46 protein-coding genes and 3 pseudogenes (1 of these 49 running past the window's edge) are annotated in these 57,315 nt (G+C 65.5%); 27 read left to right on the forward strand and 22 right to left on the reverse strand.

What is annotated here, in order from left to right; all coding sequences use genetic code 11:
• Positions 1-65: 65 nt before the first annotated feature.
• The 3 genes from rocF to ACVWZM_RS23825 form a co-directional block, all read right to left on the reverse strand.
• Entirely contained in the window at positions 66-1,043 is a 978-nt protein-coding gene (gene rocF / locus ACVWZM_RS23815; RefSeq protein ID WP_076831116.1) for an arginase, read from the reverse strand.
• A 102-nt stretch (positions 1,044-1,145) separates the two neighbouring features.
• On the reverse strand, positions 1,146-1,967 hold the full coding sequence (locus ACVWZM_RS23820; RefSeq protein ID WP_456855107.1) for an acyl-CoA thioesterase: 822 nt from the start codon (positions 1,965-1,967) through the stop codon (positions 1,146-1,148).
• Between the two features lie 134 nt (positions 1,968-2,101).
• Positions 2,102-4,621: a glycogen/starch/alpha-glucan phosphorylase gene (locus ACVWZM_RS23825; protein ID WP_456855109.1), complete on the reverse strand. Its 2,520-nt coding sequence runs from the start codon at positions 4,619-4,621 to the stop codon at positions 2,102-2,104.
• A 292-nt stretch (positions 4,622-4,913) separates the two neighbouring features.
• On the opposite strand from ACVWZM_RS23825, the gene ACVWZM_RS23830 reads away from it, so the two are divergent.
• On the forward strand, positions 4,914-5,147 hold the full coding sequence (locus ACVWZM_RS23830) for a hypothetical protein (protein WP_057019498.1): 234 nt from the start codon (positions 4,914-4,916) through the stop codon (positions 5,145-5,147).
• Positions 5,148-5,422: 275 nt separating this feature from the next.
• On the opposite strand, the gene ACVWZM_RS23835 is transcribed toward ACVWZM_RS23830, so the two are convergent.
• On the reverse strand, positions 5,423-5,713 hold the full coding sequence (locus ACVWZM_RS23835) for a GIY-YIG nuclease family protein (protein ID WP_456855111.1): 291 nt from the start codon (positions 5,711-5,713) through the stop codon (positions 5,423-5,425).
• A 186-nt stretch (positions 5,714-5,899) separates the two neighbouring features.
• Here ACVWZM_RS23835 and ACVWZM_RS23840 point away from each other — a divergent pair, with 186 nt between their 5' ends.
• The gene (locus ACVWZM_RS23840) at positions 5,900-6,331 is read left to right on the forward strand and encodes a hypothetical protein (protein WP_016843277.1); all 432 of its coding nucleotides are present in this window, start codon (positions 5,900-5,902) and stop codon (positions 6,329-6,331) included.
• 107 nt (positions 6,332-6,438) lie between these two features.
• Here the strand turns inward: ACVWZM_RS23840 and ACVWZM_RS23845 are convergent, their stop codons facing one another.
• The gene (locus ACVWZM_RS23845; RefSeq protein WP_456855113.1) at positions 6,439-7,236 is read right to left on the reverse strand and encodes a DUF2865 domain-containing protein; all 798 of its coding nucleotides are present in this window, start codon (positions 7,234-7,236) and stop codon (positions 6,439-6,441) included.
• Between the two features lie 389 nt (positions 7,237-7,625).
• The gene (gene pyrE / locus ACVWZM_RS23850) at positions 7,626-8,189 is read right to left on the reverse strand and encodes an orotate phosphoribosyltransferase (RefSeq protein ID WP_057019495.1); all 564 of its coding nucleotides are present in this window, start codon (positions 8,187-8,189) and stop codon (positions 7,626-7,628) included.
• Between the two features lie 214 nt (positions 8,190-8,403).
• Here pyrE and ACVWZM_RS23855 point away from each other — a divergent pair, with 214 nt between their 5' ends.
• On the forward strand, positions 8,404-9,030 hold the full coding sequence (locus ACVWZM_RS23855; protein ID WP_456855115.1) for a glutathione S-transferase family protein: 627 nt from the start codon (positions 8,404-8,406) through the stop codon (positions 9,028-9,030).
• 147 nt (positions 9,031-9,177) lie between these two features.
• Here the strand turns inward: ACVWZM_RS23855 and ACVWZM_RS23860 are convergent, their stop codons facing one another.
• Complete coding sequence (locus ACVWZM_RS23860) at positions 9,178-9,813, reverse strand: LysE family translocator (protein ID WP_092078615.1); 636 nt, start codon at positions 9,811-9,813, stop codon at positions 9,178-9,180.
• A gap of 385 nt (positions 9,814-10,198) precedes the next feature.
• Here ACVWZM_RS23860 and ACVWZM_RS23865 point away from each other — a divergent pair, with 385 nt between their 5' ends.
• On the forward strand, positions 10,199-11,362 hold the full coding sequence (locus tag ACVWZM_RS23865; protein ID WP_456853777.1) for an IS4 family transposase: 1,164 nt from the start codon (positions 10,199-10,201) through the stop codon (positions 11,360-11,362).
• Between the two features lie 42 nt (positions 11,363-11,404).
• On the opposite strand, the gene polA is transcribed toward ACVWZM_RS23865, so the two are convergent.
• The 5 genes and pseudogenes from polA to ACVWZM_RS23890 all read right to left on the reverse strand — a co-directional run bounded on the left by polA (position 11,405) and on the right by ACVWZM_RS23890 (position 20,210).
• Positions 11,405-14,443, reverse strand: coding sequence for a DNA polymerase I (gene polA / locus ACVWZM_RS23870; protein WP_456855117.1), 3,039 nt, complete (start codon positions 14,441-14,443; stop codon positions 11,405-11,407).
• A gap of 256 nt (positions 14,444-14,699) precedes the next feature.
• Positions 14,700-15,437, reverse strand: coding sequence for a response regulator (locus tag ACVWZM_RS23875; RefSeq protein WP_057019491.1), 738 nt, complete (start codon positions 15,435-15,437; stop codon positions 14,700-14,702).
• Positions 15,434-17,183 (reverse strand): annotated as a pseudogene (locus tag ACVWZM_RS23880) (ATP-binding response regulator). The gene ACVWZM_RS23875 and the pseudogene ACVWZM_RS23880 overlap by 4 nt, the downstream one beginning before the upstream one ends.
• Positions 17,153-19,150: a sensor histidine kinase gene (locus ACVWZM_RS23885; RefSeq protein WP_168859052.1), complete on the reverse strand. Its 1,998-nt coding sequence runs from the start codon at positions 19,148-19,150 to the stop codon at positions 17,153-17,155. Before ACVWZM_RS23885 ends, ACVWZM_RS23880 begins: the two are co-directional and overlap by 31 nt.
• Before the next feature lie 103 nt (positions 19,151-19,253).
• Positions 19,254-20,210: a TRAP transporter substrate-binding protein gene (locus tag ACVWZM_RS23890; RefSeq protein ID WP_076831094.1), complete on the reverse strand. Its 957-nt coding sequence runs from the start codon at positions 20,208-20,210 to the stop codon at positions 19,254-19,256.
• A 228-nt stretch (positions 20,211-20,438) separates the two neighbouring features.
• On the opposite strand from ACVWZM_RS23890, the gene ugpB reads away from it, so the two are divergent.
• From ugpB to ACVWZM_RS23940, 10 genes are all read left to right on the forward strand, one after another.
• Positions 20,439-21,758: a sn-glycerol-3-phosphate ABC transporter substrate-binding protein UgpB gene (ugpB, locus tag ACVWZM_RS23895; RefSeq protein ID WP_456856765.1), complete on the forward strand. Its 1,320-nt coding sequence runs from the start codon at positions 20,439-20,441 to the stop codon at positions 21,756-21,758.
• Between the two features lie 361 nt (positions 21,759-22,119).
• Positions 22,120-23,088, forward strand: a complete 969-nt coding sequence (locus ACVWZM_RS23900; RefSeq protein ID WP_253588689.1) for an aminoglycoside phosphotransferase family protein — start codon at positions 22,120-22,122, stop codon at positions 23,086-23,088.
• A 247-nt stretch (positions 23,089-23,335) separates the two neighbouring features.
• The gene (locus ACVWZM_RS23905) at positions 23,336-24,958 is read left to right on the forward strand and encodes an ABC transporter substrate-binding protein (protein WP_456855119.1); all 1,623 of its coding nucleotides are present in this window, start codon (positions 23,336-23,338) and stop codon (positions 24,956-24,958) included.
• A gap of 7 nt (positions 24,959-24,965) precedes the next feature.
• Complete coding sequence (locus ACVWZM_RS23910; RefSeq protein WP_253588691.1) at positions 24,966-25,979, forward strand: ABC transporter permease; 1,014 nt, start codon at positions 24,966-24,968, stop codon at positions 25,977-25,979.
• A gap of 3 nt (positions 25,980-25,982) precedes the next feature.
• Positions 25,983-26,882, forward strand: coding sequence for an ABC transporter permease (locus ACVWZM_RS23915; RefSeq protein WP_456855121.1), 900 nt, complete (start codon positions 25,983-25,985; stop codon positions 26,880-26,882).
• A gap of 300 nt (positions 26,883-27,182) precedes the next feature.
• Complete coding sequence (locus ACVWZM_RS23920; protein ID WP_456855123.1) at positions 27,183-29,009, forward strand: dipeptide ABC transporter ATP-binding protein; 1,827 nt, start codon at positions 27,183-27,185, stop codon at positions 29,007-29,009.
• 95 nt (positions 29,010-29,104) lie between these two features.
• A complete protein-coding gene (locus ACVWZM_RS23925) occupies positions 29,105-29,284 on the forward strand; it encodes a DUF4089 domain-containing protein (protein WP_018269566.1) in 180 nt (59 codons plus the stop codon).
• A 7-nt stretch (positions 29,285-29,291) separates the two neighbouring features.
• Positions 29,292-30,689, forward strand: a complete 1,398-nt coding sequence (locus ACVWZM_RS23930) for an AtzE family amidohydrolase (protein WP_456855125.1) — start codon at positions 29,292-29,294, stop codon at positions 30,687-30,689.
• A 1-nt stretch (position 30,690) separates the two neighbouring features.
• Complete coding sequence (gene hpxZ, locus ACVWZM_RS23935) at positions 30,691-31,083, forward strand: oxalurate catabolism protein HpxZ (RefSeq protein WP_168859043.1); 393 nt, start codon at positions 30,691-30,693, stop codon at positions 31,081-31,083.
• A gap of 13 nt (positions 31,084-31,096) precedes the next feature.
• On the forward strand, positions 31,097-31,816 hold the full coding sequence (locus ACVWZM_RS23940; protein WP_057019483.1) for a GntR family transcriptional regulator: 720 nt from the start codon (positions 31,097-31,099) through the stop codon (positions 31,814-31,816).
• 56 nt (positions 31,817-31,872) lie between these two features.
• Here the strand turns inward: ACVWZM_RS23940 and atzF are convergent, their stop codons facing one another.
• Both atzF and ACVWZM_RS23950 read right to left on the reverse strand, forming a co-directional pair.
• The gene (gene atzF, locus ACVWZM_RS23945) at positions 31,873-33,702 is read right to left on the reverse strand and encodes an allophanate hydrolase (protein ID WP_456855126.1); all 1,830 of its coding nucleotides are present in this window, start codon (positions 33,700-33,702) and stop codon (positions 31,873-31,875) included.
• Positions 33,703-33,896: 194 nt separating this feature from the next.
• A complete protein-coding gene (locus tag ACVWZM_RS23950) occupies positions 33,897-34,427 on the reverse strand; it encodes a MarR family winged helix-turn-helix transcriptional regulator (protein WP_456855127.1) in 531 nt (176 codons plus the stop codon).
• A gap of 155 nt (positions 34,428-34,582) precedes the next feature.
• Between ACVWZM_RS23950 and ACVWZM_RS23955 the strand changes: the two genes are divergently transcribed.
• Positions 34,583-36,448, forward strand: coding sequence for a feruloyl-CoA synthase (locus tag ACVWZM_RS23955; RefSeq protein ID WP_456855128.1), 1,866 nt, complete (start codon positions 34,583-34,585; stop codon positions 36,446-36,448).
• A gap of 437 nt (positions 36,449-36,885) precedes the next feature.
• Here the strand turns inward: ACVWZM_RS23955 and ACVWZM_RS23960 are convergent, their stop codons facing one another.
• The gene (locus tag ACVWZM_RS23960; protein ID WP_082653966.1) at positions 36,886-37,410 is read right to left on the reverse strand and encodes a MarR family winged helix-turn-helix transcriptional regulator; all 525 of its coding nucleotides are present in this window, start codon (positions 37,408-37,410) and stop codon (positions 36,886-36,888) included.
• An 82-nt stretch (positions 37,411-37,492) separates the two neighbouring features.
• Between ACVWZM_RS23960 and ACVWZM_RS23965 the strand changes: the two are divergent.
• Positions 37,493-38,697 (forward strand): annotated as a pseudogene (locus ACVWZM_RS23965) (cytochrome P450).
• Between the two features lie 53 nt (positions 38,698-38,750).
• Entirely contained in the window at positions 38,751-39,977 is a 1,227-nt protein-coding gene (locus ACVWZM_RS23970; RefSeq protein ID WP_456855129.1) for an ABC transporter substrate-binding protein, read from the forward strand.
• Positions 39,978-40,177: 200 nt separating this feature from the next.
• Here the strand turns inward: ACVWZM_RS23970 and ACVWZM_RS23975 are convergent, their stop codons facing one another.
• Positions 40,178-40,831, reverse strand: a complete 654-nt coding sequence (locus tag ACVWZM_RS23975) for an isochorismatase family protein (protein ID WP_076831037.1) — start codon at positions 40,829-40,831, stop codon at positions 40,178-40,180.
• Positions 40,832-40,981: 150 nt separating this feature from the next.
• On the opposite strand from ACVWZM_RS23975, the gene ACVWZM_RS23980 reads away from it, so the two are divergent.
• Positions 40,982-41,932, forward strand: a complete 951-nt coding sequence (locus ACVWZM_RS23980) for a helix-turn-helix domain-containing protein (RefSeq protein WP_456855130.1) — start codon at positions 40,982-40,984, stop codon at positions 41,930-41,932.
• A 223-nt stretch (positions 41,933-42,155) separates the two neighbouring features.
• On the opposite strand, the gene ACVWZM_RS23985 is transcribed toward ACVWZM_RS23980, so the two are convergent.
• Together ACVWZM_RS23985 and ACVWZM_RS23990 are read right to left on the reverse strand one after the other, a co-directional pair.
• Complete coding sequence (locus tag ACVWZM_RS23985; RefSeq protein ID WP_456855131.1) at positions 42,156-43,430, reverse strand: NAD(P)/FAD-dependent oxidoreductase; 1,275 nt, start codon at positions 43,428-43,430, stop codon at positions 42,156-42,158.
• A gap of 115 nt (positions 43,431-43,545) precedes the next feature.
• Positions 43,546-44,952: a DHA2 family efflux MFS transporter permease subunit gene (locus tag ACVWZM_RS23990; RefSeq protein ID WP_456855132.1), complete on the reverse strand. Its 1,407-nt coding sequence runs from the start codon at positions 44,950-44,952 to the stop codon at positions 43,546-43,548.
• A 193-nt stretch (positions 44,953-45,145) separates the two neighbouring features.
• Between ACVWZM_RS23990 and ACVWZM_RS23995 the strand changes: the two genes are divergently transcribed.
• Both ACVWZM_RS23995 and ACVWZM_RS24000 read left to right on the forward strand, forming a co-directional pair.
• Positions 45,146-45,454 carry a hypothetical protein gene (locus tag ACVWZM_RS23995; RefSeq protein ID WP_057019474.1) on the forward strand — a complete coding sequence of 103 codons (309 nt, stop codon included), beginning with the start codon at positions 45,146-45,148 and terminating at the stop codon, positions 45,452-45,454.
• 35 nt (positions 45,455-45,489) lie between these two features.
• Positions 45,490-46,386 (forward strand): sigma-70 family RNA polymerase sigma factor, encoded by an 897-nt coding sequence (locus tag ACVWZM_RS24000; protein ID WP_253638518.1) that lies wholly within the window; start codon positions 45,490-45,492, stop codon positions 46,384-46,386.
• 219 nt (positions 46,387-46,605) lie between these two features.
• On the opposite strand, the gene ACVWZM_RS24005 is transcribed toward ACVWZM_RS24000, so the two are convergent.
• Complete coding sequence (locus ACVWZM_RS24005) at positions 46,606-47,154, reverse strand: DUF805 domain-containing protein (RefSeq protein WP_456778677.1); 549 nt, start codon at positions 47,152-47,154, stop codon at positions 46,606-46,608.
• 394 nt (positions 47,155-47,548) lie between these two features.
• Here ACVWZM_RS24005 and ACVWZM_RS24010 point away from each other — a divergent pair, with 394 nt between their 5' ends.
• From ACVWZM_RS24010 to ACVWZM_RS24030, 5 genes are all read left to right on the forward strand, one after another.
• Entirely contained in the window at positions 47,549-48,721 is a 1,173-nt protein-coding gene (locus ACVWZM_RS24010; RefSeq protein WP_168859335.1) for an ABC transporter substrate-binding protein, read from the forward strand.
• Positions 48,722-48,960: 239 nt separating this feature from the next.
• Positions 48,961-49,878, forward strand: a complete 918-nt coding sequence (locus ACVWZM_RS24015) for a branched-chain amino acid ABC transporter permease (protein ID WP_018269575.1) — start codon at positions 48,961-48,963, stop codon at positions 49,876-49,878.
• The gene (locus tag ACVWZM_RS24020) at positions 49,875-50,822 is read left to right on the forward strand and encodes a branched-chain amino acid ABC transporter permease (RefSeq protein WP_375166544.1); all 948 of its coding nucleotides are present in this window, start codon (positions 49,875-49,877) and stop codon (positions 50,820-50,822) included. The genes ACVWZM_RS24015 and ACVWZM_RS24020 overlap by 4 nt, the downstream gene beginning before the upstream one ends.
• Before the next feature lie 4 nt (positions 50,823-50,826).
• The gene (locus tag ACVWZM_RS24025) at positions 50,827-51,594 is read left to right on the forward strand and encodes an ABC transporter ATP-binding protein (protein WP_168858701.1); all 768 of its coding nucleotides are present in this window, start codon (positions 50,827-50,829) and stop codon (positions 51,592-51,594) included.
• Positions 51,595-51,601: 7 nt separating this feature from the next.
• Entirely contained in the window at positions 51,602-52,315 is a 714-nt protein-coding gene (locus ACVWZM_RS24030) for an ABC transporter ATP-binding protein (protein ID WP_456785533.1), read from the forward strand.
• Positions 52,316-52,472: 157 nt separating this feature from the next.
• Here the strand turns inward: ACVWZM_RS24030 and ACVWZM_RS24035 are convergent, their stop codons facing one another.
• Positions 52,473-53,048, reverse strand: a complete 576-nt coding sequence (locus ACVWZM_RS24035) for a TetR/AcrR family transcriptional regulator (RefSeq protein WP_028340504.1) — start codon at positions 53,046-53,048, stop codon at positions 52,473-52,475.
• Positions 53,049-53,169: 121 nt separating this feature from the next.
• Between ACVWZM_RS24035 and ACVWZM_RS24040 the strand changes: the two are divergent.
• Together ACVWZM_RS24040 and ACVWZM_RS24045 are read left to right on the forward strand one after the other, a co-directional pair.
• A pseudogene (locus tag ACVWZM_RS24040) lies at positions 53,170-53,496 on the forward strand (enolase C-terminal domain-like protein); the annotation flags it as partial.
• Positions 53,497-53,641: 145 nt separating this feature from the next.
• Complete coding sequence (locus ACVWZM_RS24045; RefSeq protein ID WP_456855133.1) at positions 53,642-54,268, forward strand: enolase C-terminal domain-like protein; 627 nt, start codon at positions 53,642-53,644, stop codon at positions 54,266-54,268.
• A gap of 131 nt (positions 54,269-54,399) precedes the next feature.
• Here the strand turns inward: ACVWZM_RS24045 and ACVWZM_RS24050 are convergent, their stop codons facing one another.
• Both ACVWZM_RS24050 and ACVWZM_RS24055 read right to left on the reverse strand, forming a co-directional pair.
• The gene (locus ACVWZM_RS24050; RefSeq protein ID WP_310882343.1) at positions 54,400-55,836 is read right to left on the reverse strand and encodes a glutamine synthetase family protein; all 1,437 of its coding nucleotides are present in this window, start codon (positions 55,834-55,836) and stop codon (positions 54,400-54,402) included.
• 187 nt (positions 55,837-56,023) lie between these two features.
• Positions 56,024-57,315, reverse strand: the 3' portion of a protein-coding gene (locus ACVWZM_RS24055) for an aromatic ring-hydroxylating dioxygenase subunit alpha (protein ID WP_456855134.1). It continues 67 nt past the right edge of the window; only the last 1,292 of its 1,359 coding nucleotides appear in the window; the start codon falls outside the window, past its right edge — the gene reads right to left on this strand; it ends in the stop codon at positions 56,024-56,026.

Genomic DNA, 57,315 nt, shown 5'->3' on the forward strand with positions numbered 1-57,315 from the left:
AACAATGACCATCGGTGGTTATGGGTCCCGGCTTTCGCCGGGACGACATCGCGCGTGTTGCTCCACTACTCCCCCATCTCCGGCAGCACCGCGTTGCTCGGCGTCTGCCGGTCGGTGATCTGCAGGCCGAACAGGCTGCCGATCAATTCGACCGCGACGCGCGCGGTGCGGCCGCGCTCGTCGAGGAAGGGATTGAGCTCAACGATGTCGAGCGAGCGCACCAGCCCGGAATCGTGCAGCAGCTCCATGATGAGATGGGCTTCCCGATAGGTCGCGCCGCCGGGCACCGTGGTGCCGACGCCGGGCGCCACCGCCGGATCGAGGAAGTCGACATCGAACGAGACATGCAGCACGCCGTTCTTCGCCCTGACGCGTTCGATGACGCGGCGCGTGAGCACGGCGACGCCGAACTCGTCGATCTGGCGCATGTCCGCGATCGACACATTACGCTGCCGCAGCAGCTTGCGCTCCAGCGGATCGACCGAGCGCGTGCCGATCAGGTCGAGCTGATCAGGCGGGATCGAGGCGCGCGGCAGTCCGCCGAGCAGATCGTCGAGACCGGGCTCGCCGCACAGGAACGCGGCCGACATGCCGTGCATGTTGCCGGTGATGGTGGTGGCCGGCGTGTTGTAGTCAGCATGCGCGTCGACCCACAACGCAAACAGCGGCCGGCCCTTTTCCTGCCAGTAGCGCGCGACGCCGTTGATCGACCCCATCGACAGCGAGTGATCGCCGCCCATGAAGATCGGGATCGCGCCGGAATGCGCCAGCCAATAGGCGCGCTCGGAGAGCGCGCGGGTCCAGGTCTTCACCTCGTCATAGAACCTGGTGTTGGCCGGCACCGGGCCGTCGGCGACCACGGCGGGGATCGCAAGGTTGCCGTGATCATCGACCTGGAAGTCGAGCTGCTCGAGCAGGCGCGCGATGCCCGCGGTGCGCAGCGCGTCCGGTCCCATCAGCGGGCCGGCCTGCGATGCGCCGATCTCGATGGGAACGCCAAGCAGGGCGATGCGCGAGGGCTTTGACGTGTCGGCTTCGGACATGCAGCAGTGCTCCCAAAGGTGTGGAACAGAAGCGACGTGCCAATGTTCCCTCAACCCTTGAAATAGGCAATGCGGTCGTAACAGACCAATGTGGATATTTGGCTACGCCTTGAAATAAGCGATCTGCGTCGTGGTCGCGAGCAGCCGGCCGGACGGCGACCACAATTCGCCCTGCTGGTCGCCGTAGCTCTTGTGGAAGCTCTTGGCGTCGGCGGTGGCGAGCACGCGGGTGGTATCCTCCGCGTCCAGGTCGGCCGCGTCGGCGTGGAAATAGGTGGTCAGCGACACGGTGCCGAACGGCACCAGTTCGTGCCTTGCGTGGAAGACGCGGCCGAAGAACGCGTCCGACATCGACATCAGCGACAGCGCATCGAGCTTGCGCGGCACACGGTCGGCGATCCAGAGCTTTGAATACGGGCTCGACGGCTGTTTCGCGCCGCCGCCGCCGGCGAACTTCGGCTCGCCCTCGGCGAAACGGAAGTCGTACTGGTTGGCCCAGGTCATCTTGAGCTTCGGAAAGGAGCGCAGCTGTTCGAACGGCACGGCGCCCGGAAATTCGGCCGGCTGGTGCGACCAGGACGGGCGGCGCTCGGCGAACACGGCGGTTGCCAGCGTCGCGACCTCGCCGCCGCCCTGCGTCATGTCGACCGACCAGTGCTGGCTCGAGCGGTTGGCCTTGACCAGGCGGACATCGAGATCGAACGCGCCCTCGGCGACCGGCGCGCAGTAGTTGACCGTCAGCGCCAGCGGATCGCCTGCGCGCTGCGGATGCTGCATCAGCGCGCGCAGGATCGTCGCGGCCGTGCAGCCGCCGAACGGGCCGACGAACGCCCAGTAATCGGGACTGGTCCGTCCCTGCCAGCGGCTGTCGCCGGCGGTCACGGCGGTGGCTTCATCGAAAAGGTGCGGGGTCTTGGTGAGCATGCAGGTCTTTCAATATCGACTGGCGCTTCCGTATCGCCATACGCAATGACGAGCAATGACGTTCGTCATGCAATATCGCGAGCATTGCGCTGATTTCAATGACGTCGGGCGTAATCGATTTCCGCGTCCCGGGATTATCCCTTCGCCTCGCGCTGGTTGCCGAGCTGCGGCGAGGCACCCGGATGCATCGGCACGTGCCAGATGTCCTCGGCATATTCGCGGATGGTGCGGTCGGAGGAGAACCAGGCCATGCGCGCCACATTGAGGATCGAGGCGCGGGTCCATGCCGGCGCTACCATCCAGCGGGCGTCGATGCCGCGCTGCGCGTCGTAGTAGGAATCGAAATCGGCCGAGACCATGTAGTGGTCGAGGTAGCGCAGCGCGTGCCCGATCGAGGCGAAGCGTGCGGGATCGCCGGGCGAGAACTCGCCGCTCTCGATGGCGCGGATCGCGCGCTCCAGCCGTGGCGATTTGCGGATCGCATCGCTGGCGTCCAATCCCTGCTTGCGGCGGACCATGACGTCGCCGGCCTCGAGGCCGAAGATCGCGATGTTCTCCTCGCCGACATTGTCGCGGATCTCGATATTGGCGCCGTCGAGCGTGCCGATCGTCAGTGCACCGTTCAGTGCGAGCTTCATGTTGCCGGTGCCGGAGGCCTCCATGCCGGCGGTCGAGATCTGCTCGGAGAGATCGGCGGCCGGAATGATCACCTCGGCGAGGCTGACATTGTAGTCGGCTAGGAAGGCGACCTTCAGCCTGCCGCCGAGCGAAGCGTCGTTGTTGACGACCTCGGCGACGTCGTTGATCAGCTTGATGATCAGCTTGGCGTATCGATAGCTCGCCGCCGCCTTGCCGGCGAAGATTTTCACGCGCGGCACCCAGTCGCGCCGCGGCTCATCCTTCATCGCGTGGTACAGCGCGATCGTCTCCAGGATGTTGAGCAGCTGCCGCTTGTATTCGTGGATGCGCTTGATCTGCACGTCGAACAGCGCCGACGGGTCGACCTTGATGTGGTTGCGCTCGCCGATCAGCCTTGCCAGCGCCAGCTTGTTGTGATGCTTGACGTCGCGGAAGCGCCGCTGGAATTCCAGATCGCTCGAATGGGTCTCGAGCCGCTCGAGCAGCGAGAAGTCGTCGAGCACGGCCTCGCCGCAGGTTTCGCGCAGCAGCGCGGTCAGCCGCGGATTGGCCAGCATCAGCCAGCGGCGGAACGTGATGCCGTTGGTCTTGTTGGTGATGCGCGACGGATAGAGATGATGCAGGTCGTGGAACACGGTCTCCTTCATCAGGTCGGAATGCATCGCGGAGACGCCGTTGATGCGGTGCGAGCCGACGAAGGCGAGCTGGCCCATCCGCACGCGGCGGCCGCTGCGTTCGTCGATCAGCGAGACCGAGGCGCGATACTCGATGTCGCCGGGGAAACGCTCCTCGGCGAGCGCGAGATGGGCCACATTGATGCGGTAGATGATCTCGAGATGCCGCGGCAGCAGCCGCTCGAACAGTTCGACCGGCCAGGTCTCGAGCGCCTCGGGCAGCAGCGTGTGGTTGGTGTAGGACAGGGTCGCGACCGTAATCTTCCAGGCCTCGTCCCAGCGGAAATTGTGCAGGTCGACCAGGATGCGCATCAGTTCGGTGACCGCAAGGCTCGGATGGGTATCGTTGAGCTGCACGGCCGCCTTCTGCGCAAGATTGCGCAGGCCGCCGTCGGAGGCGAGATGCCGCTTGACGAGATCCTGCAATGAGGCCGAGACGAAGAAGTATTCCTGGCGCAGCCGGAGCTCGCGGCCCGCCGCGCTCTCGTCGTTCGGATAGAGGAATTTGCAGATCGCTTCCGCGCGCGCCTGCTCGGCGCTGGCCGAGACGTAGTCGCCGGTGTTGAAGACGTCGAGCTCGAGCGGATCGGGTGCATGCGCCGACCACAGGCGGAGCGCGTTGACGTGCTGGCCGCGCCAGCCGACGATCGGCGTGTCATAGGCCATGGCCTCGACGGTTTCCGCCGGATGCCAGGTGGCGCGGTCGCGGCCGCGCTCGTCGACATGCTCGACATTGCCGCCGAAGTGAACGTTGTAGACCACCTCCGGCCGCTGGAATTCCCAGGGATTGCCGAAGGCAAGCCACTCGTCGGGATATTCCTGCTGCCAGCCCTGGTTCATGATCTGGCGGAACAGGCCGAAATCGTAGCGGATGCCGTAGCCGGTCGCGGGGATCGCCAGCGTCGCCATGCTCTCCATGAAGCAGGCCGCGAGCCGGCCGAGGCCGCCATTGCCGAGCGCCGCATCCGGCTCGCATTTGCGCAGGTCCGAGAGATCGACGCCGAGGTCGCCGAGCGCCGCCTCGAACAGCGGCAGTAGTCCCATATTGTTGAGCGCGTCGGTGAACAGGCGCCCGATCAGGAACTCGAGCGAGAGATAATAGACGCGCTTGGCGCCGGCGTCGTAGCTCTGCTTCTCGGCCGTCAGCCAGTGGTGCACGATGCGGTCGCGCAGCGTCAGTGCCGCGGCCTTGTACCAGTCGCGTCTGGTCGCAACGGTGGCGTCCTTGCCGATCGCAAGCCGGAGCTTGGCCAGGATCGCGCTCTTGATCTCGGTCAGCGCCAGCTCGTCGATCGGCTGGTTCAATGCCGGGTAGTTTGTCTGTTCCTGCAACGCGCCCAATCCCTGCCGTTCAACCGGAACATGATGCGGTGATGCGCATCATGACCCCATCTCATTGGTGGAGCATGGTTCCCCGGAAATCCCGGTTCCGCGGCCTTCCGATTACGCTCCAGCGCAATGATACCCGCCTTGCATGGCAATCGAAACCGTCAGGGACGGTGCCATACACAGCGCTGCCGTGATTTTATGCAAGGACCGGGCCGCTTCGGGAACCTTCCGGACCAGCCGTCATGGGTGCTACGATGGCGCTGCAGAAGCCGGGATTTCGCGACAATTGACCGGAGGATGCGTGATGAGACTCTTGATCGAAATCGCGGCCGCGGCGTTGCTCGTGGTGTGCATCACGGCGACCAGCGCAGCCGATGCCGCGGGCAGACCGGGCCGCAGCGCCGACGGCCTGAATTGCGGCTTCAGCGTGGCGCAGAACGCATCGCCCGCCGCGCGCTGTGCCGCCATCAAGCGGCAATGCGGCGGCAAGTTCTACGCAAATGCCTGCGGCGACAAGCTGCTCTCGGCGATGAATTGAGCGGCCGCGCAACGCTCTTTCACGCTCCATCGGGACACCGTGGTGATACGGATTTCCAAGCCTTAACGGAGCCTTTACAAACACAGCTGTCGCTCGTGGGGCGGGCACATTTTTCAGCTCCGACGCATTTCATTCCGAAGCCATTTTCAACGGGCCGCTGACCTGGTCAGCGGCCCGAATTGCTTTTGGGGGCGCTGTGTCAGCTTTTTCATGAGGCGAGGGCAGTCACCGCAATTCGTCGCCCCGGCGAAGGCCGGGGCCCATAACCACAGCCGTCAGAGAAGATGGGACAGGTCGCCCCACTCCGGATTGTCTTTCTCGATCAGGCGAATCTTCCAGTCGCGGCGCCATTCCTTCAGCGCTTTTTCCCGTGCGATCGCTTCCTGCGGTGTGGCGTAGACCTCCACGTAAACCAGTCGCGTGACGCCGTATTTCTTGACGAGCTGTGAGCCGTGTCCAGAGCGGTGAAGCGTAAGCCGATTGCAAAGATCGTTGCTGACGCCGACGTAGAGTGTCCCATGGCGGCGGCTCGCGAGAATGTAGACGTAATAGACTGCGGCATTCATTTCGGGGCACCGATCACGTGAGATGTCCGATAGCGGTGGTTATGGGCCCCGGCCTTCGCCGGGGCGACGTCTACTGATAGCATCAGAACGAATTAAGAACACTTTAGCAAGTCTTTGATATATCATTGTGATTCGGCGGCTGCGCCGACACAATATCTATGGTCTTTCAGTCTCTGCGAGGACTACATGTCCACCATCGCCTTCGATCAATTCGCCCTGACCCGGATTGCCGATTTCGCGCGGTCGCTGTCGCGGCTGCACCAGGCCTCGCGCCGCCAGCCGATCGACGACGACCAGCTCGATCGCGAGTTCAACGCGGTCTGCATGTCGATCTGGGGCTACACCACGGATGATTTCAGCGACGAACTGTTCTCGGACGAGGATCACGCCTGGCTCGACTCGCTCGATGAAGCGCATGCGCGGATCTTCGCCGGCGAGCAGGGTTATGATCTCGTCGACGACCACGGCATGCTGACGGACTGGTGGGGCTATTGCTGGATGATCCTCGCCGAGAAGCGCGGCATCCTCAATCCGGAGAACCGCGCGGCCGCGCGGGCCGCGATCGAGGAGAAATACATGGCCGCGCCGAACGTGATCGGCGTGATCGTGGCGCGCTGATAGTTGTCGCGATGTCATTCCGGGGCGATGCGAAGCATCGAACCCGGAATCTCGAGATTCCGGGTCTGGTGCTTACGCACCATCCCGGAATGACGGGCTGACGCCCGTCAGTTCGCTTCGGCGCGCCTTGCCGGCTTTGCGGCGTTGCCCTTCGGCGCAACAGACGACGGCGGCGACGGCGCGACATCGCTTCTGGTTTCCGGCAGCGGCGCGTCGCCGGCGATCTCGGCGCTGACCGGGGCGACCTTCATTTCGCCGAGCCGCGCGCGGACCGCCGAAGTCAGTCCGGGATAGGAGGCAACCGGCGTGAAGTCGAACGACTGCTCGTTGCCGACACGGATGCCGGTATAGGCGACGAGGCCGTCGGTGGTCGCGATCACGTCGCCGGCACGCAGCGAGGCATCGAGCGCGAGGTCGACCGGCGCGAGCCCCGCCGGGTCGCGGCCGTTGCAGGTGCAGTCGGCGCGCAACGCCTTGCGATAGGCGAAGGCGTTCTCGCTGTCGGCGTAGCGTTCGCCAGCGGTCGATGCGGCGCTGTCGATATGGCTGCCGTAATAGACCTTGGTCGCGCTCGCCGGACAGAACGCCTGGCAAAGCTGCGCCGGCGTGGCGTTGCCGCGCATCGTCAGCGGAAAATATTTGCCGTCGCAGCTGCGCACGCAATACGCCGGTCCGGAACCGGCCACGCGCGGCGCCGAGATGGGGGCGGACGGCTGCCGTTCAGCCTGCTGGTTGAGGCCTAACGGGTCGGCGAAGAAATTGGCTTGCGGCGGCGCCTGCCGGCTCTGCTGCTTCTGGGAACCGCCGAAGAAGAAGTCGAACAGGCCTTCGGCCGACACAGGCGCGGGCACCACCAGGATGGAACCCGCAAAGGCCGCGGCGGCAAGCATCACGCGGCGCCGCATGCGCCGATCACTCAACTCTGTACGCAACGCCAACTCCACCCGACGCGCCACGCCGCGGCGACAAGCTGCCCCGGCGGCTTCACCTTAAGGCGTGATGGTAAACGAGCGATTGATTGAGCGTGACTGCGTCACAGGAAAGCGAATCTCGCTTACCTCGCCCCGCTTGCGGGGAGAGGCATAGGCCGCCTTCGGCGGCCGTCCTCAAGAACGCCGAAGCAAGGCTTCGGCTATGTCGCATCGTAAGATGCGATCCGGGTGAGGGGGTACAGGTCTCTCGACAATTGCAAGCGCGGAGAGAGGCCCCTCACCCCAACCCTCTCCCCGCATCCGCCTTCGCCCGAAGGCGGGCTTCGGCGGACAAGAGAACGGGGCGAGGGAGAAGAGAGCCGTCAGTCCTTCAGGAACTCGCCGGCCTTGTACAGCGCGCGGAATTGGAGCCCGGCTTCGGCGAACGTCTCGGTGGCGCCTTCCTCGCGGTCGACCATGGTGAAGACCAGGGCGATCTCGCCGCCGGCCTCGCGCACGGCTTCCACCGCCTTCAGCGCCGAGCCGCCTGTCGTGGTGACGTCCTCGACGATCACGATCCGCTTGCCCGCAAGGCTTTCGCCCTTGGCCAGCCCTTCGACGGACAGCTTCGCGCCGTGCTCCTTCGGCTTCTTGCGCACGAAGAACGCCGCGATCGGGTGGCCCTTCAGCCAGGACAGTTGCGCGATGGCGCCGGCGAGCGGCACCGCGCCCATCTCGAGCCCGCCGACGAAATCGAGCTTGTCGTCCTTCAGCGCTTCATAGGTGAGCTCGGCGAGCAGCGCCGCGCCCTCGGGATCGAGCATCGTCGGCTTCAGGTTGAAATAGAAGTCGCTCTTGCGGCCCGACGCCAGCGTGATCTCGCCGCGGCCGAACGAGCGCTTGCGGATGATCTCGGCGAGGCGGGCGCGGGAGGCTGATTTGGACAAAGACTTTTTCCCTTGAGGGTTTGAGGCGGGCGGCAATCTATCCACGCTTACCGGCACATTCCAGCGTGGAAATCGGGCCGTCAACAGTGCCCAAGCCGCGATTTCCGCGGGCGTGCTTTCCGGAAAGCGCGGTTGTGCGGCCGTTCCGTTCCCCGTAAGCAGGCGCCAAACACTCGGCCGAACACTTGCCCAAACACTTGCACGGGAAGCGGAAATGACCATCGAGCTGCACACTTGGAACACCCCCAACGGCCGCAAGATCTCGGTGGCGCTGGAGGAAATGGGGTTGCCCTACAAGGTGATCCCGGTGAACATCAGCAAGGGCGAGCAGATGGCGCCCGCTTTCCTCGCGATCAGTCCGAACAACAAGATCCCCGCGATCGTCGATCCGGATGGGCCGGGCGACAAGCCGGTCAGCATTTTCGAGTCCGGCGCGATCCTGCTCTATCTCGGCGAGAAGACCGGCAAGTTCCTGCCGAAGCCGCTGGCGGAGCGGATCCCGGTCTATGAGTGGCTGATGTGGCAGATGGGCGGCTTCGGCCCGATGCCGGGCCAGGTGCACCATTTCATCGCGCTGGAGAACGAGCAGGACCGCGCCTATGGCCTGAAGCGCTACATGGCCGAGACGCGGCGGCTCTACGGCGTGCTCGACCGCCGGCTTCAGGAGCGCGAATTCGTCGCCGGCGATCTCTCGGTCGCCGATTTCGCCATCCTCGGCTGGGCCTGGCGCCATCCGCGCCACAAGGTCGAGCTGGCAGACTTCCCCAACGTCAAGCGCTGGTACGAGACGCTGATGGCCCGCCCGGCGACGAAGCGGGGAATGGAGGCAAAGCTGGATTGATCTTCTCCCTCGCCCCGCCCTTGCGGGGAGAGGGGTGGGGTGAGGGGCTATCTCCCCGATAACGGTGGGAATTGAATTTGCGGATGCGCCCCTCACCCGGCGCTACGCGCCGACCTCTCCCGCAAGAGCGGGGCGAGGTGAAGAAAGCTAGGCCCGCCGCGCCTCGAGCGCCATCTTCATCGCCAGCCCTGCGAGCACCGTGCCCATCAGCCAGCGCTGCACCAGGAGCCAGGTCGGGCGAGTGCCGAGAAACACCGCGATCGAACCGGCGGCGAGCGCGATCATCGCGTTGACGCTGACGCTGATCACGATCTGGATCGAGCCGAGCGCGAGCGACTGCGTCAGCACGCTGCCGCCGGCGGGATCGATGAACTGCGGCAGCAGCGCCAGATAAAGCATCGCGATCTTCGGGTTCAGCAGATTGGTGACGAAGCCCATCGCGAACAGCTTGCGCGGGCCGTCGACCTTCAGCGCCTTGACCTGGAACGGCGAGCGGCCGCCGGGCTTCAATGCCTGCCACGCCAGCCAGAGCAGATAGCCCGCGCCGGCAAAGCGCAGCGCGTCATAGGCGTAGGGAATCGCAAACAGCAATGCGGTGATGCCGAATGCCGCGCACAGCATGTAGAACACGAAGCCGAGCGCCACGCCGCCGAGCGAGACGATGCCGGCCGCGGGCCCCTGCGTGATCGAGCGCGAGATCAGGTAGATCATGTTCGGCCCCGGCGTCAGCACCATGCCGAGGCAGATGAGCGCAAAGCCGAGCAAAGCGGAGGTGTGGGGCATGACGGGTCTCGCGAGGGAATGCGCACACTTCTAGCGTGTCGTCCGCCGCGCGGCCATCTCGGAATTGCTCTCGGAGCAATGTGGCGGCGAAGCTGGTGCGCTCCCTCGCCCCGCTCTCTTGTCCGCCGAATCCCGCCTTCGGGCGAAGGCGGATGCGGGGTCGAGACGAGCGAAGCTCGCTCTGAGAGGGTTGGAGTGAGGGGTTCTCTCAACGCGCAAGGACCGAGGTGAGACCTGTCCCCCCTCACCCGGATCGCAAGAGCGATCCGACCTCTCCCCGCAAGCGCAGGGGTGTCCGGGGAATGATTCACTGTGTCGCGGTGCATGCTCGGCAGGACCGAGGCAAATCGGTCTTTTCTGGTTGTCGAGACACAGAGGGCCGAGCATGCGATATCGCGGTAGCATTTTTGGAAGGCTGCTTGAACCGATCAATCGACGGCAGTTTCAGACGGTTGTGGATCGTCTGGACGGGGATGCCTACGACAAGTCGTTCAGGAGCTGGGATCATCTGGTGGCGCTGATCTATGCCCAGCTTAGCGGCAACAGCAGTCTGCGCGGGGTGGTGACTGGCTTCAACGCCAATTCGCAGCATCACTATCACTTGGGAACCGGCAAGCTGTCGCGCTCGACGTTGTCCGATGCCAATGCCCGCCGTCCGATCGGCATTTTCGCGCAAACCTTTGCGGCGCTGTCGGCGATGGCGCGTCGCCAGCTGCGGAGTGAAGGCATGGAGATGGTGCGTCTGATCGACGCCAGTCCGATCCCGCTCGGCAAGGTCTGCAGTTGGGCGACGTGGAACGGCCGCATCCGCGGCATGAAGCTGCATGTCGTCTACGACCCAAGGAGCGATGTCCCGACCTGCGTCGAGATGACGGCCGCGAACGTCAATGACATCGAGATCGGCCGACAGACCCCAATCCAGCCCGCCACCACCTATGTGTTTGACAAGGGCTATTGCCGTTTCGACTGGTGGCAGAAGATCAATGATAGCAAGGCTTTCTTCGTTACCCGGGCGAAGACGAGCATCCGTCTTCGCTCGCTCAGGCATCGCGCCATCCGCAAGCGTAACGGGGATGGCTTCGAAATCCTTGCCGATGACGAGGTGAAGCTCACCAGCAAGGGCGATTCGCGCCTTCCAATCCCGCTCCGCCGCATCAAGATCAGACGCGAGAAAGGCGGCAAGATCACACTCCTGACCAACGACCTTGCCCGTAGCGCCGTCGAGATCGCCGCCCTCTACAAGAGCCGATGGCAAATCGAGCTGCTGTTCCGCTGGATCAAGCAGCATCTCGATATTCGCAAGTTCCTCGGCGCCAACGACAACGCGATCCGCCTTCAGGTGCTCGCTGCGATGATTGCCTACCTGCTGCTGCGCATCGCCGCTCACACCAACTGCATCAAAATGCTCCCGCTCAGGTTCGCCGAACTCGTCGGCCAGCTCCTGCTCACGCGTCGATCCCTCGCTGCCATCGACAAACCTCCGCCCACCAACCCCAGCCGTCGGAAATCAACCATCTCACCTGACCAGATGGAGCTCCGCTATGCCTGAATTTCCCCGGACACCCCTGCCGCAAGCGGGGCGAGGCGGATTCTAATGCGCCTCGTCCCAATTGTTCGCGGCGCGGGCGTCGACCTGCAGCGGCAGCGACAGGATCACCGCCGGGAAAGGCGCGTCCTGCATCACCTTCTGCACCACCGGCAGCGTCGCCGCGACCTCGTCGTCGGGCACCTCGAAGATCAGTTCGTCATGCACCTGCAAAAGCATCTGCGCCGAGAGCTTTTTCTCGGTGAGCGCGTCCTCGACGCGGATCATGGCGCGGCGGATGATGTCAGCCGCGGTGCCCTGCAGCCGCGCATTGATGGCGGCGCGTTCGTTGAAGGCGCGCACCGAGGCGTTGGACGCCTTGATGTCGGGGTAGTAGCACTTGCGCCCGAACAACGTCGTCACATAGCCGTTGCGGCGGCAGAAGTCCTTGGTCTCGTCCATATAGGCGCGGATGCCCGGGAAGCGCTCGAAGTATTTCTTGATGTAGGCCGAGGCCTCCTCGCGGGCGATGCCGAGCTGGTTGGCGAGGCCGAACGCCGAGATGCCGTAGATGATGCCGAAGTTGATCGCCTTGGCGCGGCGGCGCACCTCGCTCGGCATGTCCTTGATCGGCACGCCGAACATTTCGGATGCGGTCATGGCGTGAATGTCGAGCCCGTCGCGGAAGGCCTGGCGCAGCACCGGCACGTCGGCGATCTCGGCGAGCAGCCGCAACTCGATCTGGGAATAGTCGGCCGACACCAGCTTGTGGCCCGGCGTCGCGATGAACGCGCGGCGGATCTTGCGGCCGTCCTCGGTACGAACAGGGATGTTCTGCAGGTTCGGCTCGTTCGACGACAGCCGGCCCGTGGTGGTCGCGGCCAGCGCGTAGGTGGTGTGGACGCGATGGGTCTGCGGATTGACATAGGTCGGCAGCGCGTCGGTGTAAGTCGATTTCAGCTTCGAGACCTGGCGCCACTCCAGGATCTTCTTCGGGAATTCGTGGCCTTGCTCGGCGAGCTCGTCGAGCACCTGCGCGGTGGTCGACCACGCGCCGGTCTTGGTCTTGCTGCCGCCGGGCAATCCCATCTTGCCGAAGATGATGTCGCCGATTTGCTTCGGGCTGCCGACATTGACCGGCTCGCCGGCGATCTCCTGGATCTCGGCCTCGACGCGCGCAGCGGTCTGGGCGAAATCGCCCGACAGCCGCGACAGCACCTGGCGATCGATCGAGATGCCGCGCCGTTCCATCCGCGCCAGCACCGAGACCAGCGGCCGCTCCAGCGTCTCATACACCGTCGTCATCCGCTCGGCGACGAGACGCGGCTTGAGCACCCGCCACAGCCGCAGAATCACATCGGCACTTTCGGCCGCATATTCGCTGGCCTTGTCGATCGTGACCTGATCGAAGGTCAGCTTGCCCTTGCCGCTGCCGACGAGGCCGCCGTAATTGACGACGGCGTGGCCGAACCAGCGCTCGGCGAGCGCCTCCAGCGCATGCGAGCCGCGGCCGGCATCGAGCGCGTAGCTCATGAGCTGCGCATCGTCGATGTTGCGCAGGGTGATTCCGTGCTGCGCCAGCATCACCGAGGTGAACTTGACGTCAAAGCCGACCTTCTGGATTCCAACGGACTCCAGCAGCGGCCTCAGCGCCGCCAGCGCCTCGGCGGTCTTGATCTGGCCGGGTGCGAGGCCGGCATCGAACAGGCCCGCGCCACCGCCGGCCTGCCGGTGGCTGAGTGGGACGTAACACGCATCGTTTGGCGCCAGCGCCAGTGCAAGGCCGGCGAGCTCGCCCTGCATCGGGTCGATCGATTCCGACATCGCCTCGATCGCGACATAGCCGGTGTCGGGCACGCGGGCGATGAAGGCGTTGAGCTGATCGAGACTGCCGATCGCCTGATACGCCTTGCGGTCGAAGCCGGTCTTGCGGATCGCCTCGCCGCGGGCCTCGGCCAGCGTTGCCGGCGTGCCCTTGAGGTTCGAATTCTTGTCGTCGCGCGCGCCGGTTGGCTTGGCTTTCGGCAGCGGCGCCGCGGCCGATGCCGGAGCGTCTCCGGGCACCGGCGTCACATCCGACGGCGGCAGTGGCGAGAACACGCTCGCGCCGCTCTTGTTGCCGGGATCGGCATCGACATTGGCCGGGTCGATTTGCGCGTAGTCGGCGACGCGGCGGGTGAGGGTGGTGAACTCCATCGCCTTGAGGAAGGCGATCAGCCGGCGCGAGTCGGGCTCGTTCACGGCGAGGTCGTCGAGCGGCACTTCGAGCTCGACCTTGTCGTCGAGCAGCACCAGCTGGCGCGAGATGCGCGCCTTCTCGGCGTTCTCGAGCAGCGCCTCGCGCCGCTTCGGCTGCTTGATCTCGCCGGCGCGGAACAGCAGCTGATCGAGATCGCCATATTCGATGATCAGCTGCGCGGCGGTCTTGATGCCGATGCCGGGCACGCCGGGCACGTTGTCGGTGGAGTCGCCGGCCAGCGCCTGCACCTCGACCACCTTCTCCGGCGGCACGCCGAACTTCTCGATCACCTCGTCGCGGCCGATGCGGCGATCCTTCATCGTGTCGTACATCACGACCTTGTCGTTGACGAGCTGCATCAGATCCTTGTCCGATGACACGATCGTCGTGGTCGCGCCGCGCTCGCTGGCGAGCCGCGCATAGGTCGCGATCAGATCGTCGGCCTCGAAGCCGACCTGCTCGAGGCAGGGCAGTTCGAAGGCGCGCACCGCCTCGCGGATCAGCGCGAATTGCGGGATCAGATCGTCGGGCGCCGGCGGCCGGTGCGCCTTGTAGTCGGGATAGAGCTTGTTGCGGAACGTGATCTCCGACTTGTCGAACACGATCGCCAGATGCGTCGGCCGGTTGTCCTCGGGCATGTCGCGGAGCAGCTTCCACAGCATGTTGCAGAAGCCGAGCACGGCGTTGACCTGCAGCCCGTCGGATTTGCGGTTCAGCGGCGGCAGCGCGTGGTAGGCGCGGAAGATGTAGGACGAGCCGTCGACCAGGAAGACATGGTCGCCCTTCGCCGTGGCCTTGGCGGCAACGGGCTTGGGGTCGGTCTTCGATGCGGGCTTGGCGGGGGCTTTGGAGGCTGTTTTCGGCATGGCCGAAACTTAGGGATTTTTGCGCGGATTGACAGCCTTTGCTGTGTGGATTCTGGGTGTGTCGCACAGCCAAATCGATAAATTCGAGGATGATGCAGGGCGTAGTCCCGACATCCTGAGGTGCGAGCGCAGCGAGCCTCGAAGGATCGACGGCCACCAGCCGGGGCCGTGCATCCTTCGAGACGCCGCTGCGCGGCTCCTCCAGCGACAAAGGCGAAGCCTTTGCGCGGGGATGACGGGGACGGCACCGGAATGACTACGCCTTGTCGCCGGTCGGCGAGAACAGATAGCCGCCGCCGCGGATGGTGCGGATCACGGACGGCTTGGTCGGGTCGAATTCGATCTTGCGGCGGATGCGCATGATGCGCAGGTCGACGGCGCGGTCGAAGGCCTCCGCGTCGCGCGCATTGGCGAGTTCCAGCAGCCGCTCGCGCGACAGCACCCGCTTCGGGTTGGCCGCGAACACCTTCAGGAGGCCGAATTCGGAGGCCGTCAGCGGATGTTCGTTGCCCTCGTCGTCGCGCAGCGCCTGGGCCTCGAGATCGAGCCATTTGGTGCCGAACCGCACCAGCTGCTCCTTTTCGGCCTTCGCGTTCGCCGGTTCCGGCGCCGTCGCTTTCGCCGGCCCGCTCCGCCGCAGCACCGAGCGGATGCGTGCCATCAGCTCGCGCAATTCGCAGGGCTTTGCCACGTAGTCGTCGGCGCCGAGCTCCAGCCCGACCACCCGGTCGATCGGGCTGGCAGTAGCTGTCAGCATGATGACGGGGACGTTGATCTTGCTCTTGAGGTCGCGAATGATCGACAGCCCGTCTTCCTCGGGCATGTTGAGGTCCAGCACCACGAGATCGGGCGTGCAGCCCTCGATCTCCTTGCGCAGGCTCTTGCCGCCGTCGCACAGCGTCACGCCGAAGCCGTGCATCTTGAGGTAATCGCCGACCATTTCGCGGGCCGGCGCCTCATCGTCCACGATGAAGATATGCGGGTTCTGGCTCATGATGTCTCTGTCGCCGGCAGTGTAACCGTAAAGGTCGACCCCTGTCCGGGGCCCGGGCTCTGCGCGGTCACATGGCCGCCATGCATGTCGATGATGCGCTTGACGATGGAAAGGCCGAGCCCGGTCGAGCTTTCGCCCGCGGTCGGCTTGGCCGACAGCCGCTGGAACCGGCCGAACAGCCGGCCGAGATCCTCGGGGCTGAGGCCGGGGCCCTGGTCGGCGATCCGGATCACGGTGTCGTCGCCCTCATGGCTGACCGTGACCGTGATCTTGCCGCCGATCGGCGAGTACTTGATGGCGTTGCTGACGAGGTTGTCGATCGCCTCGCGGATCCGGTCGGCGTCGCACATCGTGACGAATTGCTGCGGCCCCGAGACCGAGATGCTCTGCTGCTTGTTGACCGCCGAGGGCAGATTGGCCTCGGTGACCTCGTTGACGAGGGCCGCGACGTCGACCGGCTCGCGGCGGATGGTGATGTCGAAGGCGTCGGCCATCGCGTCCGAGATCAGATGGTCGACCATCGAGGTCAGCCGCTTGGTCGCGTCCCTTATGTGCTCGACCTGCGATGTGACGTTTTCCTTCGGCGAGCCGGCGCCGATCAGTTCGGTCAGCATCTCGGTGCGTCCGAGGATCACGCCGAGCGGGTTCTTCAGATCGTGAGCGACGGGTGCCGAGGATTTCGTTCTTGAAGCCGTTGGCGCGCTGCAGCCGCAGCCATTGCGCCGAGAGCCGCCGGTTGGCCTGCATCAGCGCGCGGGTGCGTTGCGCGACGCGGTCCTCGAGCTGGGTGTTGGCCTCGTGCAGCTGCTGGTAGAGGATCACATTGTCGAACGCGATCGACAGCCGGCTCGAGAATATCTCGACCAGCGCACGGTCGGTGTCGGAGAGCTGGCGCTCGGCCTGCAGCAGCACCACGACCTCGCGGCCGCTGCCGGTGCGCGAATAGAGCACGCTGCGGTGGTCGGCGAACTCGTTCTTGCGGCGCTGGAATGCTTCCTCCACCATGTGCCGCAGGTCCGGATCGAGCGCCTTCGACGAGGTGGTGCCGATGAAGCGGCTGTAGCAGCCCGAGCAGGCCAGCACCGAGAAATCGGCCGCCGCCGAATTGCCGTCGTCGCGCAGCACCAGAATGCCGGCGCAGTCGACGTTGAGCAGCGAGGCGAGCTGGGTCAGCACGCCCTCGGCCAGCCGCTGCATCGATTTGAAATCGTACAGCGTCGAGGCCGCGTCGATGATGATCTCGAGCCCGCGCCGCGTCTGCACCATGCGCTCGAGCTGCTGGTAGCTGCGCAGCGCGGCGGTCAGCGACGTGAACAGCTTGTCGGCGGTGAGCTCGGTCTTCGCCTTGTAGTCGTTGATGTCGTATTGCACGATGACGCGCCGCTCCGGCGCCTGGCCGGGCTGGCCGGTGCGCAGGATGATGCGCACGGTCTCGTTCTTGATCTCGTTGCGGATGAACTCGACGAGCTCGAGGCCGGCGACGTCGGTCTCCATGATGACGTCGAGCAGCACGGCCGCGATGTCGGGGTTGTCCCGCATCAGCGTGCGGCCTTCGGCCGCAGAGTAGGCCGAGAGGATCTCCAGCGTCGAACCGTTCAGGTTGTAATCGCTCAGCGCGAAACGGGTGCCTTCATGGACGGCGTGATCGTCGTCGATGACGGCGATCTTCCATTTGCGGGCCGACGAGTCCTCCGGGGGGCTCTCGGTATCGTCGATCAGTTGGAGGACATCGTCCTGTTCGGCCATTGACTGGTTCCGTCGGCTGCTGCGTCAGCGATCGTGGGCTCGCCCTTGGCAGCCCCCTTGGCGATCCTGGGCATGATAATGCGAAAAGTGGTGCCTTGTCCTACCCTTGACTCCAGCATCATGCGTCCACCGAGCTGCTGGGTGACGAGGTTATAGACGATGTGGAGGCCAAGGCCCGTACCACCTTCGTTGCGGCGCGTCGTAAAGAACGGGTCGAACGCCTGCCGCTGCACGTCCGGCGTCATGCCCGCCCCGTCGTCTGCGAAGATGATCTCCACATCGTCAGCGCCGCGCCCGCGCGCCGAGATGGTGATGGTGCCGGAGCGGCCATCGGCGAAGGCATGATTGACGGCGTTGAGGAAAAGATTGGTTAAGATCTGCCCATAGGCGCCGGGATAGCCGTCGATCAAGAGCCCCTCGGGCACATCGACCGAGAGCGCGATCGCGGCCTTCTTGAGCACCGGCCGCAGGCTCGCCACGATCTGGTCGGTGGATTCGCTCAAGGCGAACTGGCGGCGTTCGGCATGCGAGCGGTCGACGGCGACCTGCTTGAACGACTGGATCAGCTCGCCGGCGCGCGTCAGGTTCGAGACCAGTTGCTGCGATGCGTCACGCGAGGCGCGGACGAACTCGTCGAGCCTGGAGCGGCGCAGCGGCTCGGTCTTCAAATCGTTCTCGAACATCTCGCTGCGGCGGGCAAAGCTCGAGGCGACCGTCAGGCTGATGCCGATCGGGTTGTTGACCTCGTGGGCGACGCCGGCAACGAGGCCGCCGAGCGCGGCGAGGCGTTCGGCATCGATCAGGTTCTGCTGCGCGGTGTTGAGCTCGAGCAGCGCGCTTTCGGCCTCCTCCTTGGCGGTGCGCAGCTCGTCCTCGGTCTTGCGCTTGGCGATCGCGTTTTCACGGAACACTTCGACCGCACGCGCCATGGCGCCGACCTCGTCCTTGGCCGACGTGCCCTGCACCGGCCGGTCGAGGTCCCCCGAGGTGATGGTGCGCATCGCGGCCATGATCTGCGCCAGCGGCAGCCGGATCGACAGCGCGATCATGACGCCGGCCGACATGATGACGCCGAGGAAGATCACGGCAATCGACAGCACCCGGCGCGAGATCGAGGTCAGCGTCTTGTCGAACGTCTCCTGCGCCTTCTGCTCGCGCTGGCGCATCTTCACCGAGAGATCGTCGATCGCGCCGATCGCATCCGCCTGGCTGGCGTCGATCGAGTTGCGCAGCAGATCGGTGCGGTTGGTGAGCTGCTCGCTGAGCTTGCCGAGCCCGTCGCGCAGCTCGGCGGTCTTGACCTTGAGCCGCGCCAGCGCCATCCGCTGCAGATCGTTCTCGGCCAGATCGGTCATGACGGGAATCGTCCGCTCGATCGTATCGATGTTGCGGCGGGCTTCCTCGGCCGACGAGGAGGCAAGCGAGAGGTAGTAGGCGTTGGCGGCGACCAGCAGCGAGGTGAACGCCTCGCGCGACTTGCCGAGCGCGGGCCAGATCAGTGCATCGCGATGGCCGGTCGCGCCCTCGATGATCGAATAGAGCCCGGCCATGTCCTTGGTCGGCGACAGCACCTGCTCGTCATAGGTCTTGGCGATCCTGGTCTGCACGGTGCGCAGTTCGCCGAAGCCGTCGAGGAAACGGCTGGTGACGCGCTCCAGCTGCTCGACCGAGCCTGACAGCATCGGGTCGGTCGAGGCCCGGTTGGTCAGCGTGCCGAGCACGGCCTCGCGGAGCAGCAGGATTTCAGCGAACAGGTCCGGGCTCGGCTGATTGATGTAGCGATGGATCAGGTTCTGCAGACGGCTGGTCTCGCTTTCGAGCTTGGCCAGGATCTTGTCGGATTCCCGCACCTGGCGGACATCCTCCCAGGCCGAGCCGAGCACCTTCGAGCCGTTCCAGATCAGCACCGCCAGCACGATCACGACCGCGGAGTTGAGCAGGGCGATCGAAAGGATGCGCCAGCGGATCGGGACCGCACGCAGCAACTGGACGATGCGGAAACGGCCCTGCGGCCCGAAGGCCGCCCGCCGTCGCTTCGTCCCGTCCTGTTCTGGTGCGTCCAAGATCCGGTTACTCCATGTTGCGGATGCGTTCGATCAGCGCTGATATCGCAGGATCGCGCTCGGCCCTGGCGTAGATGCCGGCCATCGCGGCTTCGAACGGCTTGCGGTCGATGTCGGTCACGATCTTGACGCCGGCCAGCTCCGCCTGCTGGCGCGAGCGCTCCTCGAGGTCGCGCCATCTCTCGCGCATGTAGGCGCTGGAGCGTTGCGCGGCCTCGCGGAAGATCGCCTGCTCCTCCGCCGAGAGGCTGGCCCAGGCCTTTTGCGACATCAGCAGCACGTCCGGACTGAAAGTGTGCCGGGTCAGCGTGTAGTAGCCGGCATATTTGTAGTGGCCGGTGGTGACGAAGGACGCCCAGTTGTTCTCGGCGCCGTCGATCAGCCCGGTGGCGAATCCGGTCAGCACCTGGCCGTAGGGCATCTGGACCGGCTGGGCGCCGAGCGCGCGCACCATGTCCGACATCCGTTCGGATTGCTGCACGCGCACCCGCAGTCCCTTGAGGTCGTCGAGCGAACGCACCGGGCGCACGCTGTTATAGATCGAGCGGGCGCCGGAATCGTAGAAGGCCAGCCCGACGAAGCCGTGATCCCCGAGACTGTTCAGGATCTCGCTGCCGATCGGTCCATCCAGCACGGTTTGCAGGTGTTCGGGCGATCGAAACAGGAACGGCATTGCCAGCACGTTGACCGACGGCACCATTGTCCCGATCAGCGCGACATTGGTCCGGTTCAAATCGATGGCGCCGGCCCGCGTCTGCTCCAGCGTCTCCTTCTCCTCACCCAGCTGGCGGGAATGGAAGACCACGATGCGGTGCCGGCCGGCGGTGCGTTCGGCGATCAGACGGTCCATGTAATTCAACGCCTGGACGGTCGGATAGTCCTCATTCTGGGTATCGGCGGTCCGGAATTCGCGCGCAAAAACGCTCGCCGGGACCGCTGCCCATGACAGCGCGACGGCAAGCATCGTTATCCGCGAAAGGCCGGCGCGGCGGTACACAGGCTACTATTCCCCTTGTGAATTGTGTCCAGGGCGGGAAGAAAAGGTTCAACGCATTTTTAGCAGAATGGCGCTGGTTCGCCATCGGCCAAACGTTAAATCCGCGGTGCAACCTGCGGTGTAGGTTGAATCTGCGGTTGTGGCGCCTTATGAGGGCGTGGTGGCATCCGGGAACGGCTCGTCGTGAAGTTCGCTTTGAAGCTCGCCTTGAAGCTTTTGTACCTCGTCGTCGCGGCTCTTCTGCTTGTGTCGCCGGCGCGGGCGGCCACCGAGATCATGTGGTGGCACGCGATGTCGGGCGAGCTCGGCAAGCAGCTCGAGAAGCTTGCCGCCGATTTCAACGCCTCGCAATCCGACTACCGGATCGTGCCCGCCTACAAGGGCAACTATACCGAGACCGTCACCGCGGCGATCTTCGCCTTCCGATCGCGCAGCCAGCCGGCGATCGTTCAGGTCAACGAGATCGCGACCGCAACCATGATGGCGGCCCGCGGCGCGATCTATCCGGTGTTCGAGCTGATGCGCGATCAGTCCGAGGCATTCGCGCCGTCGGCCTATCTGCCCGCGGTGGCCGGCTACTATGCCGATGTCGACGGCAACATGCTGTCGTTCCCCTTCAATGCCTCGACGCCGATCCTCTACTACAACAAGGATATGTTCCGGTCCGCCGGGCTCGATCCGAGTGTGCCGCCCAGGACCTGGCCGGAGCTCGGCGTCGTGGCCAAGCGGCTGCGCGCGGCGGGCGCGATGTGCGGCGTGACCACGTCGTGGCCGTCCTGGATCAATGTCGAGAACTTCTCCGCCTTCCAGAATCTGCCGATCGCGACCAAGGCCAACGGGTTTTCCGGGCTGGACGCCCAGCTGATCTTCAACAATCCGCTGGTGGTGCGCCACATCGCGCAGCTCGCGCAGTGGCAGGCCGACAAGACCTTCGACTATAGCGGCCGCGGGCAGGCGGCCGAGCCGCGCTTCCAGAAAGGGGAGTGCGGCATCTTCATCGGCTCGTCGGGCACGCGCGCCGACATCAAGGCCAATTCCAAATTCGAGGTCGGCTACGGCATGATGCCGTACGAAGCCGACGTGCAGGGCGCGCCGCAGAACTCGATCATCGGCGGCGCGACGCTGTGGGTGCTGCGCGACCGGCCGCGCGCCGAATATGCCGGCGTGGCGAAGTTCTTCGCCTATCTGTCGCGGCCGGAGGTGCAGGCCACCTGGCACCAGAACACGGGCTACCTGCCGATCACCCGCGCCGCATTCGATCTGACCCGCGCGCAGGGTTTCTACGATCGCAATCCCGGCGCCTCGATCTCGATCGAGGAGGTGACGCTGAAGCCGCCGACCGACCATTCGAAGGGCATCCGCCTCGGCTCGTTCGTCCTGATCCGCGACGTGATCGAGGAGGAGCTCGAGCAGGTGTTTGCCGGCAAGCGATCGGCGCAGGCCGCGATGGACAACGCCGTCGAGCGCGGCAACCGCCTCTTGCGCCAGTTCGAGCGCGCCAATCCGGATAGGTGATGAGGTTATGCGTTGCCTTAACCTCCCCTTGAAGAGGGGAGGTCGCTTTGCTCGCCAGAGCAAAGCGGGCGGGGATCTTCTCTCACCACTTGCAGCGTCGCTTGCAGCTGACCCCCATCCCGACCTTCCCCCTTTCAGGGGGAAGGAGAAGACGGCTGTGTAGCCCGGATGAAGCGAAGCGAAATCCGGGGCCGGTCTTTCAGGCGGCACAGAATCCCGGATTACGCTTCGCTTCATCCGGGCTACGAAATAGCTTCCCGTCATTGCGAGGAGCGAAGCGACGAAGCAATCCATTCGCTGTACAAGCGGTGCCATGGATTGCTTCATCCGGCGGCGCTTCGCGCCGACCGGGTGGCTCGCAATGACGGTCCGAGAGATGATCGCTTCCCTTCCACTCCTCACCAACTACGACAGCTACCGCGCCTGGCGCAGCGACACGTCGCGCTGGTTGCCGGTCGCGCGCGATATTGCTGATGGCCACGGGCTGTCGTGCGTCGCGCCGCATGTGTTCTCGACCGGCACCAATCTGGTTGTCGGGCTGGACGATAACCTGATCCTCAAACTCTTCCCGCCGTTTCTGCGCCCGCAATTCGTGTCCGAGCGCGGCGCGCTTGCCGGGTTGCGCGGACGGCTCGGCATTCCGATTCCCGACCTTGTCGCGGAGGGCGAACGCGACGGCTGGCCGTATCTCGTCATCACTCGCCTGTCCGGCACCGTCGGCTCGGAGGTCTGGCCATCGCTGTCGGAAGCCGAGCGCGAGCGCGTGCTCGCCGAGATCGGGGCCGTGATTGCCGAGGTGCAGCGCGTGCCGCCCGGCAGCCTGCGCGCTATCGAGCCGCGCTGGGAGGCCTTCATGCGCGGGCAGATCGCGCAGTGCCGGGCGCGCCATGAGCGGCTCGGCCTGCCCAAAAAATTCCTCACCTCGCTCGACGATCTCCTGCGTGACGCCGCTGAGTTGATCCCAATGAACGCGCCGCCGGTGATCCTGACCGGCGAATACATCCCGGAGAACTTTCTGCTCGGACGCCGGGCCGACGGCTGGCACGTCGCCGGCCTGTTCGACTTCGGCGACGTCCGGGCCGGATGGGGCGAGTACGACCTGCTCGGTCCCAGCGCCTTCATGGCCGCCGGGCATTCGCGCCGGGTGCGCAGCCTGTTCGACGGCTTCGGCATCTCGCGCACTGATGTGACGTTCACGCTGAAGCGGCGGCTGATGGCGCTCTTGATGCTGCACTCTGCCAGCGATCCGCTCCGGCACATCTGCATCGACGGCTGGCCGGATCGGGTCGACGACTTCGTGCAATTGCAGGAGCTGATTTGGCCGGATTAGCGCGCTTCAGCGCGCGGCCTCTATTGCCGGCCACAAAGCAAGCAGAAGCCGCTTCATGCTCATTTGTTGAGCATATAGCCTGGCTTTGTATGCAATTGGCGATCTGAGATTTTGCCCGACCGGGATACCGGCCGACGTTTTACCTCGCTCCGGCAAGGCATTAGCAGGACATAAGATTTCGTTAAGGGTTGGCACAATCCTTGCGATCTGAGTTCCAAGGCCGTTTCCCAAGGCGTTGGAGCATCACATGAAGCGTCGCGATTTCCTCAAATCGGTGTCCGGGCTGGCCGCGGGGGCGCTGGCGCCGACCGCGCCCGCGATCTGGTCGCCGGCCAAGGCCGACGCGCGCTCCGAGACGCTGCTCATCGTCTCCGAAGGCGGACCCAACAATCTCGATATCCACGGCGTCGGCACCAACGTGCCGGGCTACGAGGTGTCGTGGAATTGCTACGACCGCCTGATCAGCCACGAGATGAAGAGCGGTCCGGGCGGCGTGCCCTATTACGACCGCGACAAGTTCAAGCCTGAGCTCGCCGAGGACATCAACATCGGCGACATGTCGGTCACCTTCAAGCTGCGCAACAACGCCAAATTCCATGACGGCACGCCTGTCACGGCGAAGGACGTCAAATGGTCGCTCGACCGTGCCGTCTCTGTCGGCGGCTTCCCGACCTTCCAGATGAGCGCGGGCTCGCTGACCAAGCCCGAGCAGTTCGTGGTCGTCGATGATTATACGGTGCGCGTCGACTTCCTCAGGAAGGACAAGCTGACGATCCCCGACCTCGCTGTCATCGTGCCCTGCGTCGTCAATTCCGAGCTCGTGAAGAAGAACGCCAGCGAGAAGGATCCGTGGGGCCTCGAATTCACCAAGCAGCAGACCGCGGGCTCCGGCGCCTACAAGGTGACCAAGTGGACCGCCGGCACCGAAGTCGTCATGGAGCGCAACGACGAGTGGGTCTGCGGTCCGCTGCCGAAGATCAAGCACGTGATCTGGCGCATGGTGCCGCAGGCCGGCAACCGCCGAGCGCTGCTCGAGCGCGGCGATGCCGACATCTCCTATGAGCTGCCGTTCAAGGACTTCCAGGAGATGAAGGCGAGCGGCAAGCTCAACGTGGTCTCGCTGCCGTTCTCCAACGGCATCCAGTATATCGGCATGAACGTGACCAAGCCGCCGTTCGACAATCCCAAGGTACGGCAGGCGATGGCCTACGCGATGCCGTACCAGAAGATCATGGATGCGGTGCTGTTCGGTCTCGCCAACCCGATGTTCGGCGCGGCCAAGGACAGGCCGACCGAGGTCGCCTGGCCGCAGCCGACCAAATATTACACCGACATGGAGAAGGCCAAGGCGCTGCTCACTGAAGCCGGCTACGCCAACGGATTCGAGACCACGATCTCGTTCGACCTGAATTTCGCCGGGGTCAACGAGCCGCTCTGCGTGCTGGTGCAGGAGAGCCTGGCGCAGCTCGGCATCAAGACCACGATCAACAAGGTGCCCGGCGCCAATTGGCGCACCGAGCTCACCAAGAAGGAAATGCCGCTGTTCACCAACGTGTTCTCGGGCTGGCTCGATTACCCCGAGTACTTCTTCTACTGGTGCTATCACGGCAACAATTCGATCTTCAACACGATGAGCTACAAGTCATCAGAGATGGACAAGCTCATCGACGGCGCGCGCATCGCCGCCGCGAATGGCGACACCGCGGCCTACGACGCCGACGTCAAGGGCTTCGTCGATCTCGCCTTCGCCGAAATCCCGCGCATCCCGCTCTATCAGCCCTTCGTCAACGTCGCGATGCAGAAGAACATCTCGGGCTACCAATACTGGTTCCACCGCCGCCTCGATTATCGCGCGATGGCGAAGGGGTGAGGCGCTCATGCTTGCGATGATCGGCAAGCGGCTGCTGTTCGCGATCCCGTCGCTGATCGGGGTCGTGATCGTGACGTTCCTTTTGACGCGTGCGCTGCCGGGCGATCCCGCGGCGTATTTTGCTGGCCCCGCGGCCACCAAGGAGGCGGTCGACCAGATCCGGAAGAAGCTCGGCTTCGACAAGCCGCTGATCGAGCAGTTCGTCCGCTACACCAACGATCTCGCCCATGGCGATCTCGGCACGTCGCTCACCACCGGCCAGCCGGTGGCGGCCGAGCTGCGCAACCGTCTGCCGGCGTCGGCCGAGCTCACTCTGCTCGGCCTTGTCGTCTCCATCGTGATCGCGATCCCGCTCGGCGTGCTGGCGGCGACGCGGCCGGGCTCCTGGATCGACCATCTTTGCCGCGTCACCACCACGGCCGGCGTGTCGCTGCCGGTGTTCTTCACCGGGCTCGTGCTGGTCTATTTGTTCTATTTCCGGCTCGGCTGGTCGCCGGCGCCGCTCGGCCGGCTCGACGTGTTCGCTAGCGCGCCGCCGACGGTCACGGGCTTCTATCTCATCGACACGCTGATCGCGCGGGACTTCGAGGCGTTTCGTTCTGCGCTCAGCCAATTGATCCTGCCGGCGGTGACGCTCGCGATCTTCTCGCTGGCGCCGATCGCGCGGATGACGCGCGCCTCGATGCTGGCGGTGCTGGCGTCCGACTTCGTCCGCACCGCGCGCGCCAGCGGCTTGTCGCCCGGCAAGGTGATCGTCACTTACGCCTTCCGCAACGCGATGCTGCCGGTCATCACCACGCTCAGCATGGTGTTCTCGTTCCTGTTGGGCGCCAATGTGCTGGTGGAAAAGGTGTTCGCCTGGCCCGGCATCGGCTCCTACGCGGTCGAGGCGCTGATCGCCTCCGACTTCGCGCCGGTGCAGGGCTTCGTGCTGACCATGGCGGTCATGTACGTGCTGCTCAATCTGATGATCGACATCCTCTATGGCGTGATCGATCCCCGCGTCAGGCTGGAGGGCTAGAGCATGAGCACCGTAGCTCCAACGGTCGAACCCGCAGGGCCCGCCCGCACGTCGGGGCTTGCCGCGGCTTTTGAGCAGACCCGCTACGTCTTGAGCGAAAACAAGGTCACCGGCTTCGCCTTCGCGCTGCTGATCCTGATCCTGTTTGCCGCGCTGTTCGGGCCCTATGTCGTGCCGTACGACCCGCTCGCCTCCGACACCGCGGCAGCATTGAAGCCGCCGTCCGCCGCGCACTGGTTCGGCACCGACCAACTCGGTCGCGACATCTTCAGCCGCGTCATTGTGGCCACGCGGCTCGACACCTTCATCGCGGTCGCCTCCGTCGTGCTGGTGTTCCTGATGGGCGGGCTGGCCGGCATCGCCGCCGGCTATTTCGGCGGCTGGACCGACCGCATCGTCGGCCGCATCGCCGACACCATCATGGCGTTTCCGCTGTTCGTGCTGGCGATGGGCATCGTCGCGGCGCTCGGCAACACCGTGCAGAACATCATCATCGCGACCGCGATCGTGAACTTCCCGCTCTATGCCCGCGTCGCACGCGCAGAAGCAAACGTCCGCCGCAATGCCGGCTTCGTGCAGGCGGCGCGGCTGTCCGGTAACGGCGAGTACCGCATTCTGCTCGGGCACATCCTGCCCAACATCATGCCGATCATGATCGTGCAGATGTCGCTGACCATGGGCTATGCGATCCTCAACGCCGCGGGCCTGTCCTTCATCGGGCTCGGCGTCCGGCCGCCGACCGCGGAGTGGGGCATCATGGTCGCCGAGGGCGCGGGCTTCATGGTGTCGGGCGAGTGGTGGATCGCGCTGTTCCCGGGCCTAGCGCTGATGATCGCGGTGTTCTGCTTCAACCTGCTCGGCGACGGCCTGCGCGACATCGTCGATCCGCAGCGGAGGACGTGATGATGTGGACCTGGCTAACGCATGCGCGCTTTCTTCGCCTCTCCCCGCGTGCGGGGAGAGGCCGGGCCGCGTTAGCGGACCGGGTGAGGGGGGCTCTCCGCGCACTCCTCAGCCAGTTGTACGTGCCGATAGATGCCCCTCACCCCAACCCTCTCCCCGCAAGAGCGGGACGAGGGGGCGCGCTGGACAGGCGGAGAACATGATGCCTGTCCCGGTCCGGTGCCGTGCTACCGCTCCGCTCCTTTGCATGGGGTTGTTTTGCGGATTTTTGGATGACGCACCCTGTGGGGGGAGGTGCGCATGACCGCCCAGCCGCTGCTCGACGTCAAAGACCTCACGGTCGAGTTCACCACCCGCCGCGGCATCGTCAAGGCGGTGCAGCACGTCAACATATCCGTCGGCAAGGGCGAGACCGTCGGCATCGTCGGCGAGTCCGGCTCCGGCAAGTCGGTAACGTCCTATGCCGTGATGCGCATCCTCGACCGCGCCGGCCGGATCGCCGAGGGCTCGGTGATGTTCTCCGGTATCGACGTCAAGTCGGCCTCGGAGAGCCAGATGCGCGATCTGCGCGGCCGCGAGGTCTCGATGATCTTCCAGAACCCGCGCGCCGCGCTCAATCCGATCCGCAAGGTCGGCCACCAGATCGAGGACGTGCTGCGCCAGCATGTGCAGCAGGCGCAGGTGACCGATCGCGGCGAGACGGCGATCGAGGCGCTGGAGCAGGTCAAGATCGCGCGCGCACGCGAGCGCTACCACGCCTATCCGTTCGAGCTGTCCGGCGGCATGTGCCAGCGCGTCGTCATCGCGCTCGCGCTGGCCTGCAATCCGCAGCTTCTGATCGCCGACGAGCCGACCACCGGGCTCGACGTCACCACCCAGAAGGCGGTGATGGACCTGGTCGTCGAGCTGACACGGCGCCGGGCGATGTCGACGATCCTGATCACGCATGACCTCGGCCTCGCCGCCGCCTATTGCGACCGCGTCGTGGTGATGGAGAAGGGCCGTGTGGTCGAGACCGCCAAGTCGGCGGACATCTTCGCCGCGCCCCGGCATGCCTACACCAGGAAGCTGATGCGCGCGACGCCGCGGCTCGGGGTGTCGCTCCGGGATCTGTTGCCGGAGGAGGATTCGCTTGCCTCTCCCCGCGTGCGGGGAGAGGCCGACACGCTCGGCAGCGCACTCGCGCGCCAGAGCGTGGCGGGTGAGGGGGACCCTCCACGGGCCGTGCCTGCGGATGCGGCCCCTCACCCCAACCCTCTCGCCGTAAAGAACGGGGAGAGGGGGCGGATGGAGCCTCTCCTATCAGTCGAAAAGCTCGTCAAGGAATACCCGCGCCAGGGCGCGGGCGGGATGCTGGCAAAGTTGTTCGGGCGCAAGCCGCCGGTCGAGGAAGAGACCTTCCGTGCGGTCGACGGTATCAGCTTCTCGATCGATCATGGCGAGAGCGTCGGGCTGGTCGGCGAATCCGGCTGCGGCAAGTCGACGACGTCGATGATGGTGATGCGGCTGCTGGACCAGACCTCCGGCCGCATCATGTTCGATGGCCAGGACATCGGCGGCATCGCGCCGCAGTCGTTCGCGCGGCTGCCTCGGCGCAGCCAGATCCAGATGGTGTTCCAGGATCCGACCGACAGCCTCAATCCGCGCTTCACCGCGGCGCGCGCCATCGCGGATCCGATCATGCAGCTCGGCGACATCAGGGGGCGCGACGCGCTCCGCGCCCGCTGTGAGGAGCTCGCGCGGCTGGTCGGCCTGCCGGTCAATCTGTTGGACCGCTTCCCGCACCAGCTCTCCGGCGGCCAGAAGGCCCGCGTCGGCATCGCACGCGCCATCGCGCTGCACCCGAAGCTCGTCATCCTCGACGAGCCGACCGCGGCACTTGATGTCTCGGTGCAGGCGGTGGTGCTCAATTTGCTGCAGGACCTCAAGCAGTCGATGGGCATGAGCTATTTGTTCGTGTCGCACGACCTCAATGTCGTGCGCCTGCTGTGCGATCGCGTCATCGTGATGCGCGCCGGTCGCATCGTGGAGCAGGGCACATCCGAACACGTCTTGGGCAATCCGCAGGATGCCTATACAAGGGAGCTGCTGACGGCGATCCCGCATCCGCCGCTGCCGGTGTCTTGACGCATGATCCGGAAAAGTGGGGGCCGGTTTTCCTCGCGACAAACGCGGAACGCGTTTGCGCGGAGATCATGCGCAAAATCGTTATTGGGAGCGAAATGACCGATCATCTCGACGACTATATGAACGCCGTCGCCCGCGCGATGGCGTTGCCGCTGGAGGACGCCTGGCGTCCGGCGGTGCGCGCCAATCTCGACGTCTCGCTGCGACTGGCGCGGCTGGTCGATGACTTCCCGCTGCCGGACGACGTCGTGTCGGCCGCCGTCTATTCGACCTGAGACCCCGATGTCCGAAACTCCCGTTCCCATGTCGGCCGCCGAGATCGCGCAGGCCGTATCGAGCCGCAAGATCACGGCTCTTGCCGCGACCGAGGCTGCGCTGGCGCGGATCGCCGCGCATGACAAGGTCCTCAATGCCTTCACCGACGTCACCGCCGATCGCGCGCGCGCCAGGGCCAGCGCGGTCGATGCCGCGATCGCCGCCGGTCAACCGGTCGGCCCGCTCGCCGGCGTGCCGTTCGCGGTCAAGAACCTGTTCGATGTGCAGGGCCTTCCGACCCGCGCCGGCTCGAAGATCAACCGCGACCTGCCGCCGTCGCCGCGCGATGCGACGCTGATCGAGCGGATGGAAGCGGCCGGTGCGGTGCTGGTCGGCGCGCTCAACATGGGCGAATACGCCTACGACTTCACCGGCGAGAATGTGCATGACGGCCCGTCGCGCAATCCGCATGATCCGGCGCGGATGACCGGCGGCTCCTCCGGCGGCTCGGGCAGCGCCGTCGGCGGCGCGCTGGTGCCGATCGCGCTCGGCTCCGATACCAACGGCTCGATCCGCGTGCCGTCGTCATTCTGCGGCACGTTCGGTTTGAAGCCGACCTACGGCCGGCTGTCGCGCGCGCGGTCCTATCCGTTCGTCGCCAGCCTCGATCATCTCGGCCCGCTGGCGCGCAGCGTGAAGGACCTCGCGCTCGCCTACGACGCCATGCAGGGGCCTGATGCCGATGATCCGGCCTGCATTGTGCAGTCGGTCGAGCCGACCGTGCCGTTGCTTGCCAACGATATTGGCGGGTTGCGGGTTGCGATCGCCGGCGGCTATTTCCAGCAAAATCTGTTTCCGGAGGCGGCAGAGGCGGTCGCGCGTGTCGCGAAGGCGCTCGGTGCCGCGCGGATCGTGGAGCTTCCCGAAGCTGCGCGCGCTCGCGCCGCGGCCTACATCATCACCACGACCGAGGGTGCCGCGCTGCATCTCGATCGCCTGCGCAAGCGTCCCAACGATTTCGATCCGGCGGTGCGCGACCGTCTCATTGCGGGCGCGATGGTCCCGGCGGTCTATGTCGACAAGGCGCAGAAATTCCGCCGCTGGTATCGCGCGAAGGTGCTGGAGCTGTTCCAGTCGGTCGACGTGATCCTGGCGCCGGCGACGCCGTGCACCGCGCCGAAGATCGGTCAGGCCAGTTTCACGCTCGACGGCGTCGAGCTTCCGGTGCGCGCCAATATCGGCATCCACACCCAGCCGATCTCCTTCATCGGTCTGCCGGTGGTCGCCGTGCCGGTGCCGCTTGAGCCGCTGCCGATCGGCGTGCAGATCATCGCGGCGCCCTGGCGCGAGGACGTCGCGCTGCGGGTCGCCTATGCGCTGGAACAGATGGGCGTTGCGGCCGCGCCGGCGCCGAGAGGACTCTGATATGGAAATCGATATTCCCGACGTCGTCGCCGAGGTCACCGCGCAGTTCCAGCGATATGAGAGAGCGCTGGTCTCGAACGATGTTGCGGTGCTCGACGAGCTGTTCCGCGACGACCGCCGCACGCTGCGTTACGGCATTGGCGAGAACCTCTATGGCTATGCCGAGATCATGGCGTTTCGCGCCGGGCGCTCGCCGGTCGGGCTGATGCGCAAGATCGAGCGGACCGTGATCACGACCTATGGCCGCGACACCGCGATCGCCTCGACGCTGTTCTACCGGGACAGCGCGCCGGGTAGAGTGGGGCGGCAGATGCAGACGTGGATTCGCTTCCCCGAGGGCTGGAGAATCGTCGCCGCCCATGTCAGCGTCATCGACGAACCCAAAGGTGCTTGAAGGGCGCTTGAGGATGAGCCTGGAAGATCTGCCGCAGGGCGCAGAATCCGAGATGACGGTGCGCCGCATCGATCGGCCGTCGTCGCTGGTCGACAAGGTTACCCGTGCCGAAGAGCTGCGGCTGCAACTCGCCGACGAGATCGTGCGTGGCACGCTGCCGCCGGGGGCCGGGCTCGATGAAACCGACCTTGCGCGGCGCTTCAACGTCTCGCGCACCCCGGTGCGCGAAGCGCTGCGGCAGCTTGCCGCCAGCGGCCTGATCGATGCCCGAGCGCATCGCGGCGCCGTGGTGGCGCGGCCCTCGCTTGAACGGCTCACCGGCATGTTCGAGGCGATGGCCGAGCTGGAGGCGATCTGTGCCGGCCTCGCCGCCGAGCGGATGACGGCGGCGGAGCGCCACGCGCTGGAAGCGATCCACGAGGAGTTGCGGGTGCTGAGCTACACCGGCAATCCCGAGCGCTTCCATGAGGTCAATGAGCGCTTCCACAACGCGATCTATGCCGGGTCGCAGAACGCCTACATCGCCGAGATCACCTTGGCGACGCGGGTGCGCGTGCAGCCGTTCCGCCGCGCCCAGTTCCGCAACCTCGGCCGTCTGGCAAAATCCCACGCCGAGCACGACCGCGTCGTCGTCGCCATCATGCGCGGCGACAAGACAGGCGCCGCCGCGGCGATGCGCGCCCATATCGAGCAGGTGCGCGGGGAGTACGAGACCTACGCGGTGTCGGTGTAGCTTCTCCTTAGCTCTCCCCCGAGAGAGCGGGGCGAGGGAGTGCGCCGCCGGAGCGGCTAGGCTTTCGCCCTCTCCGCCATAAATGCGCGCCAGCCGCCATAGGCGGAAATGTCCTTCGCGCCCTGGATCGCGGCGGGCTCGACGATGAAGCCCTTGGCCTGCCGTCCGTCGGCGAGCCTGATCGTGCCGATCGACAGCGGCGGCGGGATCGCGGCGACAAATTTTCCGAATGCTGCCGGTGACATCGCCCACAGTTCGAGCTTGATCGCTGCGCCGGCACCGGCCTCGATGCGCAGCATGCCGGGCTTCGGCGGCGTGGTGTCGAGCGCGTAGAGCCTGTAGTCCGGTGCGGTGACCGCCTCTTCCAGCAGGCGCGCATCGAGCGTCGTCAGCTCGTGGTTCAGCGCCATGCCGGAGAGATGCGCACCGACCACCGCGATGGTGATGTCGTCGGAGCCGGCCTGCGTCGGCGCGACGGTGAGCGGCGGCTGCGGAAGTGAATTGGCGCCGAGTGTAAGTCCGGTGTCGGCGTGAAACACGCGGCCGATGCCGGCAAGCTCGGCGTCGCGGCCGGCGCGCGCGAGCAGCGTGATGCCGAACGGCGCGCCGTCGGGCCGCATCGCTGCCGGCAGCGCCAGGCCGCACATATCGAGCAGGTTGACGAAATTGGTGTAGGTGCCGAGCCGCGAGTTCAGCTCGATCGGATTGGCGAGCACGTCAGCGGTAGAATACACGGTCGGGGCGGTCGGCAGCACGATCGCATCGAGTTGCGCAAGGCTGCGCTCGGCGATGCGGCGCAGCGCCTCGAGGCGGTACAGCGCCGAGAAGGTGTCCGCAGCGGTGGGGCGCGATCCGCCGACGGTGATCTCGCGCGTCACCGGATGGACCGCCTCGGGCGACGACGCGAGCAGGTCGCGGATCACGAGATACCGTTCCGCCACCCACGGGCCCTCATAGAGCAGCCGCGCGGTCTCGTAGAACGGCGCGAGGTCGAACTCGACGAGGTTGGCGCCAAGCGCCTGCCAGCGCTTGCACGCCTCGCCATAGGCCTCCTCGGCCTCGCGATCGCCGAAGAATTTCAACTGGCCGGTTTGGGGAATGCCGAGCTTCAGCTTGGCCGGAAAGCTCGCCAGCGGGGCCAGCGCCCGGTCGCGCGAATACGGATCGGACTGATCGGGCCCGGACATGACGGCGAGCGCGGCCAGCGCGTCGTCGGCGGTGAGCGAGAAGATCGAGACGCAGTCGAGCGTCCGGCACGCCGGCACGACTCCGGTGGTCGAGATCAGCCCAAGGCTCGGCTTGAGCCCGACGATGTTGTTGAGCATCGCCGGCACGCGGCCGCTGCCCGCGGTGTCGGTGCCGAGCGACAGCGGCACCAGGCCCGCGGAGACCGCGACCGCGGAGCCCGAGCTCGACCCGCCCGGCACGAGATCGCCGCGCACCGGGTTCCTGGGAATGCCGTAGGGCGAGCGCACGCCGACCAGGCCGGTGGCGAACTGGTCGAGATTGGTCTTGCCGATGATGATGGCGCCGGCCGCGCGCAGTTTGGCGACCGCGGTGGAATCCCGCGCGGGCAGATAGGAGAACGCCGGGCAGGCGGCGGTGGTCGGCAGGCCCGCGACATCGATATTGTCCTTCACCGCGACCGGCACGCCATAGAGCGGCAACGTCGGATCGGCGAGCCGCCCGGCCTCGGCAAGCGCATCCTTCTCGTCGCGCAGGCTGATGAAGATGGCGGGGTCGTTGTGCTCGCGGATGCGCTGGTAGCTGCGCGCCACGGTTTGGGCCGGCGTCATGGTCCCGGCGCGGTGCGCGGCGACGATCGCGGCGACAGTTTCAGTCACGTGCTTGGCCTCATCTCGTGAGCGGGAGGCGTCGGACGCCATCCGCAAGGGAATTGCAGCCTGATCGAAGCAAGCAATGTGCCATTGTGTACAATTCGCCCGCGTCCGCCGCGAGACGGATTATTGCACAATATCAGTTGCTTGAAATGCTCGTCGGGAACGGAGGCAGGCCGCTATGAGAGAGCATCTGCCCAATTTAAAGGCAAATCCGGTCAAGCCGAAATCTCGTCGCGAGGTCAGGTGAAGCAGGCGAGGATCTGCAGCAGCTGTTTGCGATTTTCCTTGCCGATCTTCTCGGCGACATGCCGCTCATGCTCGGCGGCAAGCCGCTTGAACTGCGCCAGCGCGGTCTTGCCGCGCGCGGTCAGATGCAGCGCGTGGGAGCGGCGGTCGGTCGCGGAGGGGACGCGGCTGACGAAGTCGCGGTCTTCCAGGCTGTCGAGCAGATGCACCAGCCGCGCGCGCTCGATCCCGAGCCGCTTTGCCACCGCCATCTGGCTGAGGCCCGGATTAGCCCCGATCACGGTCATCACCGAGTACTGGGTTGGGCGGATATCGACCGTCGCCAGCGTCTTGATGAAGTCCTGAAAGATCCAGAGCTGGAAGCGCCGCACCGCATAGCCGGCGTGACCGACCAGCGCGTCGAGGCCGATGTCGTCGCCGGCCTCGCCGCCGGGCGCCCCGCCATTTGCTCTGTGCGACCGGGGGCGGCGGATTGCTGCTACCGTTCCTGCCGCCTTGCGCGATGTCTTTTGCTGGCTCGCCATGAGCTCAGGCTAGCGCGCCCAAGGCGAGAGGGAAAGATTGTTGTTGACGACAACAATTGATGTCCGCAACATTATCACCAAAGAGCCCGGCCAGGACCGCGGCGCCGCACCATGTTGCGGCGCGATCCCGCAAAGACACGGGCGAGGAGGAAACCATGACGATGGCCGCCGCCAGCGGAGACAATCCGAGCAGCCTGTTCGCGACGCCCGCGATCGTTGCGGATCGCCGCGACGACGGCAGCATCCTGGTTCGCTCCACCACGCCGCTGAAGCAAGGCGCCCGCTGCGTCGGCGACTGGCTGGAGCATTGGGCGCGGCAGGCGCCGGATCGCATCTTTCTCGGCGAGCGCGCCAATGCCGATGCGCGCTGGAGCACCGTCAGATATCGCGACGCGCTCGGCATCGTGCGGCGGGCCGCATCGTGGGTGCTGGCGCAAGGGCTGAGCACGGAACGTCCACTCGTCATCCTCTCCGACAACGGCATCGATCACGCGTTGTTCGCGCTCGCCGCGCAGCATGTCGGCGTGCCCTCGGCCGCGATCTCGCCGGCCTATTCCTTGATGTCGAAAGACTTCGACAAGCTGAAGAGCATGATCGAGCTGCTCGACCCCGGCGCGATCTACGTCGCAAGCACAAGGCCGTTCGCGGCGGCGCTTGCCGCAATCAAGTCGCTGCATCGCGCAACCATCGTCAGCGGCAATCCGGACGACGCCGACGCATTGTCGTTCCGTACCGTCGCTGCCACGCCGGAAGCGCCCGGGGTCGCCAAGGCGTTCGCGGCGGTGACGGCGGACACGATCGCAAAATTCCTGTTCACCTCGGGCTCGACGGGCACGCCGAAGGCCGTGATCAACACCCAGCGCATGCTGACCTCGAGCCAGCAAGCCAAGGCGCAGACCTGGACGTTCCTGGAGCAAGCGGGCGAGGAACTGGTGATCCTGGACTGGCTGCCGTGGAGCCACACGTTCGGCGCCAACCACAACTTCAACCTGGTGCTGCGCAACGGCGGCACGCTCTATATCGACGGCGGCAAGCCGGCGCCCGGGCTGTTCGCGACCTCGCTGGCCAACCTGCGCAGCGTGGTGCCGACGGTCTATTTCAACGTGCCGCGCGGCTTCGACATGCTGATCGCGGCGCTGCGCACCGACGACGAACTGCGCAGAAAATTCTTCGAGGGCACCAAATTCGCCTTCTATGCCGGCGCGGCGCTGCCGCAGAATCTGTGGGACGCGCTGGAGGACTTGTCGCTGCGGACGGTCGGCCGCCGGCTGCCGATGGTGTCGGCCTGGGGTTCGACCGAGACCTCGCCGCTGGCGACCGATTGCCACTTCCTGGCCAAACGCTCCGGCAATATCGGCGTGCCGATCCCCGGCACCGAGCTCAAGCTGGTGCCGTCGGGCGACAAGCTCGAGGTGCGCGTGCGCGGGCCCAACGTCACGCCGGGCTACTGGAAGGCGCCCGAGCTCACCGCTGAGGCCTTCGATGCCGAGGGCTTCTACAGGATCGGCGACGCCGTCACCTTCGCCGATGCCGCACGGCCCGATCTCGGCCTGTTCTTCGACGGCCGCGTGGCGGAGGATTTCAAGCTCAATTCCGGCACCTGGGTCAGCGTCGGCACCTTGCGCGTCGCCGGCATCGCGGCGCTGGCGCCGCTCGCGCAGGACATCGTCGTCACCGGCCATGGCCGCGACGAGGTGCGCTTCCTGGTGTTTCCGAACCTCGCCGCCTGCCGCGCGCTGGCAGGGCTGCCCGAGGGCGCCGATCCGCGGGAGGTGATCGGCCATCCGGCGGTTCGTGCTGCGGTTGGGCGGGGGCTGGCGACGCTGAAGGCGCAAGGCGGCCATTCCTCCGGCCATGCCACGCGCGCGCTGCTGCTGGCCGAGCCTGCCTCGGTCGACGGCGGGGAGATCACCGACAAGGGCTACATCAACCAGCGCGCCGTGCTGACGCGCCGCGCCGCAGCAGTGGCGGTATTGGAGGACGACGGGTCGGGTGAGGCGATCGCCTGCGCGGGCGTGTGAGGCGATTTGTGCATCTGACGCGCCAGCAGCGCGCCGCGTACACTGCCGTCGTCCCTGCGGAAGCAGGCACCCATACTCCGCGGCCGAAATTGTGAACAAAGTTCGTCGTTCCGCCGACATGCGATAATCAGCATTTGTGGTTATGGGTCACGGCTCGGAGGCCGGGACGACACCGCGTTTGTGGCACGGATCATCCAAGTTTCAGCTGTCCAACCCGCCAGGTCCCCGCTGCTTCCACTTGCCGCGCTGCACGCGGCTGCGTTTTTAGTTGCCATAGCAACTAAGCTGTGCGAGTTTCCGCACCCATAGGGACAGGGCCGGTCAACGGCCACGCGTTTGGGAGGAGAATGTTGCGCAGCACGGCGCGAACGGCACGCATGGAAGATCGGGCGAATACTGTGGGGGCGCAGCGCGGCGACCATGGCACGGCTGCGCCGTCAGGTCGTGCCTTGCCCGGTGACGGCGCCGAGATTCTCGTGCAGCCGGCGCAGCAGCTCGATCAGCACCTCGCGCTCGTCCTTCTTCAGGCACGCCAGCAGCCGCCGCTCGCGCTCCAGCGCCGCGACGATGACCTTGTCATGGACGGCGCGGCCGCGCGCGGTCAGCGTGATCGAATGGGTGCGGCCGTCGTCCGGAGCGGTGCGGATGGTCAGCAGGCCGCGCTTCTGCAATGCCGCGAGGTTGCGGCTGACCGGCCCCTTGTCGAAGCCGATCACTTGGCAGATCCGGGAAGCGGGAATCCCCGGCTCGATCGCCAGTTGCGAGATGATCCGCCACTCGGTGACGTTGACGCCGAAATTCTTCTGGTAAAACGCGGTGGCGCTGTTCGACAGCTTGTTGCCGATGAAGGTGATGAACGCCGGCACATAGCGATCAAGGTCCAGCAGCGGGCCGTCACTGGCGTCTGCGGGATCGGCCGGTCTCGGCCGGCGGGGCTTTCGGGGGAGGGGCTGGCTGCTCATCTCTCAAATCATCGCTGCGAAACTGTCCGGGAGCAATAGATATGCGGCCCGTGTTGACAAGATCAAACCTCGGGAGGTCCCGATGACTGCAACAGAAGCTGCGTCCGTCCCGCATCTCGACGTCGATCCGTTCGCGCTCGAGTTCTTCGCCGATCCATTCCCGACCCATGAGCGGCTGCGCGAGGCCGGGCCGGTGGTCTATCTCGACAAGTGGAATGTCTATGGCGTGGCGCGCTACGCCGAGGTCCATGCGGTGCTGAACGACCCCGCGACCTTCTGCTCCAGCCGCGGCGTCGGCCTCAGCGACTTTTCAAAGGAGAAGCCGTGGCGGCCGGCGAGCCTGATCCTGGAGGCCGACCCGCCCGCCCATACCCGGACCCGCGCCGTGCTGAGCACGGTGTTGTCGGCGACCGTGATGAAGCAGCTTCGCGGGCAATTTGCCGCCGCCGCGGAGGCCCGCCTCGATGCGCTGCTGGAGAAGCGCAGGTTCGACGCGATCGCGGACCTTGCGGAAGCCTATCCGTTGTCGATCTTCCCGGATGCACTCGGCCTGAGGCCGGAGGGCCGCGAGCATCTGCTGCCCTACGCCAGTCTGGTGTTCAATGCCTTCGGCCCGCCGAACGAGCTCCGCAAGGAGGCGATCGAGCGCTCGGCGCCGCATCAGGCCTATGTTGCCGAGCAATGCCAGCGCGACAATCTCACCCCGGGCGGCATCGGCGCCTGCATTCACGCCCATGTCGATAGCGGCGCCATTACCGCTACCGAGGCGCCGCTGCTGGTGCGCTCGTTGCTGTCGGCCGGTCTCGACACCACCGTCAACGGCATCGGCGCCGCCGTCTACTGCCTCGCCCGCTTCCCCGACCAGTTCCAGAAGCTGCGCGCCGATCCGACGCTGGCGCGCAACGCCTTCGAGGAAGCCGTGCGGTTCGAAAGTCCGGTCCAGACTTTCTTCCGCACCACGACGCGCGACGTCGAGCTCAGTGGAGCCAGCATTCCTGAAGGCGAGAAAGTGCTGATGTTCCTGGCAGCGGCCAATCGTGATCCGCGCCGCTGGGAAGCGCCCGATAGCTATGACATCACTCGTCGTACGTCGGGCCACGTCGGCTACGGTTCGGGCATCCATATGTGTGTCGGCCAGCTCGTCGCCCGCCTCGAAGGGGAGGTGATGCTGGCGGCGCTGGCGCGCGTCGTGTCGCCAGGATCGACATCACCGGCGAGCCGAAGCGCCTTTTCAACAACACGCTGCGCGGGCTCAGCAGCCTGCCGGTCGAGATCACGCCGGCCTGACGAGACGCTCAAGACCAGCAAAAGGTCGATTGAGGAAACATGGGAGGGAGACGATGAGGGGCTTCGGGGTTGGGCGATCTAGGATTGGACTTGCGCTGGCACTGGCCTGCGCCGCGGGCAGCGCACGCGCGGAGATTTCCGGCGACGTGGTCCGCGTCGGCGTGCTCAACGACATTTCCGGCATCTTCCAGGACACCAACGGCATGGGTTCGGTGGAAGCCGCGCGCATGGCCGCGGAAGATTTTGGCGGTGGCGGCAAGGGCATCAAGGTCGAGATCGTCTATGCCGATCACCAGAACAAGGCCGACGTGGGCTCTGCGATCGCGCGCAAATGGCTCGATGTCGAAGGCGTCGATGCCATCGTCGACGTACCGAACTCGGCGGTCGGGCTCGCCATCAACACCATCCTGCGCGACTCAAGGATGACGTTCCTGGCGTCGTCGACCGCGAGCTCCGATCTCACCGGCAAGGCCTGCTCGCCGAACACCATTCAATGGGTCAACGACGCCTGGGCCACCGGCAACACCACCGCGGCCGCGATGATGCAGCGCGGCGGCAAGGACTGGTATTTCGTGACCGTCGATTATGCGCTCGGCAAAGGCATTGAGGCTGAAGCGACGAACTACATCGAGAAGCACGGCGGCAAGGTTTTGGGCTCGAGCAAGCATCCGCTCAGCACGTCGGACTTCGCGTCGTTCCTGCTGCAGGCGCAGAGCTCGAAAGCAAAAGTGATCGGGCTCGCCAATGCCGGCGGCGACACCATCAATGCGGTGAAGCAGGCGGCCGAGTTCGGCATCCAGCAGGGCGGCCAGACGATGGTGGCGTTCCTGCTGTTCGTGAACGACATCCACGGCATGGGCCTGAAGGTGGCGCAGGGCCTGCAGTTGCTGGAAGCCTTCTACTGGGACATGAACGACGACACCCGCGCGTTCGCAAAACGCTTCGCCGCGCGTCCCGGCATGAACGGCAAGATGCCGAGCGGCAACCAGGCCGGCGTCTATGCCTCGACGCTCGCCTATCTCAACGCGGTCGCCGCCACCGGCAGCGACGACGCCAAGGCGGTGGTGCCGCAGATGAAGACCTTCAAGGGCAAGGACAAGCTGTTCGGCGACACCACGATCCGCCAGGACGGCCGCGTCGTCCACCCGATGTATCTGTTCGAGGTGAAGAAGCCGGAAGAGTCGAAGTACCCCTACGACTATTACAAGCTGATCGCGACCATCCCGGCCGACCAGGCGTTCCGCCCGCTGGCCGATGGCGGCTGCTCACTGGTGAAGTGAGATCTTCGCCGCGAATGCTGCTGCGCTCCCTCTCCCCTTGTGGGAGAGGGCTGGGGTGAGGGGTATCTCTGCACACGGCGTACGGACCGGAGAGACCGCAACCCCTCACCCGGATCGCATTGCGCTTCGCTTCATGCGATCCGGCCTCTCCCACAAGGGGAGAGGCAGACCGAATGTGCGATGCGCTGTTCGTGAACTCGCTACGCCGCCTTCGAACCCGCCACCTTCACCCGCGCCAGCATCTCGGCCGCCGTCATCACATGTGCCGTTGAGAATGCGAGGATCGTCAGCGTGGCGCGGTGTACTTCGTCGGCGGACAGCGCGCCCTGGCCGACATCGGGATAGTCGAACGTGCCGGTCGCGTCCGACAGGAAGACGACCTTGTAATTGTGGAACATGGCGTCGCGCGCGGTGGCGTGGCAGCAGTTCTCGGTCGTGGTCCCCGAGATGATCACAGTGGTGATGCCCCATTCACGCAGGATGAGATCGAGATCGGTGGCGAAGAACGCGCTGTAGCGGTGCTTCTTGATGACGTGCTCGCCGGGGGCGGGGGCGAGGTCGTTGAAGATCTCGACGCCCTCGCTGCCGTCGACCAGCGACGACCGGTCGGCGATCGGCGAATAGAGATCGTCATAGAGCCCCATGTCGCTGCCGTCGCGGCGATGCACATGCGCGGTGTAGATGACGCGGATGCCCTTGTCCCGGCAGGCCTTCAGGGTCTGCGCCAGCCGCGGCACCATGGCAGCGGCTTGGGCCGAACGCAGCTTGGCGCCCTCGGCCACGAAATCGTTCTGCATGTCGACCACGATCATGACGGTTCGCGCCGGATCGATGGTTTCGCATTGGTAGCCCATATGGTGCCTCCTCTCCTGGTGGGAGATATTTTCTACACCGGCTGCGGCGGCCGTTCTTGGCTGCGCCGGCCAGTCGCTGGTCTCTGCTTGCCAGAAGGGAGGGCTGGACGCAGAATGTCCCGCTGCCGGGTTGGGCGGGAGCAAGGTCCGATGCAGACCCTAGATCACACAGTCGTCGCGCAAACGCTTGTTGCGCCGGGTGACAGTTTCGACCGCTGGCATCACGTCACCTGCCGCGAATTCTCGCTGACCGAATGCCGCCGCGTCGCCAACGAGGCGTTCCAGGCGTCGATCTCGATCCGCCATCTCGGCCCGCTTGCCATCAACGACATCTGGTCGTCGACGCCGGCCGCCGACCGCATCCGGGTGATGCGCAGCGCGAGCGACGTCCGCAGGGATCCGCGCGACTATTTCATGCTGTGGCTCACGCTGCGCGGCGAGGTCAGCTTTGCCCAGGGCGGCCGCGACGTGCGCATGCGCCGGGGCGATCTGATGCTGCATGACCAGGCGCAGCCGTTCACGCTCGAATTCGCCCCGAGCGCGCGCGCGATCATGGTGTCGATCCCGCGGCCGCTGCTGCTCGTGCGCCTGCCGGATGCGCAGCGCCTGACGGCGCGGCGGGTCGGCAACGCGTCGAAAGTGGGAGCGCTGGCGGGATCGCTGATCCGCCGGCTGACGCGGCTCGACGACGCGGCCGGACCTGCGGCGATACGGCTTGGCGCGGCGGCGCTCGATATTTTCGCAACGACGCTGCAGACCGAGCTGACGGACGACGGGCTCCAGCGCGGCGACGAAAGGCTGGCGCGGGTCAAGGCCTACATGCTGGCCAATCTCGACGATCCCGGGCTCGATCTCGATGCGATCGCCACCGCGCAGAACATGGCGCCGCGCACGCTCAATCGCCTGTTTGCGCGCGAAGGCACGACCCCGATCCGATGGCTGTGGCAGCAGCGCCTCGCCGCCGCCTATCAGGCGCTGGCGGAGCGGCGCTTCAGCCATGTCACCGATGTCGCGCTGAGCTTCGGCTTCAGCGACGTCTCGCATTTCAGCCGCGCCTTCAAGGCCGCGTTCGGCCGCTCGCCGCACCAGGTGATGGGGTGAGAATGCGTACAGCGCTGAGAGGCTAAGACAGATTGTTATCCGTCATCCTGATGAGGTGCGAGCCTTGCGGCGCAAATTGCGGCGCTGGGCGAGCCTCGAAGGATGTACGGCCACTAGCGGGGCCGTCGATCGTTCGAGACGCGCGTGCCGCGCTCCTCCAGCGACAAAGGCGGAGCCTTTGCGCGGGGATGACGGATAACAGGATAGCGCAGTGCCGAGTCACCTACTGCGCGACCTTGCTGCTGCCTTGCGTGATCAGCCGTGCTGCGCGCTGGTCGCGGGTGTGGATCCAGAGCCAGTTCATCGCCACCGCAATCCGATGGCGCACGCCGATCAGGAAGTAGATGTGGGCGAGGCCCCAGATCCACCATGCCAGCGAGCCGCGCAGCTTGAGCCAGCCGAAATCGATCACCGCCTTCTTCTTGCCGATCTGGGCGAGGCTGCCGGCATGCTTGTAGCGGAACGGCGGCAGCGTCTTGCCGTCGAGCCGGGCCTTGATCAGCGCGGCGACATAGCGTCCCTCCTGCTTGGCGGCCGGCGCGATGCCCGGCACCGGATTGCCGTCGGGATCCTTGATCGTGACGGTGTCGCCGACGGCGAAGACATCGGGATGGCCCGGCACGGTCAGATCCGGCTCGACCTGCAGTCGGTGGGCGCGATCGGCCGGTGCGTTCAGCCACTCGGCGGCGCGCGAGGCGCGCACGCCGGCGGCCCAGACGATGGTGCGCGCCTCCAGCCTCTTGCCGCCGAACACCACGCCGTCGGCCGAGCATTCGGTGACCGGCTCGCCCAGCATCACCTCGACGCCGAGCTTTTCCAGCGACGCTTGCGCATAGGCCGAGAGATCGTCCGGGAAGCCGGCCAGCACGCGCGGGCCGGCCTCGATCAGCACCACGCGCGCCTTGCGCGTGTCGATGTGACGAAAGTCTTGCGGCAGCGTGTCCTTGGCGAGGTCGGCGATGGTGCCGGCCATCTCGACGCCGGTCGGGCCGGCGCCGATGATGACGAAGGTCAGCAGCGCCGCGCGCTTGTCCGGATCGGTCTCGCGCTCGGCGCGCTCGAAGGCGACCAGGATACGCCGCCGCAGCGTCGTCGCGTCCTCCAGCGTCTTGAGGCCCGGCGCGAACGGCTCCCATTCGTCATGGCCGAAATAGGCGTGGCGGGCGCCGGTGGCGAGGACCAGCGTGTCGTAGGGAATGCTGCCGCCGTCGTCGAGCGCTACCCGCTTCGCCGTGGCGTCGATGCCGCAGACATTGGCGAACAGCGTCGTCACCTCGGGCCGGTCGCGCAAGAGATAGCGGATCGGCCAGGCGATCTCGCTGGTGGCAAGCGAAGCGGTCGCGACCTGATAGAGCAGCGGCTGGAACAGATGGTGGTTGCGACGGTCGATCAGCGTGATCTCGACCGGCGCCCCTCTGAGACCGAAAGCGGCTTCCAGGCCGCCGAAGCCGGCGCCGACGATCACCACGCGATGAGGTTTGGCCGGCGCTTGCGTCATCTGATGTCGCTCCCGGTTTCGAACGGCTTCGTCGTTTGATTATGTATTCATTCGCAGCCCCATTCCAACACGAAATGCCTGATCGCCCGATAGCAAAACCCAATCGCCGCAAGCTTCACGCATCCTGCGGCGCGGCCGCGGCCACGGCCCGCCGCCGCATCGGCAGGAACAGTCCCGCGACCGCGCCGGCGAATGACAGCGTTGCGGCAAGGCTCATCGCCGACGCGAATCCGCTCGTGAAATGACCGGATGAATCGGCTGCGCCATCGGCGGAGAAGCTCGCTACCAGCGCCGCGATACCGAACATGCCGCCGAGGAAGCGGCCCATGTTGAAGACGCCCGACGCCTTGCCCATCTCGCTGACGGCGACCGCACCCAGCACCGCGTTCTGCGCGGCCGGCATCGCCATCGATACGCCGACGCCGGCGAGCACCAGCGGCGCGACCAGCGCCGAATAGGGCACTGCGGGGCTCACGATCTCGCTGATCCAGCCGAGCCCGATCGCCTGCATCAAGAGGCCGGTGACGACCAGCGTGCGCTCGCCGAACCGGTTGACCGCGGCGCCGGCGATCGGCGCGGTGACGAACAGCGTCGCCGTCCACGGCAGCAGACGAAGCCCGGCGCCGAAGGCGTCGAAGCCGAGCGCGATCTGCAGGAACTGCGGCAGCAGGAACAGCACGCCATACATCGCGGCGTAGAACAGCACGCTTGCGGCCATGCCTGACGCAAACGGCCGTGCCGCGAACAGCCGCATCGGCACCATCGGGCTTGTGGCACGCAGCTCCCACAGCACGAACAGCGCCGCCAGCGCGACGCCGGCGATCAGCGCGCTCGTCACTTCCGCGCTGGCCCAGCCGACGCCGTTGCCGCGCAGCAGGCCCCAGACCAGCGCCAGCGCCGCGAGCGCGACCAGCGTGAGGCCGGTGATGTCGAGCGGCGCCGTCGGCCCAAAACTTTCGCGCAGGCGCGTGATCACAAGGGCGATCGCGATCAGGCCGACCGGTAAGTTGATCCAGAAAATCCAGCGCCAGCCGAGATGCTCGGTGATGAAGCCGCCGATCGCGGGACCTATGATCAGCGCGCATCCGGTGATGCCGCTGAAAATGCCGAGCGCGCGGGCGCGCTCCTCCCGGCCGAACGCGCCGCTCAGGATCGCCATCGCCAGCGGCATCACCAGTGCCGCGCCCGCGCCCTGTAAGGCGCGGGCGGCGATCAGGGCCGCGGCGTTGCCGGCCAGCGCGCAGGCCGCGGACGCCACGACGAACAGGCCGATCCCGGCCGCGAACATCCTGCGCCGCCCGAAACGGTCGCCGAGCGCCGCGCCGGTCAGGAGCAGCACCGCGAAGGTCAGGTTGAAGGCATTGACGGTCCATTGCAGCGTCTCCACGGCGCTTCCGAAATCGGCGCGGATGGTGGCGAAGGCCGTGGTCATGATCATGGCGTCGAGCGCCATCATGAAGGATGCCAGCGCGGTGAGGCCGAGCACCCAGCGCTGTTCGGCGCGCTCTCGAGGGGTCTGCATGGTCGTTCTCCGTTGCTGCGCCGCGAGGTTGCGGCGCGCTTCGCCGGCAAGGACGAACCGGAACGGGCAAAGGATGCGGCGAAGAACTATTTTTGAATTTATTTTTGCCGGACCGCATCCTTTGGCGGTTCGCAAACGTCCTTGGGTCTGACGCGGCCGGTTCGGGCCGCAGAACCAGGCCAAGGAGGCCGCGATGAGACGGACCCTGATCAGGTACAAGGCGAAGCCGGAGATGGCGGAGAAGAATGCAGCGCTGGTGTCGGCCGTGTTCGCCGAGCTGAAGGCGGCGAGGCCCGACGGCGTGCGCTATCTGACCCTGCGGCTGGAGGACGATACCTTCATCCACATGGTCGAGACCACGGCCGAGGACGGTTCGAGCCCGATCCCGAAACTGGCCGCGTTCCAGGCGTTCCAGGACGGCATCCGCGATCGTTGCGCCGAGCCGCCGCTGGTTCGCAGTGCGGTGATTGTCGGGAATTATCGTATGCTGGATGAGCCGTGAACCGGCGGGCAGTGCACCGATCTGGCGGAGCCATCATGACGTCACCACACCAAGCGCCGGCCGCGACCGACGTCGACACGCTGTTGGCGGCGATGCGGCCGAGGCTGCATCGCTACTGCGCCCGCATGGTCGGATCCGTCATCGACGGCGAGGATGTGCTGCAGGACGCGCTGATCAAGGCGGTGGAAGCCTTCGGGTCCGCCGCGCCGATCCAGAATCCGCAAGCCTGGCTGTTCCGGATCGCGCACAACACCGCGCTCGATTTCCTCAGGCGGCGCAACCGCCAGGAAGCGCTCCACGCGCCGGAGGAGGTGGACATGATGGCCGGAGAGCTCGATGATTTGGGCCGCCGCGAGATCGCCGCGACCAGCCTGCGCACCTTCATGCGCTTGCCGGTGGCGCAGCGTTCCAGCGTGATCCTGATGGACGTGCTCGGCTGCTCGCTGCAGGAGATCTGCGGCATCATGGATTTCAGCCTGCCCGCGGTGAAGGCCGCGCTGCACCGTGGACGCACGCAGCTGCGCGAGTTTGCCAGCGAGCCGGACGACGCGCCGCGGCCCGGCCTGTCGCCGGCCGATCGCGTCAGGCTCAACGCCTATGTCAGCCATTTCAACGCCCGTGACTTCGACGCCATCCGCGCCATGATCGCCGATGACATCAGGCTCGAGCTCGTTAACCGCACGCGGCTGAACGGCAAGGCCGAGGTGTCGCGCTACTTCGGCAATTATTCGAAGATCGACGACTGGCACCTGGTGACCGGACAGGTCGAGGGACGGCCCGCGATCTTGGTGTTCGACCCGACCGCTCTGGACGCGCCGCCGCGATCGTTCATGCTGCTCGACTGGTCGGCCGACAAGGTTGCGACGATCAGGGATTTCCGCCACGCGTCCTATGCGATCGACGGCGCCGAATGGGCGGTGGACAAGGGGTAATCGGCCCTCGCCGCCAGCCTTTGGCTCAGTGATCGCGCGGCAAATTCCGCGTCGTCCCGGACAAGCCAACGGGTCGGCGCGAAGCGCCGCCCGATGACAGGCTCCGCGCGATCCGGGACCCATAACCACCAATGGGAATCGTCTTGGTCGCTGGGGCCCCAGCGCTCTTCAACAATCTGATCCTGTGGTTATGGGTCCCTGCTGTCGCGACGACGGCTGCTACCGCGTCTTGCCGCCGAACTCGCCGTTGGCGATCCGTGCGACGCGGCTACCGCCTGCGGCCGGCGTACTGCGTCTTTCGAACGGGCCATCGCCGCCGGTCTCGCGCGGCGATGGCGGGGCTTCTTCGTAATAGCCGCCGCTCCGCCAGACCAGCAGGACGATGTTCATTGCGCCATTGACGGCGGCGCCGACCACCGTTTCGGTGTGCTGATAGGTCAGCGCATATTCGGGAAATCGTCCGGCAATCGCCCTGTCGAGCACGAGGAGGGCGATCCATGCCGCCATCACGCAGACCGGATCCCAGCCCATGTCGCGCACCCGCATCGATTGCAGCATGAAGCAGATGACGAGCATGCCGTAGAAGGCAATGACCAGCACGGAGTTGCTCGATGCCTGCGCCAGCAGCACGTCCATACTGCCGCTCGCCGGTGCGTTGCCGGTGACGCCGTAGACCAGCATCATAAAGCCGAGGCCCACCACGAAGGTGCAGAAGAAGAAAGCCAGTCGGCCCATCCGGGCATTGAAGCCGAAGATGTAATTCAGCATGTGACGCACCCCTTTGGCGGCAGCGTCGGCCAGGGATGCTTTCCGGACCATGAAGCCCGCAGGCGCTTGCCGGCCTGTGGTTTCCGGGTGCTTTACCGGATCGTTAAAGCCTGCTGCAGTGCGGGCGTGGGTCGTTGCGGAAGGCCGGTGCCTGCGACAATCGTTGCCCACGCAACCGGCATTATATTTCTTGCCATGGTCGATTTAGACGAATTATGATGCAAGGTGCTGGGGTATGCGCCGAAGGTTCTAAGTCAGCGCCGTCGGTTCATGCTTGCTGCAGACTTGCGATATCGCGCACAAAATACGTCACAGAACGACGCGCGCAAAGCGTGACCCCCCGGGCCCTCGTGATCGAGCCTCGTGGGATCTTTGGTTGAGGAGGGGAGTGAATATGAAAAAGGCATTTTGGCTGGCAGGCGCCATGGCTATGGCGCTGGCGCAGCCCGCGATGGCGGCTGACAGCGTCAAGATCGGCTTCGTCTCGACCTTCAGCGGTCCGACCGCCGTGATCGGCAACGACATGCGCAATTCCTTCGAACTCGCGCTCGACCATCTCGGCCGCAAGATCGACGGCAAGCCGGTCGAGGTGATCTACGAGGACGACCAGCAGAAGCCGGATGTCGGCAAGCAGAAGACCGAGAAGCTGGTGCAGTCCGACAAGGTCGACTTCATCGTCGGCTACATCTGGTCGAACGTGCTGCTGGCGTCGCTGAAGACCGCGGTCGATTCCAAGACCTTCCTGATCTCGGCCAATGCCGGTCCGTCGCAGCTCGCCGGCGAACTGTGCTCGCCTTACGTGTTCTCGACCTCCTGGCAGAATGACCAGACCCCGCAGGCGGTCGGCACCTACATGAACCAGAAGGGCGTCAAGTCGGTGTTCCTGATCGGCCCGAACTACGCCGCGGGCAAGGACATGCTGGCCGGCGTCAAGAGCACGTTCAAGGGCCAGGTCGTCGGCGAGGAATATACGGTGTGGCCGAGCCAGCTCGACTTCTCCGCCGAGCTCACCAAGGCGAAGAACTCCAAGGCCGAGTCGATCTTCGTGTTCTATCCGGGCGCGGCCGGCGTGCAGTTCCTGAACCAGTATGCGCAGGCCGGTATCAAGCAGCAGATTCCGCTCTACACCGCCTTCACCATCGACGAATTGTCGCTGCCGTTGCAGAAGGACAATGCGCTCGGCGTTCCCGGCGCGCAGCAATGGGTCAACGACCTGCCCAACGAGGAGAACAAGAAGTTCGTCGCCGACTACCGCAAGAAGTATCCCGGCCTGCGGCCGACCTTCTACGGCGCACAGTCCTACGACGCTGCCAACCTCATCAACAGCGCCGTGGTCGCGGTGAAGGGCGACCTGACGAAGAAGGACGCGATGAAGGCCGAGATGGAGAAGGTGAACTTCAAATCGGTGCGCGGTCCGTTCAAGTACGGCAACAACCACATTCCGATCCAGAACTTCTATCTGCAGGACGTGGTCAAGGACGCCGAGGGCCAGCTCTCGCTGAAGACGGTCGCGACCATCGTCAAGGACGACCAGGACCGCTTCCACGACAAGTGTCCGATGAAGTGATTGTCGGGCGTCTTTTTGGCGCGCGGCTTGCTTCTCTTTACCTCGCCCCGCTCTTGCGGGGAGAGGTCAATCGCGAAGCGATTGGGTGAGGGGCTCTTTACCGGCATTCGGTTTGCGGAAAGAGCCCCTCACCCCAACCCTTCTCCCCGCAAGAGCGGGGCGAGGGAGAACCCGCAATGTGCAATGCGGCGGCGTGCTTGCGCTGCCGCTGTTTTGTTTCAGCCCGGTATGAAGGATCCATGTATCTCGTCGTCGAACAACTGCTGAACGGCCTGCAATTCGGCCTCCTGCTGTTCCTGCTGGCGGCCGGGCTGACGCTGGTGTTCGGCATCATGGACTTCGTCAATCTGGCGCACGGCTCGCTCTACATGATGGGCGCCTATTTCGCGGCGACCTTCGTGGCCTGGACCGGCAGCTTCGTGCTCGGCGCGCTGATGGCGCTGGGCGCCACGCTGCTGCTCGGCATCGTGCTGGAATATGTCGCGCTCAGGCATCTCTATGGCCGCGACCATCTCGACCAGGTGCTGGCGACGTTCGGTCTGATCCTGTTCTTCAACGACGCCGTCCGGCTGATCTGGGGCCCGGCGGGCCTCGCGCTGCCGCTGCCGGCCTGGCTCACCGTGCCGGTGCAGATCATTCCCGGCGTTTACTATCCGGCCTACCGCCTCATGATCATCGTGGTCGCGCTGGCGGTCGCAGCAATGCTCTATCTCGTCGTGATGCGTACCCGCATCGGCATGCTGATCCGCGCCGGGGCCTCCAACCGCGAGATGATCGGGGCGCTCGGCATCAACATCAAGCTGCTGTTCACGCTGGTGTTCGGCCTTGGCGCGGCGCTCGCCGGCCTCGCCGGGCTGATGCAGGCACCGATCCTCACCGTGCAGATCGGCATGGGCGAGAACATCCTGATCCTGGCCTTCGTCATCATCGTGATCGGCGGCATCGGCTCGATCCGCGGCGCGTTCATGGCCGCGATCTTCGTCGGCATCATCGACACGATGGGCCGCGCCTTCCTGCCGGACCTGCTGCGCAAGGTGCTGAGCGGGGCGGCGGCGTCCACCGCGGCGCCGGCGCTGTCCTCGATGCTGATCTACCTCCTGATGGCCATCATCCTTGTGCTGCGGCCCGAGGGGCTGTTCCCGGCGGCCAAACGATGATGCGAAAGCTCAACGTCTCCAATGCGGTCGCGGCGCTGATGTGCGCCGCCCTGATGCTGCTGCCGCTCTATTCGGCGGTCACGGGCAATATCTTCATCCTCACGCTGTTCACCCGGATCGTGATCTTCGCGCTCGCCGCCGCGAGCCTCAATCTGATCATGGGCTATGGCGGCATGATGAGCTTTGGCCACGCCGCCTATCTCGGCATCGGCGGCTATGCCGTCGGCATCCTCGCCGCCGAGGGCATCGGCTCCGGCTTCATCCAGTGGCCGGTGGCGCTCGCCGTCTCGGCGCTGTTTGCGCTGCTGATCGGCGCGCTCAGTTTGCGCACCCGCGGCGTCTACTTCATCATGATCACGCTGGCCTTTGCGCAGATGGCCTACTACATCGCCTCCGCGCTGTCGCGCTACGGCGGCGACGACGGGCTCACCGTCTACAAGCGCAGCGATTTCGCCGGCCTGATCAACCTGTCGGATCGCAACCAGTTCTATTACCTCTGCCTGGCCTGCCTGTTCGGCGGCCTCTACCTGATCTGGCGCATCGTCAATTCGCGCTTCGGCCTCGTGGTGCAGGGCGTCCGCTCCAACGAGCAGCGCATGCAGGCGATCGGCTTCCATGCCAATCGCTACCGCCTGGTCTGCTTCGTGATATCAGGCACGATCTGCGGCCTGGCCGGCGCGCTGCTTGCCAACAACACCGATTTCGTCAGCCCCGCCGTGATGTACTGGACCCGCTCCGGCGATCTCATGGTGATGGTGATCCTCGGCGGCATGGGCTCGCTGTTCGGTCCCGTCATCGGCGCGATCGTCTATCTCCTGCTCGAGGAGCTGCTGTCGCAGTTCACCGAATATTCGGGGCTGATCCTCGGTCCGGTGCTGCTCCTGATCGTGCTGTTCGCGCGCGGCGGCATCATGGGCCTGCTCGGGAGGATGCGCCGTGGCTGATTCCTTGCCTGATCCCTTGCTCCGCGTCGACAATCTGGTCCGCCGCTTCGGCGGCATCACCGCGACCGACAACCTCTCGATGGAGGTGGTGCCAGGCGAATTGCACGCCATCATCGGCCCCAACGGCGCCGGCAAGACCACGCTGATCAGCCAGCTCACCGGACAGGTGATGCCGAACTCCGGCACCATCCGCTTCGCCGGCCGCGACGTCACGAACCTGCCGTCCTACAAGCGCAGCCGCCTCGGGCTGGCGCGCTCGTTCCAGATCACCTCGCTGCTGAAGGATTTCTCCGCGATCGACAATGTCGCGCTGGCGGCGCAGGCGCATGACGGCCACTCGTTCCGCTTCTGGGGCAATGCGCGCAAGGAACGGCATCTGCGCGAGGCCGCGCGCGCGGCGCTCGAGCGCGTCGGCCTCGGCACGCGCGCCGATATCGTGGTGTCGCAGTTGAGCCATGGCGAGCAGCGCGAGCTCGAGCTCGCGGTCGCGCTCGCCACCAGGCCGCAACTGTTGCTGCTGGACGAGCCGATGGCCGGGCTCGGCGTCACCGAATCTGCGCGGATGGTCGCGCTGCTGAAGGAGCTGCGCAAGGAAGTCACCATCGTGCTGGTCGAGCACGACATGGAGGCGGTGTTCGCGCTGGCCGACCGCATCACGGTGCTGGTCTATGGCCGTGTCATCGCCTGCGACGTGCCGGATGCGATCCGCAAGCACGACGAGGTCAAGCGCGCCTATCTCGGCGAACAGCATGCGGTGACGCGCCATGGCTGATACCAGAATGGCTGAAACCCTGCTTGAAGTGGATGGCATCGAGACCTGCTACGGGCTGAGCCAGGTGCTGTTCGGCCTGTCGCTCCAGATCAAGTCGGGCGAGATGGTCGCGCTGATGGGCCGCAATGGCATGGGCAAGACCACGACGATCCGCTCGATCATGGGCCTGACGCCGGCGCGGTCAGGCGCCATCCGCTTCGCCGGCGAGGCGGTGCGCGGCCTGCCGTCCTACAAGATCGCAAAGCTCGGCATCGGCCTGGTGCCGGAAGGCCGCCAGATCTTCCCCAACCTCACGGTGCGCGAAAATCTCGTCGCCGCGTCGGGCAATCGCTTCAGTGCCTCCGATCCTTGGACCATCGACAGGATCCACGCGCTGTTTCCGCGGCTCGCCGAACGCACGAACAATATGGGCGTCACGCTGTCCGGCGGCGAGCAGCAGATGCTGGCGATCGGCCGCGCGCTGATGACCAATCCGAAATTGCTGATCCTCGACGAGGCGACCGAGGGTCTTGCGCCCCTGATCCGCGACGAGATCTGGAGCTGCCTGTCGATGCTGAAGGAGCGCGGCCAGTCGGTGCTGGTGATCGACAAGAACGTCGGAAACCTCGCCCGCATCGCCGACCGCCATTACATCATCGAGCGCGGCCGCACGGTGTGGAGCGGCACCAGCGAGCAGCTGCTCGCCGAGCCGGATCTGCAGCACAAGTATCTCGGGATTTGAGCAGCAAGCATTGCCGTATCGCCGTCATCCTGAGGAGCCTGCGTAGCAGGCGTCTCGAAGGATCGATGGCCCGGCTGGTGGCCGTGCATCCTTCGAGACGCGCTACGCGCTCCTCAGACTCTCAGGATGACGGATCAGAGAGGCGGGCTGCCGCGGCTTATCGTGAAGAGCCTCGCAGCAGTCGTTTCGCTGCGTCGGCCGCTGCTGCTGCATAGGCGCGATCGCCATGCACCAGCATCAGGGAGATCGCGCCCTCGGACAGCAGCCAGATCTCGCGTGCGCGGCGGTCAGCCTCGCGGACGCCGGCGCGCTTCAGCAGCGCGCCGAGATGGGTTTCGAGCAAGGCCTTGTGCCGGCGCGCAATTGCGCGTGCGGGATGGCCAGGGAGATCGGCCAGCTCGATGACCAGCCTGGTGAATCCCGAGCCGGCCCATCGCGGCCTGTCTGCCCAGACCGCGAGGTCGCGGAACAGACCGTCGATGATCGCCGCCGGCGAGCCGGATAGCTTGTCGCCGAACGTCGCGAACGCGGCCAGGGCCAGTTCGTTCTGAGCTTCGAGCACGAAGGCGAGCAGCTGATCCTTGCTTTGAAAATGATTGTAGAGCGTGCGCTTCGTCACCCTCGTCGCCGATGCGATTTCGTCCATGCTTACGCGGCTATATCCGCGCTGTCGAAACAGGACGTATGCGGCAGCAAGGATGCGCCGCCGTGTCGGTTCTGCAGATCGCGCCATGCAGTCACCTCTTAAATATACCGGGTAGTGAATTTACATCGGTTGAAAAACCAATTGGAATGGCTTCCGGGATTTTTCGGCCCGCGCCAGCCAGCTTCCTCGCGCTGCGAAAGCCATTGCCATGCCCGATTCGTTGACGCTCAGAGAAATCAAAGCTCGTCCGGTGGTGCTCAAGCTGAAGCGGCCCGTGGTCGCGCGCATTGTCACGATATCGGAGTGGCCGCTCGTCCTCATCGATCTGGTGACGGAGGAGGGCATTGTCGGGCGAAGCTATCTCGAGCCTTACATCGTGAAATCGCTGCGATATCTGGTTCCGGCGTTGCATGATCTCGGCGAATTGCTCAGAGGTCGGAGCGTGGCGCCTGTCGAGTTGTTCGAGGCGGCGCGCAAATCGCTTCACTTTGTCGGCTATGAGGGATTGTCGATGATCGCGGCGTCGGGCCTCGACATGGCCGCGTGGGATGCGTTGGCGAAAGCCGCAAACAAGCCGCTGTGCGTGCTGTTGGGGGCGACGGTCGGCGCCGTGAGATCCTACAATAGCAACGGGCCTTTGGCTGAAGGAGCCGGCCGCCGTCGCGGCCGAGGCTTTGGAATTGCGCGACGAAGGAGGGTTCTCAGCCCTGAAATTGCGCCTCGGCAGAAGCGATCCGCGCGAGGATCTGACGACCCTCGACGCCGTTCGAAAAGCAGTCGGGGATCGCATGCATTTGATGGTGGACTACAACCAGGGGCTAAATCTCGCCGAAGCCATCGAGCGGTGCCATACGATCGATGACTATGGCCTCGACTGGATCGAGGAGCCCGTCGTCTATGACAATCTCGACGGGCACGCCCGACTGGCGGCGGAGCTGAAGACGCCGATCCAGATCGGCGAGAACTTCTATGGTCCGAGGGAGATGCATAAGGCGATCGCGAGAAAGGCCTGCGACCTGGTGATGCCGGATTTCATGCGTATCGGCGGAGTGACGGGCTGGATGCGGGCGGCTGCGATCGCCGGCGCCGCGGGTATCCCCATCTCAACGCATCTTTATCCGGAAGTCGCCGCTCACGTCATGCGCGCAACCGAGACTGCTCACTGGTTGGAATGGCAGGACTGGGCCGATCCGATTCTCGAACGGCCGTATGAAATCAAGGATGGTCTTTTGCATATTCCCGACACGCCTGGTGTCGGTCTGGAATGGAACGAAGCGGCCGTCGCGGCTCACCTTGCAAGCGTCTAAAGCGCGATGAGATTGGGTTGAATCGTCATCGCGCTTTAGCTCTTTGTTTGAGCATGATCTTTGCGGAAAATCGCTTCACACTTTTCCGGATCATGCTCTAGAGCGGCGGAGCGCCTGCGCCGACGCTTCCGTCAAAACATCTCGAAATATTCGCGGTGCTCCCAGTCCGACACCTCGGCCTGGAAGCGTTCGATCTCCGCGTTCTTGATGAAGACGTAATAGTCCACGAACTCCGGCCCCAGCGCCTGACGGAAGAACGGATCGTCGTTGAGCGCGAACACGGCCTCGCGCAGCGACTTCGGCAACAGCGCGGCCTTGGCCTCGTAGGGCGTGTCGGCCGACGGGCCGGGGTCGAGCTTGCGGTCGACGCCGTCGAGGCCGGAGAGGATCTGGCTTGCCATGTAGAGATAGGGATTGGCGGCTGGTTCGCCGATCCGGTTCTCCAGCCGGGTTGCCGGATCGCCGGCGCCGCCGAGCACGCGGATCATCACGCCGCGGTTGTCGCGGCCCCAGATCGCGCGGTCCGGCGCCAGCGAATAGGAGCGGTAGCGCTTGTAGCCGTTGATGGTCGGCGTCGTGAACACGGTCGAGGCCCGGGCGTGCTCGATCAGGCCGGCGAGCCAGCCGCGGCCGAGCGCACTGAGCGGCTCGCCGGTCTCCTTGGCCATGAAGACGTTCTCGCCATTGGCGCGCGACACCAGCGACTGGTGCAGGTGCCAGCCGCTCGCGAACACGTTCGGCAGTTTCGGCCGGCACATGAAGGTCGCGTGATAGCCGTGGCGGCGCGCGATCTGCTTCACTGCCGAACGAAACAGTACCATGGTGTCGGCCGGCGCAAGACCGACAGTCGGTGCGAAAGTGAATTCGCACTGGCTCGGACCGAATTCGACCTCGACCGAGCGCAACGGCAGGTCGAGCGCGATGATGTCGCGGCGGATGATCTCGAGCGCCGGCTCCATCAGGTCGTAGCGCTGCTCGGTGAGGTATTGATAGCCGTGCGATAGCAGGCTGACCGACGGCGGCCGTCCGGGCTGGCCGGCATCCTCCGGCGCCATGTGGGCGTCGTCGAGCTTGAACAGGTGGAATTCGACCTCGAGGCCGGCGACGAAATCGTAGCCGCGGCCGGCGAGCTGATCGAGCACCTTGCGATAGAGGTTGCGGGTCGCGAACGGCACCGGCCGGCCGTCGCTGAAATAGAGGTCGCAGAGCAGCCAGCCGGTGTTTTGCGCCCAAGGCAGCACGCGGAAGGTGGTGGGGTCGGCGACCATCAGCACGTCGGCCGCGCCTTCCATCTCCTTCATGCCGAAGCCGCCGCCTGATGTGAACACCGGAAACACCGTCTTGTGCGAGGTGTCCTTGGCGAGCATCGTCGTGGTGATGGAGCAGCCGCTTTCCAGCGAGCGCACCGCTTCGCCGGCGATCAGCGTCTTGCCGCGCAGGATGCCGTGCTGGTCGGGGAACGACAGGCGGATGACTTCGAGGTTCTTCTCCTCGACAATGCGGCGGAGGCGTTGTGCGGCCTCCTTCTGCTCATCCGACCACAGGCCGTGACGCTCGACGAAGCTCACCGCGTCACTCCTTCACTTCTCCCTCGCCCCGCTCTTCGCGGGGAGAGGGTCGGGGTGAGGGGCTCTCTCCGCCGACTCGATATGCCGATAGACCTGTACCCCCTCACCCGGATCGCTAACGCGATCCGACCTCTCCCCGCAAGCGGGGCGAGGTGAAGGATACAATGCGGAGCCATTGATACCATCTTCACTCCGCCGCCGTCAGATGATGCACCTTGCCGGCGATCTCGCGCGGCACGGGAGCTGCCCATGGTGCGCCGCGGCGGCGCTTGACGTCGACTTCCATCCAGTAGAGCTCCCAGCCCTGGGTCGGGCCGATGCCGTCCATCGTGGCCGGGCCCTGGATACTGCGCGCGGAGGCGTCGTCGAGGAACAGCATCGGCTTCTCGCCGCCGGAGACCTTCTCGATCTCCTGCCGCAGCAGGCGGCGGTACTGCACGATCGCCTTGTCGCTCTGGCCGAGATGCTCGTTGGTGCGGTCCTGAATCGCCCCCATCGACTCCACTGCCCACTGGTCGTGGACATTGATGTCGGTGCCCATGCCGGTATAGGTCTCGGTCGCCTGCTCGTGCGGATCGAAGCCGTAATCGTTGCTCTTGTTCTTGCGCGACTTGTAGTCCGGCAGCGTATAGAGCTCGAGCCGCTGGTCGCGCATCTTCTGCTTGTCGACCGGCGCCGCATAGCTGGTGAAGATCGCGTACCAGTAGCAGTTCTCGTCGTCGACCGGCACGTGCCACTGCGTGATCGTCATCTCGGTCGACATCGGGATGACGAAGCCGTGCGGGAACAGCTGGTTGGTGACGCGCACATGGGTGCGCTCCGCGTCGAGCTCGCGCAGCGCAATCAGGCGCAGGCCATATTCGGTGTGCTCGACATTGATGATCGGCCGGTCATATTCGCGCAGGATCTTGGTCATCGGCATGTCGCTGCTGGCCGAGGCGCCGCGGAACTGCTTGCCGTAAGCCGCTGAGGTGTCCTCGTCCTCGAAGAAGCGATGCAGAAAGGAGGCGTGCGCCGGATCGATGCCGACCTCGAGCGCCTGCAGCCAGTTGCAGTTCATGTGGCCCTTGAACGCAAACGTATGGCTTCCGGGCGCAACGAAGCAGTCGAGCTCCGGAAAGGCGGGCGGGGCGCCTTCGCCGAGCCAGGCCCACAGGATGCCGCTCTTCTCGACTACCGGATAGGAGCGCTGCCTGATGCCCTTGCAGAGTTGCGAGCCGGCCGGCTCCGCCGGCGTCTCGATGCACTGGCCTGACGTGTCGAACAGCCAGCCGTGGAAGGCGCAGCGCAGCCCGCCATGCTCGAGCCGGCCGAAGGCGAGATCGGCGCCGCGATGCGCGCAGTGGCGGTCGATCAGCCCGTAGCTTCCGTCCTCGCCGCGGAACAGAACCAGGTTTTCGCCAAGCAGCCGCACCGGCCGAACCGGGCGCGGTCCTTCCAGCTCGTCGACCAGCGCCGCCGGCTGCCAGTAACTCCGCA

The sequence above is a fragment of the Bradyrhizobium sp. USDA 4501 genome (genome assembly GCF_054062115.1).

What these genes read in the sequence shown, in the direction of transcription:
- rocF (WP_076831116.1), bottom strand. Translation starts at nt 1,043, where the DNA reads ATGTCCGAAGCCGACACGTCAAAGCCCTCGCGCATCGCCCTGCTTGGC.
- ACVWZM_RS23820 (WP_456855107.1), bottom strand. Translation starts at nt 1,967, where the DNA reads ATGCTCACCAAGACCCCGCACCTTTTCGATGAAGCCACCGCCGTGACC.
- ACVWZM_RS23830 (WP_057019498.1), top strand. Translation starts at nt 4,914, where the DNA reads ATGAGACTCTTGATCGAAATCGCGGCCGCGGCGTTGCTCGTGGTGTGC.
- ACVWZM_RS23835 (WP_456855111.1), bottom strand. Translation starts at nt 5,713, where the DNA reads ATGAATGCCGCAGTCTATTACGTCTACATTCTCGCGAGCCGCCGCCAT.
- ACVWZM_RS23840 (WP_016843277.1), top strand. Translation starts at nt 5,900, where the DNA reads ATGTCCACCATCGCCTTCGATCAATTCGCCCTGACCCGGATTGCCGAT.
- ACVWZM_RS23845 (WP_456855113.1), bottom strand. Translation starts at nt 7,236, where the DNA reads ATGCGGCGCCGCGTGATGCTTGCCGCCGCGGCCTTTGCGGGTTCCATC.
- ACVWZM_RS23855 (WP_456855115.1), top strand. Translation starts at nt 8,404, where the DNA reads ATGACCATCGAGCTGCACACTTGGAACACCCCCAACGGCCGCAAGATC.
- ACVWZM_RS23860 (WP_092078615.1), bottom strand. Translation starts at nt 9,813, where the DNA reads ATGCCCCACACCTCCGCTTTGCTCGGCTTTGCGCTCATCTGCCTCGGC.
- ACVWZM_RS23865 (WP_456853777.1), top strand. Translation starts at nt 10,199, where the DNA reads ATGCGATATCGCGGTAGCATTTTTGGAAGGCTGCTTGAACCGATCAAT.
- polA (WP_456855117.1), bottom strand. Translation starts at nt 14,443, where the DNA reads ATGCCGAAAACAGCCTCCAAAGCCCCCGCCAAGCCCGCATCGAAGACC.
- ACVWZM_RS23875 (WP_057019491.1), bottom strand. Translation starts at nt 15,437, where the DNA reads ATGAGCCAGAACCCGCATATCTTCATCGTGGACGATGAGGCGCCGGCC.
- ACVWZM_RS23890 (WP_076831094.1), bottom strand. Translation starts at nt 20,210, where the DNA reads ATGCTTGCCGTCGCGCTGTCATGGGCAGCGGTCCCGGCGAGCGTTTTT.
- ACVWZM_RS23900 (WP_253588689.1), top strand. Translation starts at nt 22,120, where the DNA reads ATGACGGTCCGAGAGATGATCGCTTCCCTTCCACTCCTCACCAACTAC.
- ACVWZM_RS23905 (WP_456855119.1), top strand. Translation starts at nt 23,336, where the DNA reads ATGAAGCGTCGCGATTTCCTCAAATCGGTGTCCGGGCTGGCCGCGGGG.
- ACVWZM_RS23910 (WP_253588691.1), top strand. Translation starts at nt 24,966, where the DNA reads ATGCTTGCGATGATCGGCAAGCGGCTGCTGTTCGCGATCCCGTCGCTG.
- ACVWZM_RS23915 (WP_456855121.1), top strand. Translation starts at nt 25,983, where the DNA reads ATGAGCACCGTAGCTCCAACGGTCGAACCCGCAGGGCCCGCCCGCACG.
- ACVWZM_RS23920 (WP_456855123.1), top strand. Translation starts at nt 27,183, where the DNA reads ATGACCGCCCAGCCGCTGCTCGACGTCAAAGACCTCACGGTCGAGTTC.
- ACVWZM_RS23925 (WP_018269566.1), top strand. Translation starts at nt 29,105, where the DNA reads ATGACCGATCATCTCGACGACTATATGAACGCCGTCGCCCGCGCGATG.
- ACVWZM_RS23930 (WP_456855125.1), top strand. Translation starts at nt 29,292, where the DNA reads ATGTCCGAAACTCCCGTTCCCATGTCGGCCGCCGAGATCGCGCAGGCC.
- hpxZ (WP_168859043.1), top strand. Translation starts at nt 30,691, where the DNA reads ATGGAAATCGATATTCCCGACGTCGTCGCCGAGGTCACCGCGCAGTTC.
- ACVWZM_RS23940 (WP_057019483.1), top strand. Translation starts at nt 31,097, where the DNA reads ATGAGCCTGGAAGATCTGCCGCAGGGCGCAGAATCCGAGATGACGGTG.
- atzF (WP_456855126.1), bottom strand. Translation starts at nt 33,702, where the DNA reads ATGGCGTCCGACGCCTCCCGCTCACGAGATGAGGCCAAGCACGTGACT.
- ACVWZM_RS23950 (WP_456855127.1), bottom strand. Translation starts at nt 34,427, where the DNA reads ATGGCGAGCCAGCAAAAGACATCGCGCAAGGCGGCAGGAACGGTAGCA.
- ACVWZM_RS23955 (WP_456855128.1), top strand. Translation starts at nt 34,583, where the DNA reads ATGACGATGGCCGCCGCCAGCGGAGACAATCCGAGCAGCCTGTTCGCG.
- ACVWZM_RS23960 (WP_082653966.1), bottom strand. Translation starts at nt 37,410, where the DNA reads ATGAGCAGCCAGCCCCTCCCCCGAAAGCCCCGCCGGCCGAGACCGGCC.
- ACVWZM_RS23970 (WP_456855129.1), top strand. Translation starts at nt 38,751, where the DNA reads ATGAGGGGCTTCGGGGTTGGGCGATCTAGGATTGGACTTGCGCTGGCA.
- ACVWZM_RS23975 (WP_076831037.1), bottom strand. Translation starts at nt 40,831, where the DNA reads ATGGGCTACCAATGCGAAACCATCGATCCGGCGCGAACCGTCATGATC.
- ACVWZM_RS23980 (WP_456855130.1), top strand. Translation starts at nt 40,982, where the DNA reads ATGCAGACCCTAGATCACACAGTCGTCGCGCAAACGCTTGTTGCGCCG.
- ACVWZM_RS23985 (WP_456855131.1), bottom strand. Translation starts at nt 43,430, where the DNA reads ATGACGCAAGCGCCGGCCAAACCTCATCGCGTGGTGATCGTCGGCGCC.
- ACVWZM_RS23990 (WP_456855132.1), bottom strand. Translation starts at nt 44,952, where the DNA reads ATGCAGACCCCTCGAGAGCGCGCCGAACAGCGCTGGGTGCTCGGCCTC.
- ACVWZM_RS23995 (WP_057019474.1), top strand. Translation starts at nt 45,146, where the DNA reads ATGAGACGGACCCTGATCAGGTACAAGGCGAAGCCGGAGATGGCGGAG.
- ACVWZM_RS24000 (WP_253638518.1), top strand. Translation starts at nt 45,490, where the DNA reads ATGACGTCACCACACCAAGCGCCGGCCGCGACCGACGTCGACACGCTG.
- ACVWZM_RS24005 (WP_456778677.1), bottom strand. Translation starts at nt 47,154, where the DNA reads ATGCTGAATTACATCTTCGGCTTCAATGCCCGGATGGGCCGACTGGCT.
- ACVWZM_RS24010 (WP_168859335.1), top strand. Translation starts at nt 47,549, where the DNA reads ATGAAAAAGGCATTTTGGCTGGCAGGCGCCATGGCTATGGCGCTGGCG.
- ACVWZM_RS24015 (WP_018269575.1), top strand. Translation starts at nt 48,961, where the DNA reads ATGTATCTCGTCGTCGAACAACTGCTGAACGGCCTGCAATTCGGCCTC.
- ACVWZM_RS24020 (WP_375166544.1), top strand. Translation starts at nt 49,875, where the DNA reads ATGATGCGAAAGCTCAACGTCTCCAATGCGGTCGCGGCGCTGATGTGC.
- ACVWZM_RS24030 (WP_456785533.1), top strand. Translation starts at nt 51,602, where the DNA reads ATGGCTGAAACCCTGCTTGAAGTGGATGGCATCGAGACCTGCTACGGG.
- ACVWZM_RS24035 (WP_028340504.1), bottom strand. Translation starts at nt 53,048, where the DNA reads ATGGCGCGATCTGCAGAACCGACACGGCGGCGCATCCTTGCTGCCGCA.